The 44,372-nt window shown below is 62.4% G+C and carries 68 protein-coding genes, 2 tRNA genes and 4 pseudogenes (1 of these 74 cut by a window edge); 66 read left to right on the top strand and 8 right to left on the bottom strand.

Annotated features, from left to right (window positions below):
• Together GNX96_RS29265 and GNX96_RS29260 are read left to right on the top strand one after the other, a co-directional pair.
• Positions 1-910: alpha/beta hydrolase (locus GNX96_RS29265; RefSeq protein WP_163571136.1), on the top strand; the 910-nt coding region annotated here is incomplete at its 5' end.
• Positions 907-1,797, top strand: a complete 891-nt coding sequence (locus GNX96_RS29260; RefSeq protein ID WP_163571134.1) for a 2-dehydropantoate 2-reductase — start codon at positions 907-909, stop codon at positions 1,795-1,797. The genes GNX96_RS29265 and GNX96_RS29260, both read left to right, overlap by 4 nt.
• Here the strand turns inward: GNX96_RS29260 and GNX96_RS29255 are convergent.
• Positions 1,788-2,003, bottom strand: coding sequence for a hypothetical protein (locus tag GNX96_RS29255; RefSeq protein WP_163571132.1), 216 nt, complete (start codon positions 2,001-2,003; stop codon positions 1,788-1,790). The two genes, GNX96_RS29260 and GNX96_RS29255, sit on opposite strands and share 10 nt — an antisense overlap.
• Before the next feature lie 402 nt (positions 2,004-2,405).
• On the opposite strand from GNX96_RS29255, the gene GNX96_RS29250 reads away from it, so the two are divergent.
• Both GNX96_RS29250 and GNX96_RS29245 read left to right on the top strand, forming a co-directional pair.
• Complete coding sequence (locus GNX96_RS29250; protein ID WP_163571130.1) at positions 2,406-3,176, top strand: SURF1 family protein; 771 nt, start codon at positions 2,406-2,408, stop codon at positions 3,174-3,176.
• Positions 3,173-3,619, top strand: coding sequence for a hypothetical protein (locus GNX96_RS29245; protein ID WP_163571128.1), 447 nt, complete (start codon positions 3,173-3,175; stop codon positions 3,617-3,619). Before GNX96_RS29250 ends, GNX96_RS29245 begins: the two co-directional genes overlap by 4 nt.
• A gap of 13 nt (positions 3,620-3,632) precedes the next feature.
• Here the strand turns inward: GNX96_RS29245 and GNX96_RS56020 are convergent, their stop codons facing one another.
• Complete coding sequence (locus GNX96_RS56020; protein ID WP_279581766.1) at positions 3,633-4,412, bottom strand: MFS transporter; 780 nt, start codon at positions 4,410-4,412, stop codon at positions 3,633-3,635.
• Complete coding sequence (locus GNX96_RS56015; RefSeq protein WP_279581765.1) at positions 4,352-5,035, bottom strand: MFS transporter; 684 nt, start codon at positions 5,033-5,035, stop codon at positions 4,352-4,354. Before GNX96_RS56015 ends, GNX96_RS56020 begins: the two co-directional genes overlap by 61 nt.
• Positions 5,036-5,179: 144 nt before the next feature.
• Between GNX96_RS56015 and GNX96_RS29235 the strand changes: the two are divergent.
• Positions 5,180-6,145 (top strand): annotated as a pseudogene (locus GNX96_RS29235) (sigma-70 family RNA polymerase sigma factor).
• A gap of 5 nt (positions 6,146-6,150) precedes the next feature.
• Here the strand turns inward: GNX96_RS29235 and GNX96_RS56010 are convergent.
• Both GNX96_RS56010 and GNX96_RS29230 read right to left on the bottom strand, forming a co-directional pair.
• Complete coding sequence (locus tag GNX96_RS56010) at positions 6,151-6,306, bottom strand: hypothetical protein (RefSeq protein WP_279581764.1); 156 nt, start codon at positions 6,304-6,306, stop codon at positions 6,151-6,153.
• 8 nt (positions 6,307-6,314) lie between these two features.
• A complete protein-coding gene (locus GNX96_RS29230; protein WP_279581763.1) occupies positions 6,315-7,262 on the bottom strand; it encodes a M48 family metallopeptidase in 948 nt (315 codons plus the stop codon).
• A gap of 120 nt (positions 7,263-7,382) precedes the next feature.
• On the opposite strand from GNX96_RS29230, the gene GNX96_RS56005 reads away from it, so the two are divergent.
• From GNX96_RS56005 to GNX96_RS55995, 3 genes are read left to right on the top strand one after another with little or no spacing between them, the layout of a single operon-like run.
• The gene (locus GNX96_RS56005; RefSeq protein ID WP_279581762.1) at positions 7,383-8,228 is read left to right on the top strand and encodes a TerD family protein; all 846 of its coding nucleotides are present in this window, start codon (positions 7,383-7,385) and stop codon (positions 8,226-8,228) included.
• Positions 8,132-8,647 carry a TerD family protein gene (locus GNX96_RS56000; protein WP_279581774.1) on the top strand — a complete coding sequence of 172 codons (516 nt, stop codon included), beginning with the start codon at positions 8,132-8,134 and terminating at the stop codon, positions 8,645-8,647. Before GNX96_RS56005 ends, GNX96_RS56000 begins: the two co-directional genes overlap by 97 nt.
• Before the next feature lie 46 nt (positions 8,648-8,693).
• Positions 8,694-9,491 (top strand): DUF3817 domain-containing protein, encoded by a 798-nt coding sequence (locus GNX96_RS55995; protein ID WP_279581761.1) that lies wholly within the window; start codon positions 8,694-8,696, stop codon positions 9,489-9,491.
• On the opposite strand, the gene GNX96_RS55990 is transcribed toward GNX96_RS55995, so the two are convergent.
• Complete coding sequence (locus tag GNX96_RS55990; RefSeq protein WP_279581776.1) at positions 9,420-9,851, bottom strand: SbtR family transcriptional regulator; 432 nt, start codon at positions 9,849-9,851, stop codon at positions 9,420-9,422. The two genes, GNX96_RS55995 and GNX96_RS55990, sit on opposite strands and share 72 nt — an antisense overlap.
• Positions 9,852-9,952: 101 nt before the next feature.
• Between GNX96_RS55990 and GNX96_RS65090 the strand changes: the two are divergent.
• Positions 9,953-11,016: pseudogene (locus GNX96_RS65090) on the top strand (TIGR03564 family F420-dependent LLM class oxidoreductase).
• Positions 11,017-11,104: 88 nt separating this feature from the next.
• On the opposite strand, the gene GNX96_RS29200 reads toward GNX96_RS65090, so the two are convergent.
• On the bottom strand, positions 11,105-11,365 hold the full coding sequence (locus GNX96_RS29200) for a helix-turn-helix domain-containing protein (protein ID WP_163571123.1): 261 nt from the start codon (positions 11,363-11,365) through the stop codon (positions 11,105-11,107).
• 213 nt (positions 11,366-11,578) lie between these two features.
• On the opposite strand from GNX96_RS29200, the gene GNX96_RS29195 reads away from it, so the two are divergent.
• Genes GNX96_RS29195 through GNX96_RS29170 form a run of 6 tightly spaced genes read left to right on the top strand, consistent with a single transcriptional unit; the run spans position 11,579 to position 13,118 of the window.
• Positions 11,579-11,941 (top strand): hypothetical protein, encoded by a 363-nt coding sequence (locus tag GNX96_RS29195; protein WP_279581758.1) that lies wholly within the window; start codon positions 11,579-11,581, stop codon positions 11,939-11,941.
• A gap of 1 nt (position 11,942) precedes the next feature.
• Positions 11,943-12,146: a hypothetical protein gene (locus tag GNX96_RS29190; protein WP_163571119.1), complete on the top strand. Its 204-nt coding sequence runs from the start codon at positions 11,943-11,945 to the stop codon at positions 12,144-12,146.
• 1 nt (position 12,147) lies between these two features.
• Positions 12,148-12,525, top strand: a complete 378-nt coding sequence (locus GNX96_RS29185; RefSeq protein WP_279581757.1) for a hypothetical protein — start codon at positions 12,148-12,150, stop codon at positions 12,523-12,525.
• A gap of 4 nt (positions 12,526-12,529) precedes the next feature.
• Positions 12,530-12,736, top strand: a complete 207-nt coding sequence (locus GNX96_RS29180) for a hypothetical protein (protein ID WP_163571115.1) — start codon at positions 12,530-12,532, stop codon at positions 12,734-12,736.
• Positions 12,733-12,972 (top strand): hypothetical protein, encoded by a 240-nt coding sequence (locus GNX96_RS29175; RefSeq protein WP_163571113.1) that lies wholly within the window; start codon positions 12,733-12,735, stop codon positions 12,970-12,972. The genes GNX96_RS29180 and GNX96_RS29175 overlap by 4 nt, the downstream gene beginning before the upstream one ends.
• The gene (locus GNX96_RS29170) at positions 12,969-13,118 is read left to right on the top strand and encodes a hypothetical protein (RefSeq protein ID WP_163571111.1); all 150 of its coding nucleotides are present in this window, start codon (positions 12,969-12,971) and stop codon (positions 13,116-13,118) included. Before GNX96_RS29175 ends, GNX96_RS29170 begins: the two co-directional genes overlap by 4 nt.
• A gap of 202 nt (positions 13,119-13,320) precedes the next feature.
• Here the strand turns inward: GNX96_RS29170 and GNX96_RS29165 are convergent, their stop codons facing one another.
• Complete coding sequence (locus GNX96_RS29165) at positions 13,321-13,503, bottom strand: hypothetical protein (protein WP_163571109.1); 183 nt, start codon at positions 13,501-13,503, stop codon at positions 13,321-13,323.
• Between the two features lie 45 nt (positions 13,504-13,548).
• Here GNX96_RS29165 and GNX96_RS29160 point away from each other — a divergent pair, with 45 nt between their 5' ends.
• The 51 genes and pseudogenes from GNX96_RS29160 to GNX96_RS28930 form a co-directional block, all read left to right on the top strand.
• Entirely contained in the window at positions 13,549-13,938 is a 390-nt protein-coding gene (locus GNX96_RS29160) for a hypothetical protein (RefSeq protein WP_163571107.1), read from the top strand.
• Entirely contained in the window at positions 13,925-14,047 is a 123-nt protein-coding gene (locus tag GNX96_RS55970) for a hypothetical protein (RefSeq protein ID WP_279581756.1), read from the top strand. Before GNX96_RS29160 ends, GNX96_RS55970 begins: the two co-directional genes overlap by 14 nt.
• A 460-nt stretch (positions 14,048-14,507) precedes the next feature.
• Complete coding sequence (locus GNX96_RS55965; protein ID WP_279581755.1) at positions 14,508-14,897, top strand: chitosanase; 390 nt, start codon at positions 14,508-14,510, stop codon at positions 14,895-14,897.
• Positions 14,863-15,012, top strand: a pseudogene (locus tag GNX96_RS65085) (chitosanase); the annotation flags it as partial. The gene GNX96_RS55965 and the pseudogene GNX96_RS65085, both read left to right, overlap by 35 nt.
• Positions 15,013-15,073: 61 nt before the next feature.
• Positions 15,074-15,229, top strand: coding sequence for a chitosanase (locus GNX96_RS55960; RefSeq protein ID WP_279581773.1), 156 nt, complete (start codon positions 15,074-15,076; stop codon positions 15,227-15,229).
• A gap of 10 nt (positions 15,230-15,239) precedes the next feature.
• Entirely contained in the window at positions 15,240-15,482 is a 243-nt protein-coding gene (locus GNX96_RS29150; protein ID WP_163571105.1) for a hypothetical protein, read from the top strand.
• Between the two features lie 257 nt (positions 15,483-15,739).
• Complete coding sequence (locus GNX96_RS29145) at positions 15,740-16,276, top strand: HNH endonuclease signature motif containing protein (protein WP_313885813.1); 537 nt, start codon at positions 15,740-15,742, stop codon at positions 16,274-16,276.
• The gene (locus tag GNX96_RS29140; protein WP_163571103.1) at positions 16,273-17,115 is read left to right on the top strand and encodes a hypothetical protein; all 843 of its coding nucleotides are present in this window, start codon (positions 16,273-16,275) and stop codon (positions 17,113-17,115) included. Before GNX96_RS29145 ends, GNX96_RS29140 begins: the two co-directional genes overlap by 4 nt.
• A 13-nt stretch (positions 17,116-17,128) precedes the next feature.
• Positions 17,129-17,449: a hypothetical protein gene (locus tag GNX96_RS29135; protein WP_163571101.1), complete on the top strand. Its 321-nt coding sequence runs from the start codon at positions 17,129-17,131 to the stop codon at positions 17,447-17,449.
• 61 nt (positions 17,450-17,510) lie between these two features.
• Positions 17,511-17,666 (top strand): hypothetical protein, encoded by a 156-nt coding sequence (locus tag GNX96_RS29130; protein WP_163571099.1) that lies wholly within the window; start codon positions 17,511-17,513, stop codon positions 17,664-17,666.
• Positions 17,667-17,739: 73 nt separating this feature from the next.
• Entirely contained in the window at positions 17,740-18,141 is a 402-nt protein-coding gene (locus GNX96_RS29125) for a hypothetical protein (RefSeq protein WP_163571097.1), read from the top strand.
• Positions 18,138-18,515, top strand: coding sequence for a hypothetical protein (locus GNX96_RS29120; RefSeq protein WP_163571095.1), 378 nt, complete (start codon positions 18,138-18,140; stop codon positions 18,513-18,515). Before GNX96_RS29125 ends, GNX96_RS29120 begins: the two co-directional genes overlap by 4 nt.
• Before the next feature lie 4 nt (positions 18,516-18,519).
• Positions 18,520-18,996 (top strand): hypothetical protein, encoded by a 477-nt coding sequence (locus GNX96_RS29115; protein WP_163571093.1) that lies wholly within the window; start codon positions 18,520-18,522, stop codon positions 18,994-18,996.
• A 19-nt stretch (positions 18,997-19,015) separates the two neighbouring features.
• Positions 19,016-19,159, top strand: coding sequence for a hypothetical protein (locus GNX96_RS29110; RefSeq protein ID WP_163571091.1), 144 nt, complete (start codon positions 19,016-19,018; stop codon positions 19,157-19,159).
• Positions 19,156-19,425 carry a hypothetical protein gene (locus GNX96_RS29105; RefSeq protein WP_279581754.1) on the top strand — a complete coding sequence of 90 codons (270 nt, stop codon included), beginning with the start codon at positions 19,156-19,158 and terminating at the stop codon, positions 19,423-19,425. Before GNX96_RS29110 ends, GNX96_RS29105 begins: the two co-directional genes overlap by 4 nt.
• Positions 19,426-19,479: 54 nt before the next feature.
• Positions 19,480-19,623 carry a hypothetical protein gene (locus tag GNX96_RS29100; protein ID WP_163571090.1) on the top strand — a complete coding sequence of 48 codons (144 nt, stop codon included), beginning with the start codon at positions 19,480-19,482 and terminating at the stop codon, positions 19,621-19,623.
• A 395-nt stretch (positions 19,624-20,018) separates the two neighbouring features.
• Entirely contained in the window at positions 20,019-20,210 is a 192-nt protein-coding gene (locus GNX96_RS29095; protein ID WP_163571088.1) for a hypothetical protein, read from the top strand.
• Complete coding sequence (locus tag GNX96_RS29090) at positions 20,207-20,416, top strand: hypothetical protein (RefSeq protein WP_163571086.1); 210 nt, start codon at positions 20,207-20,209, stop codon at positions 20,414-20,416. Before GNX96_RS29095 ends, GNX96_RS29090 begins: the two co-directional genes overlap by 4 nt.
• A gap of 9 nt (positions 20,417-20,425) precedes the next feature.
• Positions 20,426-20,713, top strand: coding sequence for a hypothetical protein (locus GNX96_RS29085; RefSeq protein ID WP_163571083.1), 288 nt, complete (start codon positions 20,426-20,428; stop codon positions 20,711-20,713).
• 199 nt (positions 20,714-20,912) lie between these two features.
• Positions 20,913-22,409, top strand: a pseudogene (locus GNX96_RS29080) (toprim domain-containing protein); the annotation flags it as partial.
• 5 nt (positions 22,410-22,414) lie between these two features.
• Entirely contained in the window at positions 22,415-23,410 is a 996-nt protein-coding gene (locus GNX96_RS29075; RefSeq protein ID WP_163571080.1) for a DNA primase family protein, read from the top strand.
• A complete protein-coding gene (locus GNX96_RS29070; RefSeq protein WP_163571078.1) occupies positions 23,403-23,984 on the top strand; it encodes a hypothetical protein in 582 nt (193 codons plus the stop codon). The genes GNX96_RS29075 and GNX96_RS29070 overlap by 8 nt, the downstream gene beginning before the upstream one ends.
• Before the next feature lies 1 nt (position 23,985).
• Positions 23,986-25,050, top strand: a complete 1,065-nt coding sequence (locus tag GNX96_RS29065) for a 3'-5' exonuclease family protein (RefSeq protein WP_163571076.1) — start codon at positions 23,986-23,988, stop codon at positions 25,048-25,050.
• Complete coding sequence (locus GNX96_RS29060; protein WP_163571074.1) at positions 24,998-25,570, top strand: DNA polymerase; 573 nt, start codon at positions 24,998-25,000, stop codon at positions 25,568-25,570. The genes GNX96_RS29065 and GNX96_RS29060 overlap by 53 nt, the downstream gene beginning before the upstream one ends.
• Complete coding sequence (locus GNX96_RS65080; protein ID WP_163571155.1) at positions 25,504-25,869, top strand: DNA polymerase; 366 nt, start codon at positions 25,504-25,506, stop codon at positions 25,867-25,869. The genes GNX96_RS29060 and GNX96_RS65080 overlap by 67 nt, the downstream gene beginning before the upstream one ends.
• A gap of 251 nt (positions 25,870-26,120) precedes the next feature.
• Positions 26,121-26,327 (top strand): hypothetical protein, encoded by a 207-nt coding sequence (locus tag GNX96_RS29050; protein WP_163571072.1) that lies wholly within the window; start codon positions 26,121-26,123, stop codon positions 26,325-26,327.
• Positions 26,324-26,587, top strand: a complete 264-nt coding sequence (locus tag GNX96_RS29045; RefSeq protein WP_163571070.1) for a DUF7246 family protein — start codon at positions 26,324-26,326, stop codon at positions 26,585-26,587. The genes GNX96_RS29050 and GNX96_RS29045 overlap by 4 nt, the downstream gene beginning before the upstream one ends.
• Before the next feature lie 508 nt (positions 26,588-27,095).
• Positions 27,096-27,401: a hypothetical protein gene (locus tag GNX96_RS55955; protein ID WP_279581752.1), complete on the top strand. Its 306-nt coding sequence runs from the start codon at positions 27,096-27,098 to the stop codon at positions 27,399-27,401.
• Positions 27,398-27,601, top strand: a complete 204-nt coding sequence (locus GNX96_RS29040) for a hypothetical protein (protein WP_163571068.1) — start codon at positions 27,398-27,400, stop codon at positions 27,599-27,601. The genes GNX96_RS55955 and GNX96_RS29040 overlap by 4 nt, the downstream gene beginning before the upstream one ends.
• Positions 27,602-27,623: 22 nt before the next feature.
• Positions 27,624-28,889: a DNA cytosine methyltransferase gene (locus tag GNX96_RS29035; RefSeq protein ID WP_279581751.1), complete on the top strand. Its 1,266-nt coding sequence runs from the start codon at positions 27,624-27,626 to the stop codon at positions 28,887-28,889.
• Entirely contained in the window at positions 28,889-29,239 is a 351-nt protein-coding gene (locus tag GNX96_RS29030) for a DUF6221 family protein (RefSeq protein WP_163571065.1), read from the top strand. Before GNX96_RS29035 ends, GNX96_RS29030 begins: the two co-directional genes overlap by 1 nt.
• The gene (locus GNX96_RS29025) at positions 29,236-29,397 is read left to right on the top strand and encodes a hypothetical protein (RefSeq protein ID WP_163571063.1); all 162 of its coding nucleotides are present in this window, start codon (positions 29,236-29,238) and stop codon (positions 29,395-29,397) included. The genes GNX96_RS29030 and GNX96_RS29025 overlap by 4 nt, the downstream gene beginning before the upstream one ends.
• 787 nt (positions 29,398-30,184) lie before the next feature.
• Positions 30,185-30,679 carry a hypothetical protein gene (locus GNX96_RS29020; RefSeq protein WP_279581750.1) on the top strand — a complete coding sequence of 165 codons (495 nt, stop codon included), beginning with the start codon at positions 30,185-30,187 and terminating at the stop codon, positions 30,677-30,679.
• Between the two features lie 315 nt (positions 30,680-30,994).
• Entirely contained in the window at positions 30,995-31,357 is a 363-nt protein-coding gene (locus tag GNX96_RS29015) for a hypothetical protein (RefSeq protein ID WP_163571059.1), read from the top strand.
• A gap of 154 nt (positions 31,358-31,511) precedes the next feature.
• Positions 31,512-32,222, top strand: coding sequence for a hypothetical protein (locus GNX96_RS29010; protein ID WP_163571057.1), 711 nt, complete (start codon positions 31,512-31,514; stop codon positions 32,220-32,222).
• 211 nt (positions 32,223-32,433) lie between these two features.
• Positions 32,434-32,505 (top strand) — tRNA-Trp (locus GNX96_RS29005).
• Positions 32,506-32,636: 131 nt separating this feature from the next.
• A tRNA-Met gene (locus tag GNX96_RS29000) sits at positions 32,637-32,710 on the top strand.
• Positions 32,711-33,019: 309 nt separating this feature from the next.
• The gene (locus tag GNX96_RS28995; protein WP_163571055.1) at positions 33,020-33,169 is read left to right on the top strand and encodes a hypothetical protein; all 150 of its coding nucleotides are present in this window, start codon (positions 33,020-33,022) and stop codon (positions 33,167-33,169) included.
• A complete protein-coding gene (locus GNX96_RS28990; protein WP_163571053.1) occupies positions 33,169-33,897 on the top strand; it encodes a hypothetical protein in 729 nt (242 codons plus the stop codon). Before GNX96_RS28995 ends, GNX96_RS28990 begins: the two co-directional genes overlap by 1 nt.
• Before the next feature lie 57 nt (positions 33,898-33,954).
• Positions 33,955-34,239, top strand: a complete 285-nt coding sequence (locus GNX96_RS28985) for an HNH endonuclease signature motif containing protein (protein WP_279581749.1) — start codon at positions 33,955-33,957, stop codon at positions 34,237-34,239.
• 368 nt (positions 34,240-34,607) lie between these two features.
• On the top strand, positions 34,608-35,180 hold the full coding sequence (locus GNX96_RS28980; protein WP_163571049.1) for a hypothetical protein: 573 nt from the start codon (positions 34,608-34,610) through the stop codon (positions 35,178-35,180).
• Positions 35,143-35,478 carry a hypothetical protein gene (locus GNX96_RS28975; RefSeq protein ID WP_163571048.1) on the top strand — a complete coding sequence of 112 codons (336 nt, stop codon included), beginning with the start codon at positions 35,143-35,145 and terminating at the stop codon, positions 35,476-35,478. The genes GNX96_RS28980 and GNX96_RS28975 overlap by 38 nt, the downstream gene beginning before the upstream one ends.
• A gap of 835 nt (positions 35,479-36,313) precedes the next feature.
• On the top strand, positions 36,314-37,315 hold the full coding sequence (locus tag GNX96_RS28970) for a phage portal protein (RefSeq protein WP_163571151.1): 1,002 nt from the start codon (positions 36,314-36,316) through the stop codon (positions 37,313-37,315).
• A gap of 110 nt (positions 37,316-37,425) precedes the next feature.
• Positions 37,426-38,067 (top strand): HK97 family phage prohead protease, encoded by a 642-nt coding sequence (locus tag GNX96_RS28965; RefSeq protein WP_163571149.1) that lies wholly within the window; start codon positions 37,426-37,428, stop codon positions 38,065-38,067.
• 139 nt (positions 38,068-38,206) lie between these two features.
• A complete protein-coding gene (locus GNX96_RS28960; protein WP_163571046.1) occupies positions 38,207-38,461 on the top strand; it encodes a hypothetical protein in 255 nt (84 codons plus the stop codon).
• Positions 38,424-39,611 carry a phage major capsid protein gene (locus GNX96_RS28955; protein WP_163571044.1) on the top strand — a complete coding sequence of 396 codons (1,188 nt, stop codon included), beginning with the start codon at positions 38,424-38,426 and terminating at the stop codon, positions 39,609-39,611. The genes GNX96_RS28960 and GNX96_RS28955 overlap by 38 nt, the downstream gene beginning before the upstream one ends.
• Positions 39,612-39,629: 18 nt before the next feature.
• A complete protein-coding gene (locus GNX96_RS28950; protein WP_163571042.1) occupies positions 39,630-40,352 on the top strand; it encodes a hypothetical protein in 723 nt (240 codons plus the stop codon).
• A gap of 254 nt (positions 40,353-40,606) precedes the next feature.
• Positions 40,607-41,056 carry a hypothetical protein gene (locus tag GNX96_RS28945; RefSeq protein WP_163571040.1) on the top strand — a complete coding sequence of 150 codons (450 nt, stop codon included), beginning with the start codon at positions 40,607-40,609 and terminating at the stop codon, positions 41,054-41,056.
• Positions 41,057-41,109: 53 nt separating this feature from the next.
• A complete protein-coding gene (locus tag GNX96_RS28940; RefSeq protein WP_279581748.1) occupies positions 41,110-41,835 on the top strand; it encodes a hypothetical protein in 726 nt (241 codons plus the stop codon).
• A gap of 1,296 nt (positions 41,836-43,131) precedes the next feature.
• The gene (locus GNX96_RS28935) at positions 43,132-43,977 is read left to right on the top strand and encodes a phage gp6-like head-tail connector protein (protein ID WP_163571036.1); all 846 of its coding nucleotides are present in this window, start codon (positions 43,132-43,134) and stop codon (positions 43,975-43,977) included.
• Positions 43,974-44,372: the 5' portion of a hypothetical protein gene (locus GNX96_RS28930; RefSeq protein WP_163571034.1), read on the top strand. The gene runs 120 nt beyond the window's last position; 399 of the gene's 519 nt are visible here — the first part of the coding sequence; the start codon lies at positions 43,974-43,976; its stop codon lies beyond the right edge, outside the window. Before GNX96_RS28935 ends, GNX96_RS28930 begins: the two co-directional genes overlap by 4 nt.

Raw genomic sequence — 44,372 nt, 5'->3', positions numbered from 1 at the left:
TCGGCCCGGACGAGCAGGGCCCGGTCGGCCCATCCGCCGCCGCGCCGCGGTCGCGACTCGGCGCGCGATGCTCTATGTGCACGGCTATGCCGACTACTTCTTCCAGACCCACCTGGCCGACTTCTGGGTGGAGCAAGGCTACGACTTCTATGCCGTTGACCTGCGCAAGAACGGTCGCAGCTGGCTATCGCACCAGACCCTCGCGTACGTGCGACATCTCGGCGAGTACGCCGCCGACCTGGACGCCACGTATGCGCTGATCACCGCCGACGGCCACGACTCCGTCATCCTGAACGCCCACTCCACCGGCGGCCTGATCGCCGCGATGTGGGCGCACGCGCGACGGGACCGCCGAGACGGCCGCGGCATCCTCGACGCGATGTTGCTGAACTCGCCGTTCTTCCAGCTCCCGGTGCCGCCGGCGCTGCGTGGCCGGGGCGGCGACTGGATCGAGGCGCTCGGCCGGACCCGCCCGATGGCGGTGATCCCGTCGCTGCACCGCACGCCGTATTCGGAGTCCGTGCACGCCGACTACTACGGCGAATGGCAGTTCGACCTCAGGTGGAAGCCGATCGTCGGCGTACCGCTGCGAGCCGGCTGGTTGCGGGCCGTACGAGTGGCGCAGCGCCAGTTGCACGGCGGTCTGGAAGTGCCCTGCCCAGTGCTGGTGGCCGCATCGACGGCGTACGTGATCACCCGCGGCTGGGACGAGTCGCTGCTGACCGCGGACGCGGTGCTGGATGTGGAGCAGACCGCGCGCTGGGCGCCCAAGGTCGGACCGCTGGTCACCGTGCAGCGGATCGCCGGTGGCCTGCACGACCTCGCGCTGTCGCCCAAACCAGCCCGCGAGCGGTACTTCCAGGCCTTGTCCCGTTGGCTGCGGGCGTACGGACCGAAGGAGAACGCGTGAGCTCACTGGCGATCGTCGGGGCCGGCGCCATTGGCAGCGCGATCGGCTGGGCGGCCACCGAGGTCGGCGGCAAGCCGACACTGTGCGTACGCACCGGCTTCGACCGGCTGCGGATCACCAAGAACGACCAGACGACCGAGGTCCCGGCGTGTACGGTCACGGACCCGGCCGCCGTCGACCCGCACGACTGGGTGGTCGTCGCTACCAAAGCGCAGGACACCGCCGGCATTCGCGGCTGGCTGGACCGGCTGGTTGGCCCGGAGACGGTCGTCGTGGTGGTCCAGAACGGGATCGGGCAGCGCGATCGCGTACGTCCGCTCGTGAGCGACCGCACCGAGATCCTGCCGTCGCTCATTTACCAGCCGGCCGAACGCATCGCGCCCGGTGAGGTCGAGCTGCGCGGCGATGGCCAGATCACCGTGCCGGCCGGCCCGGTCGGGGCGCGGTTCGCGCAGGTGCTGGCCGGTTCGCCGGTGCCGGTCAGGCAGGACGAGGACTTCCCCACCGCGGCCTGGCGCAAACTGCTGAACAACGTGACCGCGAACCCGATCACCGCGCTCACGCTGCGCCGCCTCGACGTGATGACCGAGCCGGACATCGTCGAGCTCAGTCGCGCGCTGCTGGTCGAGGCGGTCGCCGTGGGCACCGCGGACGGCGCCCACTTCGAGCCGGACGAGGTGGACCTCAGCATGCGGGCGTACCTGCGGCACACAGCCGATCCAGGCGGCAGCTCGATGCTTTACGACCGCCTCGCCGGCCGCCCGACCGAACACGAGTTCATCACCGGCGCGGTCGTCGCTTTGGGCGCCCGCTATGGCATTCCCACGCCGACCAACCAGGTGCTGCTCGCTCTTTTGCGCGGACTAAACGGATCCACTCAGGTGTAGTTCAGCCACAAGTACCAGACACCGTCCTGGGTGCATTTGAAGGCCTTGATGTTGCGGTCCGCCTGCTTGTCAGCGCGGCCGCCCTGTTCGCAGGCGTCACTGCTGGAAAATGTCTGGTGGCTGAAAACCCAGTCCGCTGGCTGCGCCGCCGCCGCGGGCGCCGCCAGCAAACCCATCGCGAGCGCACCAGTCGCCGCGCCGACCATTATTTTTTTTGTCAACATAGATGCATTACCTCTTCTGAATAGCGGGATCAACCCCACCATCCACGTTACGCAGAGAACACCCATCCATAACACTGACCAACGTCATGACTATCCATTGTGGATTGTCATTCGTCCGGGCCACTCTTCGCGTCGCTGGAAGGCCGGCCGCTCATCGACCACGGCACAATGTCCCGCACTCGACGTCGACTGCGGGACATTGTGCCGCACTCAACGACCATGGCCGCTGGGTGCCAACTTTCAAGATCAACACCCGAGTGAGGTGAACCCAGGCCCAACGCACGCATCGCGTCGACGCGGACAAACGAGCGGGACTGAGGGCAGTGGCGGGTGGGGGGGGCCGGCGTACGGTGATCGCGTGCTGGCGTTTCTTCGCAAACCGAAATGGATCTCCTCGGGTTCCTGGTCATCGTGATGGCGGTGACGTTCGTGGCACTCGGGTTCTGGCAGCTGGGCCGGCTGCAGGGGGTGCGGGACGAGAACCAGCACATCCTCGCCACCCGGTCGGCCACCGCGACGCCGGTCGAGCAACTGATGCGTACGGACAAGGCGCCGACCACCCAGATCGAATACCGCTCGGTGGTGGCCACCGGCCGCTGGGACACCGGCCACCAGATCCTGGTCCGCTACCGACAGATCGCCGACGACAACGGCCTCTACATCGTGACCCCGCTGGTCACCTCGAACGGAACCCGACTGCTGGTCGCCCGCGGCTGGATCCCGTTCGGGCGAGAACCCGTCGAAGGAGCAGCCGGTGCCGGCGCCGATCGCCGGCAAGGACGGCATGGTCACCGTGACCGGCCGGATCCGGCTGCCGGAGCCCGGCGACACGCACCAGTCCAGCGTGGGCGGGATGATCTCGGTGACCCGGATCGACGCGGCCGCGCGCTGGGCAAGGCGATCGGCGCCCCCACGTACGACGGATATGTCGAGCTGGTGAGCCAGAATCCGGCCGTCACCGGCAAATATCCGGAGGCGATCCCGCAGGGCGCGCTGGACGAGGGCAACCACGAGTCGTACGCGTATCAGTGGTTCACGTTCAGCATCATGGCGGTGGCCGGCTTCGTGTTGCTCGCGATGCTGGAGGTGCGCAAGCGTCGGCGTGAGACAACCACGCAGCCGGTGTTGGCTGGTCGTGACAAAGTGGAGGTATGAAGGTCACTCCCGCCCAAGCCGCCGTCGGCGCCCGCTGGCTAGCTGTCGGCCGGACCGTGCTGGGCCTCTCCGCTCTGGTCGCTCCGGGACTGCTCGGGCGTACGTGGGTGGGCGCCGACGCGGAACACACCGGCACCAAGGTCCTGGCCCGCGCGATGGGCGGCCGTGACGTGGTCCTCGGCCTCGGCACGCTGACCGCGATGGGCGAGCAGGAAAACGACGACACTCTCGTCTCGGCGTCCCGCTGGATCGCTTTCGGTGGAGTGGCCGACCTCGCCGACCTCGCCGCCACGCTGCTGTCTTGGCGACGGCTGCCCCGGGTGAACCGCTGGCTGGTAGCCGGCCTCGCCGGCGGCTCGGCGATCGCTTCCCTTGTGATGGCCGGAAAACTGCTGGAAGCAGACCTCGAAGAAGCCGACGCCGAGGAATATCCGGCCGCCTGATGCGGCGGGGCATTCACCTGGCGACCGAAACAGTCGGTGCGGAAACGGCCGGGGCGGTGCGTGAGCGGCCCGGCAGCGCGGCGGCGCAGGCGGCGCCGATGACCGCGAACAGGGTGACGGCGGTGAGTACGGCCGCGAAACCGCCGGAGAAATCGTGCGGTGAGGCATAGCTCCCGACCGCGGCGAAAACCGCGACGGCGATCGCTATACCGAACATGCCACCGAGCTGGCGTAGCATGCTGAAACCTCCGGACGCCGGGCCGATCTCCTCCAGACGAACGGCACCGACGACGGCCTTCTGCGCGGCCGGCATCGCGATCGAGATTCCACAGCCGGCGAGAATCATCGGCGGCAGCATCCACCCATAACCCAGATCTGGCGAGATAATCAGCGCCAACCAGCCGCTGCCGATCGCCTGCAGCAGCAACCCGGCCAGCAGCGGGCCGCGTTCACCGAACCGGTCGGCGAGCCGACCGGCCACCGGCCCGCACACCATCAGCGTGCCGGTCCAAGGCATGATCCGCAGCCCGGCCAGCAACGGTCCATCGCCTTGCGCGGTCTGGAAATACTGCGCCAGGAAGAACAGCGTCGCGTACATGCCCGCTATCATGGCGAAATTCGCCGCGTTGGCGCTGCTGAACCCGCGGACGGCGAAGAACCGCATCGGCAGCATCGGCGTAAGGCTACGAATTTCCCAGCCGACAAAGGCAACCACCAACACCACCCCAACGGTCAGCGACGCGACCACCTCCAGGCTGCCCCAGCCGGCAGCGTTTCCCCGTACCAGTCCCAAACCAGCCCCAGCGACCCGCCAATCGCCAGCACCACCCCACCGGCGTCGAGGCCGCGGTTCGGCCCACGGCTTTCGTTGATCCGCAAGAAAGTGAACGCGACCGCGAGCAGCCCGACCGGTACGTTGATCCAGAAGATCCACTGCCAGGCCAAACCCTGCGCTACCGCGCCGCCGATGAACGGCCCACCAAAGGTCGCCAGGCCGGTGATGCCACTCCAGATGCCCAGCGCTTTTCCCCTTTGTTCAGCTGAAAACGCGGCGCTGAGCTGGGTGATCGCCAACGGCAGGACGAGCGCGGCACCGACGCCCTGGACCGCCCGGGCGGCGATCATCAGGCCGATCGTCGGAGCCAACGCGCAGGCCGCCGAGGCGACCGTGAAAGTCGCGAGCCCGGCCACGAACATCCGCCGCCGGCCAAACCGGTCACCGAGCGCGGCACCGGTGAGCAGCAGCACCGCGAAGGTCAGCACGTACGCGTTGACCACCCATTCAAGGGTCTCCACGGACGCGCCGAGATCTCGTCGGATCGTGCTGAGGGCGGTCGTCACCACGGTGGTGTCCAGCGCGATCATGAAAGACGCCGCTGAGGTCAGCGCGAGCACCCAGCGCTGTTTCGTTGTCATGTCTATCCTCCGGATCGGATGTGGCACAGTCACCGATATCGATCCGAGCGGTCCGCGGAACTGGCCGGGCGCGAGCCGATTACTTCGCCGCCCGGTCCGGGTCTGTACGAGTGGAGACCGGTGCACGAGCGACGGAGGACGGCGATGCGGCCAGCAGCAGTGACCTCGGCGGACGAGGACTTCGACCACCTCACCGCGCCGTTCCGGGCGGAGCTGCTCGCGTACTGCTACCGGATGCTTGGCTCTTTGCACGACGCGGAGGACCAACTGCAGGAGACGTTGTTGCGGGCCTGGCGGTCGTACGACGGATTCCAGGGTCGGGCCTCGCTGCGTACGTGGCTCTACCGGATCGCCACCAACACCTGCCTGCGGGCGTTTGGAAACTCGCGGCCGGCGACCGCTGCCGTCCGGCCTTGGCGGCCCCTCCGCGGACAGCGAAGCCGCCCTGATCACGGCGTCACCGCAGACAGCCTGGCTGCAGCCGTATCCGGACGACCCGGCGGCCGTCCACACGGCCCGGGCGGGCATGCGGCTGGCGTTGATCGCCGCGCTGCAGCACCTGACGCCCCGCCAACGCGCGGTGCTGATCCTGCGAGACGTGCTCGGATGGCGCGCGGCCGAGGTCGCGGAGTTGCTCGCACCTCACCTCCACCGCGGCGGTGGCGAGCGCGCTGCAGCGGGCACGCGCCCAGCTGCGCCGGGCAGCGCTGATCGAGGAGGACGTCAGCGAGCCGAGCGACCAACAGCTGCGGGTGCTGCTCACCCCGCTATGCGTCCGCCTTCGAAAACGCCGACATGACCGCCCTTATGGACGTGCTGACCGAGGAAGCCGCGCTGGAGATGCCGCCGCACCTGACCTGGTTCACCGGTCGCGAGCTGGTCGTCCGCTTCCTCGCTGCGAAGGCGCTGCACACTCGCGGCGCCGTACGAATGGTGCCGACGTCAGCGAACGGACAGCCGGCCTTCGGCACTTATCGGCGTGGCCCGGACGGCGGCCACCACCCGCAGTCCCTGCAGGTCCTGACAGTGACCGCGACCGGCGTCACCCACGTCGTGGCCTTCCACGACCCGAGCCTGTTCCCGGCCTTCGGCCTGCCGGCAAGCCTCTGACGATCTCAGTTCGGTGAGTCGGGGCCGCCGCTGTCGTCGCGGTCGGTACGGTCGGAGCCGTTCGTGCCGCCCGAGGGCGGTGTGCTGCCGGAGGACGGCGTCCGGACCCAGTCGCGAACGCGGGACGCGGCGCCGACGACTATGCCACCCACGTCGTTCACCACCTTGTTCAGCGGGTCGCGCGAGGTGGTGAACGCTTCCTTGTACGACTGGGCGGCCGCCTTGACCTCCTCGCTGATCGGGGTGCTCGCGTCGTCGGACCGGCGCGGTAGTCCCCGGCCAGGATCCGCTCGTACGCCTCGCTGCCGGCCCATTTCTGCAGCTCGGCGGCCCGCATCGCGGCCAGCGGGTGGGTCTGCCCGGACAGGTGCAGCAGTTTCAGGATGCTGTCCCGAATGTCCCCGCCGGACTCGTATTCCTCGGCCTGGCCCAGAAATCCCGACACGTCCATCTCGTCCGGGTCGGTCGAGCCAGCCAGCACCGCGTGCACCCGCAGCGCGGCTTTGGCGTCCTGCACGCACAGCAGGCCGGCCCGGTCGCAGGAAAGCTCCGACTTTCGGAACCATTCCTGCAAACCCATGATGATCGCCCGCAAGCCCCAATAACCCAGCGGCAACCACGCGAAATTCTGGGCCAGCTGGATCAACCACAGCAACATCGTCCGGTAAAGCGCGTGACCGGACAGCACATGACCCATTTCGTGGCCGATGACGAACCGCAGCCCGTCCTCGTCGCAGAGCTCCAGCAGCCCGGTGGTGATGGTGATGATCGGCGTGTCCAGGCCGATCGCCATCGCCTGCGGGACCGGGTCGCGGACCACGAACATCTCCGGCACCGGGGTGATGTCCAGCGTCGTCGCGGTCTCGTTTCGGAGCTGGTCAAGCACCGGATATTGGCGCGGCGACACCCGGATGTGCGAGGCCAGGGCCAGCAGCCGCACGCTCCGCTCCCCGACCGCACCGGAAATCGCCCGGAGCACCTTGTCGAACCCCGGCACCGACCGCAGCGCGACCAGCGCGCCCCGGTCGGCCGGATGTTCGTACGCCCGCGGGCTGATCCCCGGGAACCGGGCCCGGTCCGACAAACTCTTCGCCCGCGCGGCATCTCCAGCGCTCATGGTGTCCTCCTCGTGATGTGCCGAGTCTATGCCGCCGGTCACCGATGGCTCGCCAGTTTCGGTCTCCGGCACTGGCATCCGGGTCGTAGGGTTGCCGCAAACGGTGAAAAGGAGTGCGTGGTGGAGTTGACCAAAGGCGCTAACACGGCGCTGCCCGGCGCTGCGGTGGTCATCACGGCGACTGCCTCGGCGGCTCTGGACATCGCGGCGCTGCTGGTCACCGCGACCGGCAAGGTGCGATCGGACGCCGATTTCGTGTTCTTCAACCAACCTTCGGCTCCCGGCGTCACGCTGCAGCCGCCGTCGACCCTGCGGCTGGACCTCGGGGCGGTGCCCGCGCAGATCGAGAAGGTGGTGATCACCGCGACCGTCGACGGGACCGGCACTTTCGCGTCCGTACAAGGCCTCGCGGCCACCGTCACCGACGCCGGCGGAGCCCCGGTGGCCCATTTCGTACCGACCGGGCTGGCCAGTGAGACCGCGCTGGTGCTGGTTGAGGTCTACCGCCGGCAGGGCGCGTGGAAGGTCCGCGCGGTCGGCCAGGGCTACGCCACCGGCCTCGCCGGGATCGCCACCGATTTCGGTATCAGCGTCGAGGAATCGCCCGCGCCACCGCCGGCGTACCATCCACCCGCGCGGCAGCGCCGAGCCAGCCGCCAGCAGCGCCTTATGGGCAACCACCGGCGCCGTACGGTCAGCCACCAGGTGCAGCGCCGTACGCACCTCCGCCAGGCCCGCCCGCGCACCAGCAGCCGCCCGCCGCCGCGCCGCAACAGTCCGCGTACCAGAAGCGGCCCGAGCCAGCCGCCGGTGGCCGGATCAACCTCGACAAGGGCCGCGTTTCGCTGCAGAAAGGCCAAAGCGTCTCGCTGGTCAAGACGGGCGCGCCGCCGCTGGTACGGGTCCGGATGGGTCTGGGCTGGGCCGCCGGATCGGGCCGGTCCATCGACCTCGACGCGTCGGTGATCCTGTTCAACGCGCTCGGCAAGGACGTGGACAAGGTCTGGTTCATGTCGAAGAAGGGCGCCGGCGGCGCGGTCCAGCACTCCGGCGACGACCTGGTCGGCGGGCACGGCGGGGATGACGAGCAGATCACCGTCGACCTGACCCGGATCCCGGCCGTGGTCACCTCGTTGGTGTTCACCGTCAACAGCTTCTCCGGCCAGAAGTTCAGCACGCTGCGGGCGGCCTGGTGCCGGCTGCTGGACGACGTGACTGGCGACGAGCTCGTACGTTTCGACCTGTCCGGCACCAAGGACAGCACCGGCGTGGTGATGTGTACGCTGCGCCGGGCTGGCGGCGGGTGGGAGATGACCGCGATCGGCGAATTCCACGACGGCAAGACCGTGCGGGCCATGGTCAAGCCGGCGAAGGCGTACGTCTGAGCCTCTCCCAGCGGTCTCTCAGTTGGCACCGGTTAGGCTCTTCGACGTGCGGCAAGTGATGTTCTCGCGGCGATGGCTCTGGAAGCATGTCGCTGCCCTGGTGTTGTTGGCGATCTGCGTCGGCGGCGCCTGGTGGCAGTGGTACCGAGCCGGCTCGCCGACCGGCACCCTGCAGAATGCCGGTTATGCCCTTGAGTGGCCGCTTTTCGCGATCTTCGTGGTCTGGGCGTGGTTCCGGATGATGCAGCTGGAGGCCCGACAGCTCGCCAAGCCCGCCGAGCCGGTCGCGACCGCTGAACCCGAGCCGGCTCCGGTCGTACGACCGCCGGTGCTGGTCAAGGCCGGCAGCGCGGCCCCCCTGCGGACGACGATGACCAGGAATTGGCTCGCTACAACGACTACTTGGCTCGGTTGGCGGCGGAGGATGACTGACACCCAAACCCGAATGACCCACCAGCAGTTGCGTGGGCCGCTGTTGCGTTACCGGATTTTCTCGTATCTGACCGCACTTGGCCTGCTGGTCCTGCTTTTTGTCGCGATGCCACTGGAATATTTCGCGCACAATCCGACCGTGGTCGGGCTGGTCGGGCCGGCGCACGGCCTCGTCTACATCATTTATCTGCTGTGCGTTTTCGACCTGAGCAACAAACTCGGCTGGCCGATGAAGCGGACGATCCTGGTCATGCTCGCCGGCGTCATCCCCCACTCGCCTCGGTCTTCGTCGAGCGGGCCACCGAGCGCCGGATCCTCGCCGAAACGGCCGACTAGCGGTTCAGCCGCCGATATCGGGGCCGGTGAGTGGCACCCCGGGCAGCGGGAATTCCGGCTCCGCGGCGGCGCGTAGGCCGGCGAGCAGCAGCTCCGCCAGCCGTGCGTCCACTGACGCCTCGAGGTGCGCGAGGCCCGCCGACTGGCGGACATGGACGTTGATCACCATGCCGATGTCGCCAACATCCACGTCCGTACGCAGCATGCCGTCGGCTTGGGCGTCCCGCACCATTCGACCAAGCGCCGCCGTCAGGACCAGCCGGCGGCGGATGGTTTCCGGCTGCAGCCGGATGGCCTCATGTCGCTGCGCGTCGATGACGGATGACAAGCCACCGAGCCGCATCGAAACGCAGAAACGTACGAACCGGCAGAGCGCGGACCACGCGTCCGGCTCCTCGTCCAACGCCGTCTCGGCCGCCGCCACCAACTGGTCCATGCCATTGCTGATAACCGCGTCAACCAGCGCGGCACGGTCCGGAAAGCGGCGGTAGAGTGTCCCGATCCGACGCCGGCGGCCCGAGCGATGTCCTCCAGCGGATGGTCGGGGCCGTACTCGACCAACAGCCGGCGAGCCGCGGCCAGGATCTGCTCACGGTTGCGCAGAGCGTCCGCCCGCAGTGTCTCGGCCATCGCACTAGCAAAGCACCGGACAACCACCGTACGCTAAGCGGAGGAAAATTCCTCCACTTAGGAGTTCTCGTGCGTATCGGACTGCTGATCGACGAACGAGGTCTGACCTTCGACCAGATCGCCGCGCAAGCCAAGTCGGCGGCCGCCGGTGGCCTGGCCGGATTCTGGATGGGCCAGCACTACGGCTGGGATCCGCTGACCACGCTGGCCGCGGTCGGCCGTGAAGCGCCGGGCATCGAGCTCGGCACCGCGATCGTGCCGAGCTTCCCCATCCACCCCGTCGCGCTGGCCAGCCAGGCGCTCACTACGCAGGCTGCGGTCGGCAACCGGCTCAGCCTCGGGGTGGGGGTCAGCCACCGGCCGGTCGTCGAGGGCCGGTTCGGCATCTCGTACCAGCGACCGGCCCGCCACCTGCGCGAATACCTGACCGCGTTGGCACCGCTGCTGCGCGCGAGACGGTGTCCTACGCCGGCGAGACCCTGACCGCGACCGGCACCGTCGCGGTCCCCGGGGCGCAACCGCCGGGGCTGCTGATCTCCGCGCTCGGCCCCACCATGCTACGGATCGCCGGCGAGCTGACCGACGGCACGATCACCAACTGGGCCGGTATCCGGACCCTCGCGGACCACGTCGTACCGACGATTACCAAGGCCGCGATCGGGCGGCCGGCGCCGCGGATCGTCGCCGGGGTCATCGTGTCGGTGACCAGCGACGAAGCGGCCGTACGGACCTGGGTCGCGGAGACCTTCGGGTTGGCGGCCACTCTCGACAACTACCGCGCGATGCTGGACCGGGAAGGCGTCGACGGCGTAGCGGACGTCGTCATCGCGGGCGACGAGGCCTCGGTCGAGCGGCAACTGCGGCGCCAACTCGACGCCGGTGCCACCGAGTTCATCGCCTTTCCGGTCGGCTCCGACGCCGACCGCGCCCGTACGCTCGACCTGTTCTCCGCATTAGTGCGGCAAAACTAACCACTCCTTGACTCCAGCCACCGACCGTCCCGGTTTGGCCCCGCATGCCCCATGCGTGCGGGTCAACCTGGATCCACTGAAATACCCGCTACGGCGCTAGAGTGACCTGACCTCCAAGACGCGCCCCCGCGATCAGCTCAACCGCGCTCACGTCGAAAAACTCGGCGAGTATCGCGATATCACCTAGGTCAAACTCACCGCGGCCGTTCAGCTTGCGGTTGATCGTGGCCTGCGGCACGTCGAGCTCGGCAGCCAGTTGGTTGCCGGACGTGATCCCGTTCTTGCGCATGAGGTACCAGACCGCCAGCGCAACCGTGTTCGACAGGTCGCTGACCTGCGAACGCTCCACTTTCCGATTTGTCTTGCGGCCGTTCCGCCGCCCCGGTGCTCATCATCCACCATTGTGTAGGTCGAAGGACCTATTGACAACCCGCACGCCCGGATTCGGACCAATATCGGACACCCAATTTCCGTGACGGCTGACACAAGATCCCTCTAGCTCTATCCGGATCGTTTTTGATCCGCTAGGATCAGATCAACGCCGCAGACTCTAGGAGACAACATGCCACTACTCAAGCTGACAGACGCCGATGGGGATGCTTGGTACCAGTCGAGCGACGGGGCGGACTCGTACAGAACGCGCGGGGAACAGCCCGAGGTGTTCACCGATGGGCGGAGCATGCTCTCTGTGGCTCGTTATTACGGCCCGCTGACGGTCGAAGCGCGCGAACCGAAGCCCCCGACGCCGGCCAACGTCACGATCACTCTGGCGGGCGAGGTCGCCGAAAACCTACGGAAGCTACTCGGCAACGGCGTGGACAGTAGCGTGTGGGACGGCCTGCGTATGCGCGAGGTTTACGACGCGCTTGCGGAACAAAACGTCAGCACTGAATACGTCGAGTACTCCACGCTGGCCGGTCTCTGACATGCACTTCCCTGACCTCGAAGTCCATGCAGCCTGGTACGCCGCGGAGCAGGGCGAATCACTCGCCTCAACGCTCCGATTCGTGCGGTCGTACATGCAGCACCGCGAGCGGGTCAAGCACATCGGGCTTGGCGCATCACCCATGAGCATCGAGAACTATTACCGGTACGTGCGCGAGATGCGCCGAGACTTCGCGAGAGGCTGAGATGAAGCGAGCCGTGAAAGAGCAGTGGCTGCGGGATCTGCGCAGCGGAGATTTCAAGCAAGGCAGAAGCGCGCTGCGTCGAGCAGATGCGTACTGCTGTCTAGGCGTGCTGGGCGATCAGCTTGTGCGACAAGGTCTGGCGGCGTGGGAAACGTGCACCATGGTAAACAGCGGCGAACCCTTTGTGGTTTTATCGACGACCGACGGCTTCAACGACGCGATACTGGGTGACGACGCGAAGGAGACTCTCGGCTGGCCGACATCGGTTTATCAGGATCAGTTAACCGCCTTGAACGACGGCACACCCACGGACGCTAGTAGCTCATTTCCAGAAATCGCCGACTGGATCGACGTCTACATCCCGGTAGACGAGGACTAGTCCGGTGGCCACTCGCCTGCCCCTGAGCGACACCGAAGCCGACGTCCTCGCCACGATTCTGTACCACGTTGGCGGCTCGCCGGATGGGCTGGCGTTGGTCGCCGCGGGCATCCTCGCCAATCTGCTGGAAGAGCACGGCGCCCGAGCATCCTTCGGCCACCTGGTGACCGGCTCCATCAAGATCTCTCAGGAACTGGAGATGGCGTCATGAAGCTTCAAGGTCACGAACTGGCCGCGCCACCGGTAGCCGGCACAGGATTCATCAGCGGCGACCAGGCACGCAAGCTGATTCGCGCACTTGAAATTGTCCGCGATAGCTCCGCTACGAAGGCGCGGAACTGGGCCAAGGCGGACGAATCCAAGGCTCAGGAATACCGGACGCAGGCGCAGGCATACGCAACCGCGCTAGGCGGAATCACGCTCGCGCAACGGGACGAGCTGAAATGAGCACCATCGACGGCGAATGCTGGACCGTCTACATGAACGGCACGACCCACGTATTCGGTTCGTGGCACCTGGCGCAGAAAACGATCAAGGCGCTAGCGAAACGAAATCCGAATCAGCGAATCATGGTAAAGGCAGGACAGCCGTGAGTACCGAATTCAAGGCGCTTCTCTTAGTGTGGGCGTGTGTGCTGGGGGCCGCCATCCCCGCCGCCGGCGTCTGTGTGCTCACAGACAACTCATCCATGACCCTCGTCACCTACCTAGTTGCCCTAATAGCGGCCTTCGTGCTGGCTGGTTGGCTCGTTGGTCGCGATTCAAAGAAAGCGGACAGGTAAATGAACATCCCAGACTACATCCCGATGATCCGCAAAGGCGTCGGCGCCACCCCCCGAAAGATGGCGGGTGCCTGGTCCAGGTCGCCGGCTGGCTGTACGACGGCAAGTCGTGGGCTGACGACGTGACGTGCGTGCACCCAGTGCTGCGGTCGGCCGGCATTCGCGTCAACGATGCCGTGAGCGACGGTGAGAGGCATCGGTTGGCGTTGATGGCGCCACGGATCTCTGGTTCCGCTGACGCTGTGGCGGACTGGTCCGAGCAGGACAGTAAGGTCCTGAACGTTCGGCTCGCGGTGTGGTGCGCGCGGCAAGCACTTCCGTTCGTTCGCGAAAGCGACCGGCGTGTATGCGAAACCGCGATTACGGCGGCTGAACATTGGTGCGAATCGCCCACTGCCGCCGCCGCCGCCTACGCCGCCAACGCCGCCAACGCCGCCGCCAACGCCGCCTACGCCGCCAACGCCGCCGCCGCCGCCAACGCCGCCGCCGCCTACGCCGCCAACGCCGCCGCCTACGCTGCCGCCGCCGCCGCCGCCTACGCCGCCAACGCCGCCGCCTACGCCGCCAACGCCGCCGCCTACGCCGCCAACGCCAAGGTTGATCCTGTACATCGGTTTGGTGGACGAGTATGACCGGCTCACCGGTCGGGTGACGAAGCAGATGACGCGTGAGGACTGGAACCGTGTCCGTACGGTCATGGCGCTGCCGGAGGCATTGCCGATCGGCGGCTCAGGTGCCTGAGCGCTGTGCCCGCGCGCTTTCTGGGCGACCGTGGCGTGAGCCGTCGTCTCTGTGGTGTTGTGGTTGACGGCGTGATATCCGAAACCGAGGTCGCCGAAATCATCCACGCGTGGGCCGCGAGCGACACGGGCAGCTACGTATACCGAGACGGCTCGCGCTATCGGTTGGATTTCGGTCTCGACCAGTGGATCGTGACCGACGTGGAAACAGGCAACCGGGCGCGGTTCTACGTAGACGTTCGCGTCCAGCGAGCGCAGTAGCCGAGAAGGCAGGCAGTTCGAAGTGGTTAAAATTCTTGTAGGTATCGCGATCCTCGCCGCGACCCTAGTCGTGGGCGGCGTACTGGGCACGGCGGCTGGGGGCGACACAGGGGGACCGTAGTCGCCGCGATTATCGGCCTTTTGGGCGGCGGCGTTGCTGGCGGCTTCTTCGGCGCCGGGATCGTCGAGCTGATCTTCAAGTGACCACTCTCGCCGACACGGCCAAGAAAGAAATCGCGATGCAGTTGGTCAGTTCCGCGGAGAACAGCTCTCTGGACTGGCGCGCACAGTACGGCTACATCGAGGATATCGGGGACGGCCGCGGCTACACGGGCGGCATCATCGGCTTCACCTCCGGAACGGGCGACATGCTTCGGGTCGTCGAGCGGTACGCGGTGCTGGCGCCCAAGGCCGGCTTGCTACGTTTCCTGCTGGCACTGCGTAAGGTAAACGGCACCGCGAGCCACACGGGGGGCTGGGCGCTGCGTTCGTCTCGTCTCGTCTTGGAAGAAGACGGCGGCACCCAATGCAACGTTTCGTTCGGCTCAAGACTCGATCCGGGATTACGAGTACTTCACGCCGGCTGTTAACCAGGCGCTGGCGGATGGCCTGAGCATTCTTGGTCAGTTCATTTACTACGACGCGCTGGTAATGCACGGACCAGGGTACGACCGTGACAGCTTCGGCGGCATTCGCGCGGCGACGATTCCGTACGCCCCGTTGCCTAGTCACGGCGGCAAAGAATACGTCTTCCTGAAACGCGTTCCTGAACGTTCGCAAGGCCGCCATGCTCCGCGAGGAAGCGCACAGCGACACATCGCGCATCGAAACAATGCAGCGGCTATTCCTGGCGGCCGGTAACTACGACCTGCACACTCCGCTGACGTGGAAAACGTACGGCGACTCGTACACGATTAGGTAGGAGAGCTGAAGTGGCGAAAGTCCGAACGCGTACCGACGAGGTCACCCAAATTGTCGTCACGCTGACCCCGAATGAAGCACAGGCCGTACAGGCTGCGCTTGAGGGATTCCGCGAGGACGCGGGCGAAGAGATCAAGCTCGGCCGGAAGGTTTCGCGCATCGCGGAGAAGCTCGAAGAGTTACTAGCAGATGCGGGCTTGCCAGTCCGCAGCTACAAGATCAAGTTGTCGGACCTCGGCTACTGGGTGCGCTAATGGGCGCTGACTGGCAGCGCTCCCCAACGCAGTGTCCGGTCGCTGCATTCTTCGGTCTATCGGTGCCGTACCTGTTTTGGTGGGCCTGGTTCAGGAAATGACCACACACCCGCCAAAACCACGTCCGCCGCCGAGTCGCCCTAAACCCTCTAAGCCGCCGAAAACACCGCGGCCTAAACCCGGGAAGTGATGCGTTTTGATCAGCTACTACATTCAGGCTGCTCTTTTGCGGCTGTTCGCTTGGATCCTGCCGGCCGATGCGTGGGAGTGGCCGGATGATTCCGGATCGGATGACGAGTGACAGCGTTTCCCACGTACCCCAGTGTACTAAGCCCACGCTTTGCGCACAAGACACCGGGGCTATCTATCGAGCAGGAATATTTGGCGCGGTTCGGACGAAAACTCACCGTGGGTCCTGGCGATTGCGATTGCTGATCTGGGCGGGAGCACCTAACACTACAGGGTACGGGCGTTTCCGGGTGGGGCCGCATGTGTGGCGGGCGCACAGGTGGGCGTACACCGCGCTGCGGGCCGATATACCTGACGGTCTCCACTTAGACCACCTCTGTCGAAATCGCGCGTGTGTCAACCCATGGCATCTAGAGCCTGTAACGCTCGCCGAAAATGTGCGACGAGGCGAAGCCGGCGCGCATCTGCGAAACAAAACACACTGCCCAAGCGGTCATCTGTATTCCGGCGAAAATCTGTATATACGCAAGGTGGACGGTGGCCGCGAGTGCCGAACCTGCCAGCGTAATCGGCGGCGACAGGCGACAGGTTCGAGGAGAACATGACCGATGCGGTGGTGCCTCCTCGAATATTGTTCGAGGGCGACGGGCATAAATACGCTGAGGACTCGGTCACGGGAAAGCGCATCCCTGGCGTAACAAGTATCGGCGGCCTGATCTCTAAAGATTTCTTACAGAGATGGAGCGCAAACAAGGCGTCAGAATACGCCGTTGATCACATCGACGAGATCGTGCGCCTGTTGGTTGACGGCAAGTTCGTAGAGGCAGAGAACCGCATCGGCGGAGCTGCCTACCGCGAGACCAGCGCGGCTGCGCAGCTCGGCACCAAGGTCCACAAGATGTACGAGCGTCTGGCGGACGGCGAAGAAGTCGGCTGGGTTCCGGAGCAGATGGCGCCGTTTCTCGGCAACTGGGAACAGTTCATTGCCGAGTACCACCCGACATTCGTCGACCAGGAGTTCAGCGTCTGGAATCCAGAGCTTGGATATTTCGGTACCGCGGACTGGTGCGCTGTCATCGACGGTCAACTAGTTCTCGGCGACACGAAAGCTGGTAACGGCGTCTATGACACCGTGGCGCTGCAATTAAGCGCCTACCGGTACGCGCCGTACATCTTACGCACGGTCGACGGCGAAACTGTTGTCGAGGACAACCGCGAGTACGAGGCCACGGTCGTTCTGCACACCCGTCCAGAGGGTTGGGCGCTGCATCCGATCAATACAGGACCGGAGGTGTTCTCGGTATTTAAGGCGCTAGCCACTGAGGTCATGCCTTGGCACGGCTGGAAAGGCGTACGTGGGCTTGGCAAGGACGCAATCAACGCCCCCGTAAATCAGTCACCGTTCAAGCGCCCCGTAAAGGCGCCGCGTCATCCATCTAGCTAGGAGAGCGTAACACATGGGTCTCGATTACAAAAAGCCCACCAAGAGCAGCGAAGGCTCGTACTTCAACGCCAAAGAGCACGACGGCTCCCTTGTGGTGTTTACCAACATCCAGGAACCGCACACCGACACGTCCGGCAACTTCGGCCCGAAGCAGGCTGTCGTGGCGGACTTCGCCGACCTCACCAAGGACGGCGAGATTCAGAAAGGCGTCGTAGTGAAGGGCGCCATTCTCAACGGCCTCCTTGACGAGGACGGCGGCAAGTTCTCGGACACCGTTGCCGGCCGCATCAAGGTGATCAAGTCGCGAAGTTCGGCACCACCGGCGGCGTTCTGAACGACACCGACGACGGGGACGACGCCAAGATTTCGGCGTGGGCGAAGGTTCAGGGTTTGTAATGGCCACCGTCGAAGAATCATCCGCCGTCGTCCCTATCTACATCTTGCGGATGGACTCCGACGAACGTGTCGCAGTTGTACGCGCCCTCGATCAGTACGTCGAAGGCGGCTTCGACGAAGGCGGGTTGATCGCTGACATTTTGGAAGCGATCTAAGCACACCAGAGCGCCGGTCCGGTACTGACAAAGGTCTGCCGGGCCGGCTGCTACATCGCACGTTTGGAGAGACATGCAACATGTCTATGCCGTCGAGAGCGGCTCGTATTCCGATTACGAGGTAACACACATCTTCGCGACGCGCGAGCTTGCTCAAGACGCGTGCGACAAGATCAACTTAGATACGTACAACGACGCTGAAGTAGTAGAGCGTCCGTTGCTAGACCAGCCGTTGACTGTCGGCGAAAATCACACGGTAAGTGACAGCAACTACGACAGCACACCCGTTCACAACTCGCGTCGAGTCCTTCGAGACCAGACCGAATCCGAAGAGGTGGTTTCGGAGACCTGCAAGTACCAGACGCGGAACGGGGTACGTACGCTCATTCATGCTCGCGGCTCCAGCGCAGTACTGGCACATGCGGAGTATGACCGACTCGCACGCGCACGCGCCGAAGCTGCAGGGATCGTGTGAAACCCCCGCGCAAAGTCAAGGTCGGCCCGATCAGTTTCACTGTCGCCTCCACGCGAGTCGGTTGGAAGGCCGCTGTAGATCGAGAGGGTTCGGTCATCGACAGCGAAGACTACGGAGTTGCCTTCCCGTGGCTGGGAGAGATCGCCGTTAACCCTGCTCATCCGCCGACCGTGCAGCGTCTCACGACCGTTCACGAGCTGCTACACGCGCTACTCGCTTTGGTGTGCGGATCACCTGATTTCCGTTCCTATTTCAAGGGTTCGACAGGTCAGATAGCGGCAGAAGAGCGGCTCGTCCGGCTGTTGGAGGCGCCGTTGTTGAGTCTCATCCGCGACAACCCGCGTCTCATGGAGTACTTAACGTCGAAGGACTAGTCAAATGGCTGGACATGAAGTGCCTTGGGCCGTGCACATGGCCTCTTTGAAAGAGTTCGCCGAGCAGACCTCTGACGAGCGCGAGATGCGGTACGCCGGCAATAACACGTTGGCTGCGGAGATCGACCAGATATCGCGTAACTTCACCGAGGGCTGCGGCATTGGCTACAACCTGCGACACGACCCGATAACCGCCTACATCGCATTGACCGTGAGCGAGCTGTTCGAGCGCGTTGTCGCCTACATGCGAGTTGCCCTTGAGAAAAGCGGCACCGCCCAAGGTCTTTCGGCGGAAGAGATCGAAGAGTCAAACGAGTTCGCGATGCACTACGTCGCAGCCACGCGCATCGCCGCCGGCACTTTTCTACACGCCGCTTGCCATCATGTCGGCATTGATGTGCCGCGGCCGTTCGGGGAGCCCGCTGACCTTGACGCGCTAGCGGATCTGGAGTTCGAGCCCGATGTGCCTGCCGGGGAGTGAGCCAGCGCCAGGCGCCGTCGTGATCAATGAATGGCTGACATGGTTCGAGCGTCGTGGTTCGGCCTGGCTGGACCTGTCCACATACGGCACTGACATCGTCGACTACTACAGCTGGCAAGAACTCTGCGAAGAATTCGGCCACCTAGAGGTGATCTATCCATGAGCGTTGACCTGACTAAGTTCGTCGTCACCATGCGCGTTCTCGCAGAAGTAGGAGATGAGCGCGACGCCCAAGACCAGCGGTGGGGAGCTCAGAATCTGCCAGACGGAACCGGTGGCGGCTTCTGGGTGAACGCCGCCAATGACGCCAAGCTCGAATGCGAGGCGGCTCGTGGCCGCAGTGAGATGACTTTCCGACACGTGCTGGACGAGGAAGTGTGCGAGGCATTCGCAGAATCCGACCCTATCCGCCTTCGCGCGAGGAGTTGATCCAGGTGGCCGCGGTTGCGGTCAAATGGATCGAGGCTATTGATCGGCGGGCCGATGCCTAAATACCTAATCCGGCTCGACGGCGCCGTCGAGGTCGACGCGGCGAACGAAGACGAGGCGTACGCGCTGGCCGGCCAAATTATCGACGACGACCCAAGCTTTGTCGAGCTTTGCGACGTGGAAAAGATCGACGAATGACCGCCCACCAGAACCGCCAGTTTGAGAACTGGCTGTTCGATCAAAAGGACTACCCGGAAGGTATTTACGACCTAGCGACGGACCTCGAAGAATTTCCAAAACCCCTCCGATATCCGCCGGTGGCTTGAAGAAGCCTTCGACGCGGGTTACGACAGCGGGTATGACGCATCGTGGCCGCTGCAGTGACCGTCCGCGTATACCGCTTAGCCGGCGACAAGCTACGCGAAATAGGTCCCGCCGAAATCGGTCGCCTTGGCCGCGGTGCGGTGCTCGTTGTTGACGGCGAGCCTGATTCGACACAACCAACTGGGGTGCGTTTGCCCCCGCTATAGGCCTGGCAGTGCTCCACGGCGCCGAGGTCAGACGGAGAGTGCGCAAATGAATAACAACACGGGGTGGTGGCGCTGATGAACGACTGCCCGCACTACTTCGAGCACGACTCCGAAGACCGTCTTGAAGACGGCCTCACCCTCACCATCGAATTCTGTTACCTCTGCGGAGCTCGCCGAGAAACAGAGCGCGATTGGGCCGGCGAGGTTCGGTTTCAGGACATCGCGCTAGAGCCAGACGAGGCGGATTGCTTGTGAGCGCTGAAGAGTACGTCGAAATGTCTGACTCAGAGTTGATGGAGCATTACGAAGACTCCGTCGATTTTTGCCTGGTCCAGTCGGACGAATGCCGCTGCGACATGGAAGCCCGCGCCGAGATTCTCAGTCGTATGTCTCAAGTCCCGGCACTGCAAGCGCGGATAGACGATCTCGAAATGTCACAAGAAGCCGCTAATGACTGGTGATGATCGCACATGAACAGTTATCACGCCGCGTGGCTCGCTGCCCTAATTGAGGGCGAAGGCTGGGTGGGTCGCCGCGCTATCCAAATCGAGATGGCCGATCAGGATGTAGTAGAGCGCGCTGCCGAGATCATGAAATCCAAGTCGGTGCGCACCCGTGTCCGCGGCGGCAACAAGCGCACGTGGCGCGCTGACGTGTACGGCGAGACGGCTATCCAGGTCATGCGTGACGTTCTGCCCTACATGGGTATCCGTCGTGCCGCCAAGATGCGCGATTCGCTCGACGAGACGCGGGACTGACCTGTCAAAATGTCGAAAAAAAACGTCATCCCCCTATTAACTCTAGGGATTTTGTTTTCTTGCGAGATCGACCTAGAAATCAGTTCAGTTCGACATTTTGACAGGGCTTTCGTCAGCCCAGCCCTCACAGCAAGTCCGCGGCGTCCACCCGGCCGCCCTCGTTTGGAGAGACATGCATGAGAAGCACTAAGGCGGTGATATGAAGCTTCAAGCGATCCTGGCTCACTTCGACGGCGTCCAGCCGGACGGTTCTGCCTTCCTCGCGATCTGCCCGTCCCACGGCGACCACGACCCGTCGCTGCGCATTGCCCGCGGAGAGAACAACAGCCTACTCCTGAAGTGTCGATCGCAAGCCTGCAGCGCGGAGGAGATCTGCAAGGCCGCAGGTATCCAAATGCGTTCCTTATTCAACGTCACGGGATGGCAAGCCGCGGGCATCCCGGAGCAGGCTGTGCCTGCCGCGGACTTGCCGGCGGAAAGCGTAACCAGGCTGGCGGTCTATGTAGACGAAACCCTCCAGCGCCTGCACGACGGAAGCGAGCTCGCAGGCTCTGCGCTGGAGTATCTCCGCCGCCGATTCGGCATAACCCCCGAGCTTGCCGCGGACCTACGCATCGGCCTCGATCCCGGCTCTGACGCGATCGACTTCGAATACACGAAAGCGACGTTCCGTCAGGTCCCGCGCATCACGGTTCCGTTTATCGACGATTTCGACGGCGTTGCCCGCGGCTTGCAGGGGCGGGCGCTAACGTCTCACCGTGTCCGCTGGTCGGGCCTATACGCCTATTCCGGCAAGGTCCCCTGGCACAAACACGCCTACCTGCACGGCGGTGCTAACACCGATGTCGTCATCATCACGGAAGGACCTGGCGACGGCCTGACCGCGGTTGGCGCCGGTCATGACGCGATCGTGGTGGCGGGCGCAAGCAACGGAAACCAGTCTCTGGCCGAGATGCTGGCTCCGCACTTGCAGGGCCGCCGCGTGATCCTCGCCGGCGACGCTGACAACAGCGGAAGCGCCTTCTCAACCCGGCTGGGCGAAGCGCTAGCGTCACACGGAATAGACACGCGCCGTCTCGCGTTGCCTGGACCAGGCGACGACCTCTCTAAATGGTATGAACGCGACGGGGTCAAGTTCGCGGGATTGCTCTATCAAGCTATCCGCGACGCGGTTCCGTTCGCTGTACGCGAGACAGTCAACAATGAAGAAGAAGACTCCGCGGGCGGCGAGCTCGATTATGTGGCCCGGCACCCGCACACGGATCTAGGCAACACGAAGCGCCTGTACGACCGGCTGAACGGGCTTGTGCGGTACACGGATGCCGCCGGCTTCTTCCTGTGGGACGGATCCTACTGGGCGCACGACGGTCGCTCTCAGGTCCGCACGGAGGCCCAAGCGGTCGCCGATGACGTGTATTACTATGCACAATCGCTACCGGCCGATCACCCGTACAAGAAGGCCTGGCTCAAATTCGCGCACACCACCCAGTCATCCGCATCTATCGCTGCCATGGTGCGGGACCTGGAAGCCATGTCCGGTGTCCACTGCGACATTAACGATTTCGATGCCAGCCCAGATCTGCTCGCGGTTCAGAACGGCGTGCTCGATTTGCGCCGCGGCGAGCTCGTGGACCCCGATCCCGAAATGAAACTAAGCCGGCGGCTAGGTGTCACTTACGACCCTGACGCCAAAGCGCCACGGTGGAGCGGTTCCTGGCGGAGATCTTCCCGAACTACCCAGAGCTTGTCCCCTACCTGCAGCGGTTGGTCGGTTATGGCATCACCGGCCACACGTCTGAGCAAATGTTCGCGGTGCTGTACGGAAAGGGCGCTAATGGCAAATCGGTCCTCACGGAGACGCTCACCCAAGTGTTCCGCGCGATCACCGTCACTACGGCCTTCTCGACGTTTGAGGCTAAGCCGGGAGGCGGCATCCCGAACGATGTGGCGGCCCTCAAGGGATCGCGACTCGTCATGGCTAGCGAAGGCGATCAAGGACGCTATATCGCTGAAGCCCTTATCAAACGGGTCACCGGTTCAGATCTGGTTCAAGCCCGATTCATGCGCCAAGAGTTCTTCGAGTTCAAACCCTCATTCCTGATCATGTTGGCGACAAACCACAAACCGCTGATGAAAGGCCAGGACGAGGGCCTGTGGCGCCGTGTGAAACTGATCCCGTTTGAGCGCTGGTTCGCTCCGGACGAACGTGACCAGGAACTGTCACGCACGTTACAGAAAGAGTCCGCCGGCATTCTAGCGTGGGCGGTGCGTGGCGCGGTAGAATGGTACGAGGACGGGTTACGCGAACCGATGGTGATTACCGCGTCCGTCGATTCCTACAAAGAGTCCAGCGACGCCCTATCCGGCTTTTTCCCTTGGGCCGGCGGCGAGACCGAGGGCCTGATAAAAGATCCCGCGTCTGTGGTGCTGGGTAATCAGGCCTATCTGCTCTACTGCAACTGGGCGGACAGCGAAGGTCTCAAAGGTACCGATGTCTGGAAACGCCAGACCTTCTACCGAGCCATGGAAGAGCGCGGCATCTCTCGTGAACGTCGAGAGAAAGGCCAAACCCTTGTTGGCGTTCGAAAGAGCACCAAACGTGACACGGTGGCCGACGATCGTCCCGTGTCTGTAAATGCGCCATCGACCGACACCGAAACATACGACGAACTCTTTGGAGAGGTTGCCAATGTCTAGCACGTACCCGGCTGGCACGAAGGCCCGCGGCAAAATCTCGGACCGCGTACTCACCAAGCACGCCAACGGCGAGTGGCGGTACGACGATACCGGAGCCTTTGGTGCGGACACGGACGACGACGCCAAGACCCGTTACCGAGAGTTCATGTTCCCACCCGCCGCCCCGGAAATCAAACTCGGTACGGTGGTCGAAGCGGCATACGACGAGGACGGAGACCGCATCAGGTTTGTGTGTTTCGCGGCTCAGCAGGCCGACAAAGCATTTGTTCCCGTGGGCGACTTTCCTGGTTACGGCTACGCTGGCGACGACGACGTGACTGTGTACCTACTCTCTGGCCTGTCTGATATTTCCGTAAACGGAATCCCGCTCTCGCCGCCGGTTCCCGAACTCGAAGAGCCCGAGAAGCTTGGCAGCGTGCTCGTGTCGACCCGGACCGGGCCGGCATACATCAAGGTCGGCCCGGACGCATGGGTCATCGCGACGACGGTCGACGACACCAGTAACCGTGTTGTGTTTGCATGGGACGAAATCAAAGACGACAAAACGCTGACCCTCGTGGACGCGGGCTACTGATGTGCGCACCCAAGCGTACCAACTAGCCGGCGACACCGTACAAATCCGATTCGTTGAAACCGCGGCAGACGCTGACGAGGCCGTGCGTTGGAGCCTCGCGCAACAGCTGCTTGCGGTGGATACGGAGACCCCGCACCTTCTCCATTTCGCCGCCGACTTCCGCGTACGTCTTGCACAGTTCGGTAATTCCAGCGTGGCGTACGTGCTGCCCGTCGAGCGTGACGAGTGGTCGCGATCAGCGTCCCGGAACATTCTCACGAAACACAAACGAATGCTCGGGTTCAACGTACCGTTCGACGCGCTGGCGGCTGGCGTCGATTCGTTGGTAGACGACGCTGTCGAGCTGCAGTCACGCATGGTCGACGTGGGCCTTATCAGCCGGCTGGAGGACCCGCGGTCCAAGGGGCAGCCTGGCGCAGCGGGTCACAAGCTCAAAGACCTATGCGACGTGTACGTAGACCCGGCGTCACCCGACACTCAAGAGGGGCTAGCCGACTTCTTCGCCTCGCAAAGTTGGGGTATCAAGGACAGCCAAAAGAAGCCGCTCGGTTGGGGTCTCGTTGACCTCACAGAGCCAGTCTACTGGCTGTACGCCGGTCTCGATGTGATCCTGCTGTCCCGGCTGTTCCCGGTCCTGTACAAGGCGCTGAAGCCCTCGCCGTCGTACGGCCTGCTGAACTTCGAGCGACAGGTTCAGGGCGAGGTCATGCGTCCCGAGCAAAAGGGGATGCTGATTGATCGACCGTACGCAACGGACCTGTTCGAGATCTTGCGCGAGGAGGAGCGGTCACACGCAGACGCGGTCGCCCGATACGGCGTCAAAAACGCTAACTCAGGTGACCAGGTGGCCGCGGCCCTTCTCGCGATGGGCGAAGAGATTCCGGAACGCACGGACGGCGGCAAGGTCAAGACTGACAAGTTCGTGCTCTGCTCTGCCGCTGGCCGATGTGAACGTGAAGGACTGGGGCGAGGCTCTCGAAACCCGAGAGCCCAACTCGCTTGCTCTAGCGGTCATGTATACCAAACGAGCTCAGCACTGGCAGAGCTACGTACGCAAGTTGCTTGACGGTGCAGATGTAAAGGGCCGCGTACACCCGAAGTTCAACTCACTACAGGCCCGCACCGCGCGCATGAGTGTCTCGTACATTCCCGTGCAGCAGTGGCCCGCATCGGACGTGCGGCTCCGTCGCTGTGTCATTGCCGAACCAGGTCACGTCTTAGTCGCGTCTGACTACGCCGCGGTGGAGCTACGGTTGCTCGCGGCCCTAGCGGATATTCCGGCTATGAAAGACGCCATCGCTAATGGTCGCGACCTACACAACACAACCGGCACCATGATTTACGGAGACGACTTTACGGAGCGCATCACACAGGGCGACCCGTGGGCGAAACGCCAGCGCGGCATTTTGAAGGTAGTTGCGTTTGGCAGCGTCTACGGAGGCGGGCCGACCGCGGTCAGTCAACAGACCGGCCTTTCGCTAGCTGAGTCCGGCGACGTTCAGGGTAAGTTCTTCGGCGTATACCCAGAGATCAAACGCTACAGTCGCGCGCTGCAGCGAGAGAAGCCACCCTTAACGGCTTCGTAGTCTCGCCCACCGGTCGCAAGCTGCCTACGGATACAGGTAAATCCTACGCCGCGCTGAATTTCATCTGCCAGTCGGTGGCCCGTGACGTGTTCGCGGATGCGTTGCTGCGGCTGCGAGACGCCGGTATGACGCAGCAGATAATTCTGCTAGTACACGACGAGATCATTTCAGAGGTCCGCGAAGACCTGGCCGCAGACTACGCAAAACGTCTGGGCGAGCTGATGAGCACCACAGTTCTAGACGTACCTATTTCGGCCGATGGAGAGATCTTAGGCCGCCATTGGCGAAAGGGAAGCTAAGCATGAGCTACGGAGAGATCATACTACAGCGAGTAGGCAACCGCGTGCGTGCGCCGCATCCTTAAAGCGCCCGTACATTCGCTCGTCAGCCTCGAGATTTTCCGAGAAGCAGACGCCTCGGTGTTTCAGCTCAGCCGAGACAGTATTACCATCGCAGGCGAAAACCGGACCGTGGTTTACACGATCACTGGGTGGTCGTGCTGGCAGTGCGCTCTGCGACTGACCAAGACACACGACACGGCGGAGTTGCCGTGAAGAAAGCGCAGGTCTACCGCAACGGCCCGGAGCATTGGGCATGGGAGCACCATTGTCCAGGCCGCACACACCCGGCAACCGGATTCCCGTACGACAACCAGGAAGACGCCTTCTACGGTGCGCAGCTGCACATGCTCGCCGCGCACACCGGCGCGATGGTGCCCGCCTCCTGGCTCCGACTTCCCGACGTGGACATCTCATGACCACCCGCGAAACCCCAACCGGAACGTGGACTTACAGCCCCGAATTCAAACACGGCACCCGCACGATAAAGGCCGGCACGATCCTCTCTATCAAGAACCTCCGCGGCCGTTGGCGCCTGGTCCAGCACGTACAGACGCCGGTCGCCGAGTGGATCGACATTGTCGAGATCTTCCTAACCGGCCAATCCAAGAAAGAGCCCATACGCGCGGTCCGAGCCGACCGCGTCACGCGAGTTCACAGGACGAAGGCGAGCGTATGACGAATGACCTGGTGGAGTGGCTGACAGTCTGCATCGTGACTGACACGCGTCTGTTGCCTGCCATAATCAGCGTTAACCTATCCCGGCGTCTGAGCCTTGAGATAGCGCGTAACCGCCGCATCCTCGAACGGCATTTGTCTTGCGAAATTGTTCCGGGTGACCCATTTTGTGCCCGGTGCACTGAGACGTATGGCCCTGTTGGCCAATCGTGGCCGTGTGATGAGATCCGCGACCTTACATCGGTGTACGCGGACCGTCCCGGCTATCGACCCGAATGGGGACCGACCGATGCCGGATGACCTGAACGCAAAGCTGAGTCAAAAACTCAGTGACGGCAAGATCACGCTTCACGACGTGACTACTATTCAGACATTCGCCGCGTACCTACGAGACGCCGAACGCCCAGGCGTGCCAAGGCGGCCGTGGGTGTATGCAAAGTGGGGGCCATATTTGCGTGGCCTGAGCGACGGTCCAGTTGTGGAGCTGCGGAAGTTCAGGAGACGAAGCAATGCTGGATGACCTGAACGAACGCGTACAGGCGCGGCTAGCCGAATTTGAGAAATACCTCGGCCCCACGCCTGGTCCGTCCCCGTCCCCACAGTTCGATCCGCTGGGTTACCTGGTTTGGCATGCAACGAAGGTCACGAGGCCACTGGTGTCATCATGGCGGGAGCGCTGGGACCGGCATAAGCCCTTGGAGCGTTGGAGCGGCATGGCCTATGTCGTTCGCTGCAACACGTGCCGCCACGCCAAAGATGATGAGCTGTGTGCTGAACGGCTGTCTGTTCTTCGCGAGATAGGAGTGAAACCGTGAGCAATCCCCCAATCCGGTTCGGAGACTTCATGGTTGAGGTCGACACGTGGAGCAACGGAATACACATCGACGCTGAACCGGTTGACCCCGAACGGGACGAAAACAACATGATCGGCACCAAGGAGCAGGCGTACATGCTCGGCATGGCCCTGTTGGACGCGTCCGCCCCGACGATCAATGCGCAGGATTGGCGTGCGTGATGGCACCCCAGAGGACCGCAGCGTGAGCGCCTACCGTGCAGTGTCTTTGTTCTCCGGCTGCGGCGGCTTCTGCGAAGGGATCCGGCTTGCCGGGTTCGACGTCAAAGGTGCGGTCGAACTCGACCGCTTCGCTGCGCAGACGTACCGGCACAATTTTTCCGAGGTGCCCCTTTTCGAGGGAGACGTGCATGACTTCCTCGCTGCCGACAGTGCAGCATGGGCAGAGCAGGCATCCCGCTTCGAGGAAGTGCAGAGAGGCCGCATCGATCTGCTCTTCGGCGGCCCTCCGTGCCAGGGGTACAGCCAGATCGGCACCCGGATACTCGACGATCCCCGCAACGAGCTCTACCTGCAGTATGTCCGTATTCTGACCACCCTGCAGCCTCGCGTCTTCCTGATGGAAAATGTTCCGAATATGCTGCTGCTCGCCAAAGGACGATTCAAACGCGAAGTCCTTGACGCTTTCAAACAGGCGGGATACGGAAACTGCGGCGTCTCGGTCGTAGCGGCTAGCGACTTCGGCGTTCCGCAGCTCCGGAAGCGGGCGATATTCTTCGGAGTGCGGGACGGTGAGGATCTCGGGATCGATGCTCAGCTTTTCCTCGAAGCTGCGCTGGGCCGCGAAAGCCAACCGCTGATGACAGTCCGGCAGGCGATTGGCGATCTCCCCGAATCGACGGCCATTCACTATGAGCCGCTGCGCTACCCGGGTTTCCGACGCAAGAATGACATCGTGGACGAGATGAGACTCGACCGTGACGGCCGCTGGTATGCCTCCGGCTACAAGAAAAAACGAGTCGGTACTCAACCTCAGCTCCACAACACAAACCACACCAAAGAGATCCAGAGTAGGCGCCTGAACCTCATCTCTCTGCTGGCGCCGGGCGCCAAGGCTGATACGCTGCCGCCGGAGATCTGGAACGGCGCCCGACCGGAGAAATGGCGGCGGTTGCATCCAGACAAGCCCGCTTACACCATTCTGGCGCAGATGCACCGAGACCTTTCGGAGTGGGTCCATCCGGACTTTGAGCGCTGGATCACGGTCCGCGAGGCCGCTCGCCTCCAGTCATTCCACGACGGGTTCGTCTTCCAGACCAGCGAATGGCAGATGCTCAAGCAGATCGGCAACGCAGTACCTCCGCTGATGGCACGAGCACTGGGCGCTGCGGTGGAGACTGCGCTGCTGCAACTCGACGGCGCTCACCGCAGTAACGTAATCGTGCGAACTCACGGCCCCGCCACCCGCTTCGGTGTCGCGCCCGAAGCCCCGACAAGAAGGTCCGCCTGATGGACATCGTTGATTTCGTACGCGCCCGGCTGGATGGTGCCCAGATAGCTGAACGCGCAACACCAGGGCCCTGGGTTGTCTGCGACGGCGTCATCGCGGACTACGAAGAAAACGCGACCTGGGAGCAGGTAGTCGAACAGCCGGTAGCCCCGCGTGACGACACGCACATTGCCGCGAACGATCCCGCTTACGTCCTGCGTGACGTCGCGGCTAAGCGCGCCATCGTGGACGCGTGCGGATACGCTGACGAATCTGACTCCGCATTGTTCGAGGCGTGGCGTGACGCTGTTTCGTATCTGGCCGCTATCGATTCGGCTCATCCCGACTACGACCCGAAATGGCGCCGATGACCGACACGAAATACCCATTCAAGGTGGTCCGCGTAAACACCGAAACCGGCGACCGGCTGACGGTGGGCGTGTTCCAGAACCGGGCCGCGGCGATCAAATTCTTGGCCAGCGCGTCGTTAGTGCCGCCGCATCGGCTGCAAGTGGAGGTAGAGGAATGACGACAACCCAAGGCACGGAGAGCGCATGAACACACCACGAGTTGAGCAGCTCGCGGTCCTACGTGCCCTGCAGTTCAAGATCATGTATAGAGGCACAGTGCCGCATCACGTCAAGCTTCGTCGCCGGGCCAAAAGCGCCGTCGCGAAGCAGTCACGGAAACGGAATCGGCCGTGAAGCAACCTACTCCAGTAGACGACACGGCTGATCGCGTGCAGCTAGCGATACGAGTTGCGGACTATCTGTACACTGAACGGAATAACGGTTTGATGGCTTCGGGGTACGTGAACATCAACACCACGGTGTATATCGGCCGCCGGACGTTTGTAGTGCACTACCCTGCAAGCGGTATCGCCGCCAGTCGAGTTACAGAGATCATGCCAGCGGCCGAGGTTGAGGTGTGGTCAGCGTGAGCGAATGTACGCACCGTGGACCGGCAGTCATTGAATCAGGCGGCGAGTTCCTGTGTATCGACTGCCGAGCACCGCAGGGCGAATGGCATTCCACGTATCGGCCGGCCGCAGCTGGCAGGGCGTACACGGCTGCGATGGGTGCTGTGCAACTGAAGGGACCGAAAATGGCTGAGATGCTGATGTGCAATCGCTGCAAGCACACGGGAAAACGGGACAACACGTTCACACACGTATATGCGTCTCGTTATGACTCGCTGGCCACAACTGTCAGTATCGATCTGTGTGAGGGCTGTCGAAGAGATGTGCTGGCCTTCGTGCGCACGGCGCCGAACCAACAGCCACGAATGCGGCTGCGAAAGCGTGTATGGCTGGCGCTGTGTCATATGGCCGATCTGTGATACTGATCCGGGTCGCGTGGCCATTCGCCGCGGGTCTCGCGATCATCGCGGTTGTCGGACTGGCGAAGTGGCTGCACGGCCGATACAAGATAGTACGTCGTAGGCCCGCGACACGTCGAACGGCCTGGTGGGATGACACCGACCCCGATATCGGCTTCACCTACCACATCATGGACGCCAACAACGGCGACCTACTGTATGTCGGCAGTTCCATTCGCTCGCCATTCGCGCGCCTTGCCGAACACGTGCAAAAGGACTGGTGGCCGCGGCATTATGACGTGCGCATGTTCAAGCACGCCAACTACGGATCGGCTCACGTCGCGGAAATCGAAGCTATCCGCACGCTCGTGCCGCGGCACAACAAGATTCGCTATTTCAAGTCTGCGCCACCTGCGCATTTCAACCCGCAGTCCCGCCCACTGTGGTCCGAGTCCCTCAAGGGCGGCCGAGAATCGAATGGGGATGCCACCTGACTACGAAATCGGCCGGCTGACTTCCAACGAGCTGACAGAAGTCCGCACGGTGTTGTCGCGAGCCGAGACGGCACTGGCCTTTCTGAATAGACACCCAGAAGGCGAGCTCGAACTTGAGCCGATGACCGGCCACTGGGAGATAATTGGAACGATCCGGGGGTTCCGCGGCGGAACCTACCAAGACAAACGATGGGTCATCGACACACAGGCCGTAACGATTCGGCATCCCGACCTCGAGGAAATGCGCGACGCACTAACGACCACGGTGGCTAGCCTTCGCAAGTGGGCGCGTACGGGTGCGAAACGGCGGCCGAAATGAGCAGCGCTAACAAGGCAAAAGGCACAGCGTTCGAGACCGCTATAGTGCGATTTCTACAGGACGGCGGACTACGGGCCGCCCGAAAAATCCAGCACGGCTACCTGGACGACGGCGACGTGGATATCGGTCCGGGTGATTTCACCCTGCAGGCCAAGAACTATCGCAACGTCACAGACGGCGTACGTGAAGGCGTAGAAGGCGCCGAGAAACAAGCCGCGGTTGCCGGCACTGATTACGGCGTCGCGGTCGTCAAACGCGCTCGCAAGCCAGTCGCCGACGCCTACGTCGTGATGACACTGCGCATGTTCCGCAAACTCGCGTTCGAGCTCGTGGAGCTCCGGAAACTCAGGGAGCGATGACTGCGGACATGCGGAAGCCGATTGACTGGCTGATACGTCGCGCACTGCAGCGACGCGCGAAAGCCCATCGCCGACATGAACATAGAAAGGGCAACGGAAATCATGCTAGAAGTGGACTCGTTGCTTGACCAGAAACTAGAAGCGCGTACCCGCAATGACTGAGCGCATCCGCGTGAACCGCAGAATCGACCTAACGCCAGAAGAGACACCCAAACTGCTGCAGGCAGCAGCCGCGCGAGACGACAAGGCCGTATCGGAGCTCGTAAGCGCATTGGAGCCGATCGCTTGGCAGCGCGCGTATCTGTCGGCCCGGAAACTACCAGAACTTCTGGACGACTTCTACGCGTGCGGGTTGCTGGCCGTTTGGGAGGCTATAGCTGACGAGACCACCCTTGAACTCGGCCGGCTCATTGGTGGATTCAACATCCACTATCGGCGGCTCGCTGCCTATTTGATCGCAAACCATCGGACCAAGGGCGCGGGTGATTCGAACGTATTCAGAACCGACAGGCAAAGTGAGCGGACCAGGGTCGCCGCCGATCTAGCGACTCGGCAAGCCGGATCTGATCATACGGAGATCGGCCGTCCGGTGTTCGGCTCCGCTGATTCAGACAACGCCCGCATGGAAGAAGCACTTCAACAAGCTCTCAGTGCTGGGGTACTCGCATCTGACGAATTTCGTGCGGTCCGCATCTGGTCGGGCATGGAGACGGGGCGAAAAACCAGCGAGAAGCTGGGAGGGCCGCGAATGGGCATATCCGAATGGGAGTTCCGCCGTCTTAAGGACTCGGCGCTAGAGTCACTTAGAGAATGGTCTCTATATTTCTATGCGGAATCCCTCGATAATGAACTAATTGACAGGTAGTAATATATAGGGGAACGTGCCGTCAAGTACTGCGCACCGATTAATGTGAGTCTACGCGCGCGCCCACCCGAATCTAGCCCGCCGGTTGAATGGTTCAAATTCCCGGCCGGTTATGACCCCGCGCTCGCTTCGTCCTCTCCCGTTGCTTGAGCGCGGGGTCTATTTATCGACCAGTGTCATATACGTAGGCTCTAACGCTACTATCGTGACAGTTCCGGATAGCTCAATGGTAGAGCAACGGTCTCCAAAACCGTTTATGCGGGTTCGATTCCTGCTCTGGATGCTTGGACCTGTACGGCAGATGGACTGCCGCCCAAGAAAATAAGGTTTTGGCTGCTTGGTTCGACCGCGGGTAGTTAGCGGGAAGGTGCCGACCAATAACCCGGTTCGAATCCGGGACAGGTTCGTAAACATAGCGCGTTGCCGCAGTCTGGTAGCGGGGCGGGCTCATATCCCGATAGTCGCTGGTTCAAATCCAGCACGCGCTACGAGTCAGGAAATGCCCAGCGGGTAGGTTCCGCTAGATGCGCCTGGACAAGTCGGTACCGCGAGGGCGAAACAGATCCTGTCTGCGGGCCGACCTCTGATTTGACTAGCCTGCGTATCTGGACGAGCAATGAGGACTCCCATCCTCGCCGCGAGCATACGTAGGACAAGGGGCCGGCGTGGGAGCGTCGTTCAGGCTGCGATATGCCGTTGCCCCCTCTGACGTAAAACATCCCGCCACCCAGATCGGTTTGCCAACTGTCCCCCGGGTGACGGGATGCCGTTCTACCATAGCAGCATTCGGAGAACCTGTGTCAGACGACGAAGACGAAGACACCACCACCGCCTATTGCGTCGAGCATGACGGCAATATCGCGGTCGCTGAGCGCCTCTGGGGTCTGACTTCGGATGGAACTGAAATCGTCGAGCTCGTTTGCTACGCGCACGCCCCGCAGATCTGATGATCGTCTCAGCTAGCGCCTATGCGCAGCAGACCGGCCAACAGCTAGCCGCAGAGCTTGCCGTTCCGTTGCAGCTCTCACGGGTCTACGCCAGCGCCGTGCCCAACTCGGTTCCGCGGGGCACTGCAGGCCGTATCGTGCTGAGCGCCAAACCGAATCTCGCTGATCAAGCCGCCGGACGACTAGACGCGGCCTGGGCGAAGCTATACAGCGTGCTGCCTGCAGGCTCGGTCGTGACGATTTGGCACGAGCCGGACTCACTTATCCGAGCAGGAACCATCACGTATGCTGCGTGGTTCGCTGCATTCAGCCACTGGATAGAGCACGCGCAAAGCCACAGTGTCACGACCATGTTGTGTCTAACCAACGGACCATGGCGCTGGGCTATCGAAGACCCTAAGCGGTACCTGCCCGACACGCTGCCTGACGTGTTCGGGCTAGACGTGTATCAGGACGTGCCGTCTCAGTGGCTCAGTCCAGAGGCGTTGTGCGCGTCGGCCTTCAGTTGGGCGCTGTCAGCCGGCATTAGCGCTGTCGCGCTGCCTGAGTTTGGCGCCATCGCCGATCCGCGGCGGGCTCAGTGGATCACGGATATGTGCGTGTGGTTGGACCGATGGCAGCCCGCACAGTTCGCTAACTACTGGACGGATGCGGGCAGCAAATTCGACGTCCGTGCAGACAGCGCGTCGCGCGCGGCACTCAAGGGCGAAGTACTGAGGCACGTATAACTACGCACACTAAAGGCCGACCGACTGGTACAAGAAGTGGACGCACAAGCCTGCCTCGTGGGCGAACGGTTCCACGTCACGATGGCGCAAGGTGCGGGCGACCCACCTGAAGGCGAATCCGTGGTGTGTGTGGTGGGGGTAGAGGCGAACACTGTCGACCACATCGACGGCACGGACTACGACACCCAACGGTATGACCCCGCGATGCTGCGGTCGCTGTGCGCACGTTGCCACGCCATCCGAACCGCTCGACAAGGCGGACACGCGCGCGCCGAAGCCTTGAACACAAAGGTCGTCGTCGAAAACTCGCCGCGTTCGCGCGACTGGTATCGACAAACGTGACGGAAGACCAAGCCAAGATTTTTTTACAAAACCTACCGCATGACCGGCACCTGTTTTGCCTTCTCTCCCCACGTGCCTGGAGACCGAATTGACCGACATGTCCGATTTGTCGGCCCGGCTTGAGCGGTACAAATAGGACATCGTGAAGGGTCGGCAAGGCGTGAAGGTTGAAGATGCCGTGTTGCACGACCTCCAAAGGCTTTCTGAGGACGAGCAGAACTCCGCCCTAGCCCAAGCCGCGTTGACGCTGGCTCGTGGACTAGATGCGGGCTACGACAAGGGCTCGGAAACCGCTGCCGTCGCTCGCGAACTTCGCAACTACATGGCCGATCTCTTAGCCAACGCTACAACGGCCAAGGGAGACGGCGTTGACGATATCGCAGTCCGGCGAGCAGCTCGCCTTGCAAAGGCCGCGGGTTCGTAATGTACCTGAATACGTCTCATCTGCCGGCCTCGAAGCGGTTGAATTAGCCGCTTCTGCTGGCCTGTTTCTGGATCCGTGGCAGCGCCTCGCGCTGGACGACACGCTGGGCGAGAAGCCGGGCGGTAAATGGTCAGCCTTCGAAGTCGGAATTCTAGTCGCTCGCCAGAACGGCAAGGGTGCGATTATCGAAGCTCGTGAGCTAGCTGGGTTGTTTCTGTTCGGCGATAAACTCATTGTACACTCTGCGCACGAGTTCAAGACCGCTCAGGAAGCGTTTCTTAGAATCAAGGCGCTGATCGACAACACCGACGCGTTACGCCGGCGCGTGCACATGATCAGAACCGCACACGGCGAAGAAGGCATCGAGCTTCGCGACGGCACACGTCTCCGATTCATGGCGCGATCCCGTTCGTCGGGCGCGCGGCTTCTCTGGCGACACCATGATTTTGGACGAGGCGCAAGAGCTGCCGTTGGCCGCAATGGCCGCGCTGCTCCCTACACTGTCTGCTCGACCTAACCCACAGATCATCTACACCGGAACAGTACCCGCACCGGAAAACGACGCAGAGCACTTCACGTCAGTGCGGGACCGCGGTCGAGCCGGCCTGAGTAAATCTCTCGCCTGGCTGGAATGGTCGCCGGGTGAAGAGTGGTCCGACTTGGATGATCGCGAAGCCTGGGCGGTGGCTAACCCCGCCTTGGGATACAGGATCTCCGTCGAGTTCATCGAAAAAGAACGCGAAGCGTTGAGCGACGCGCGGATTTCGCCCGCGAACGCCTTTCTGTCTGGCCGCGAAACTCTACCGGCTCGGTGATCGATGCCAAGCTGTGGCGCGACCAATTAGATCCGACCTCTGAGGCCGAAAATCCCGTGGTACTGGCTCTTGACGTGCCCCCAGATCGTCAATGCGCATCGATCGGGTCAGCCGGACGGCGCACTGCCGGTGGCGTGCACGTCGAGCTTGTAGACCGCCGGCCGGGAACCGGGGTGGGTCGTGGAAAGCATCAAACAACTGGTCACAGCGTGTCGACCTAAGGCTGTCGTTATCGACTCCGCCGGCCCCGCTGCCTCGCTGATTGTAGAGCTGACCGCGGCAGGCATTCCGGTGGTGACTACGTCGGCTCGCGAAATGGCCCAGGCATGCGGTTCGCTATACGACGCTATCCGAAACGGCGAGCTGTGGCACATCGGGCAACCGGAACTAAACGACGCTGTAGCCGCCGCGTCTAAACGGCCTCTGCAAGACGCCTGGGCATGGCAGCGTAAAGGCAACACCGATATCAGTCCGCTCGTAGCAGTCACTCTCGCAGCTTTTGGTTTGGCGTCCTCGCCGTCGTATGACGTTCTGGGATCGATCTGGTAACGGAAGGATCTCGAATGCTAAGTGAGGCGCACATACATGCGTAATCCCTTCCGCCGTCAGGCATCTGCGGATGTCTCCGAAAAGCGGATGTTTGAATCCAGCTCTGTTCCGCCGCCTGGCACGTCCGCCGTCGGTGGCGAGCTGGCAATGCAGCCTGAAACAGCGATGCGCCTAGCTCCGGTGTTCGCGGCCGGACGTATCATCGCGTCCACCATCTGTATGTTGCCGCTGCAGACTTATCGGAAAACCGCTGACGGCTCCCGCGTTCCGCTAAACTAACGGCAGCCTGCTGACTAGCCCGTCCACTACCGGCGGTCTTCGGGACTGGCTTTTCCGAATGATCACGTCGATGATCTACCGCGGCAACGCCGTGGGCATAATCATCGAGCGAGACAATCTCGAGTATCCGACACACATCGAGTGGCTAAACCCTGACGATGTGTTCGTCGAAGACGTGCTTAGTCAGTTAATCGGCCGTGGCTCGTTTAGCGACCCAATTTGGTATTGGCGCGGAGTTGAGATCCCGACGGCGGACATAGTCCACATTCCGTGGTTCCCGATGCCGTATCGCGTGTGGGGGATGTCGCCGATGGCCGCGTTCGCCACGTCGGTAGCTACAGGCTTGGCCGCGCAACAGTACTCGTATGACTGGTTCAAGTCTGGTGGCGTGCCTACTGGCACTTTCACTAACTCGGAGATGGAAGTCAGCCAGACGGACGCCAACGTAATCAAGGGCCGCTTGGTTCAAGCAATCCGAAGCCACGAGCCGATCGTGTACGGCAAAGACTGGACGTATAACCCCGTATCCGTCAAACCTCAAGAAGCTCAGTTCATTCAAACGATGCAGCTGACGGCTACGCAAATCGCTAGCGTATACGGCGTCGATCCGAAAGACGTGGGTGGAGATACTGGCAGCGCCGGCACGATCAAATACGCCAACGAAGAACAGCACGACCTGAAATTTCTTCGATTCACTATCATGCCGTGGCTGGCTCCGCTCGAAGAAGCCTTATCCAAGCTGTTGCCCCGCGGTCAATACGTGAAATTCAACGTTGACGCACTGAGCCGGCCGGACTCGGCAACCCGATTTGCTAATTACCAGATCGCCCGCAATATCGGACTGCAGAACCTGGACGAACAGCGTGCTCTAGAAGACTGGGCACCGATCCCGGGCGGTGGCGGTCAAGATTACACTCCGCTGCCCTTGGCTGAGGCGGCCGTCACCCCTGCATCACAGACTCCGGACCCGAACGCAAACGAGCCGGACACAGACGAGCCCGGAACGTAGGCGGCTTGTGAACGGAGTAAATCAATGGTTGATCGTCGCACTCTGATCGATTCTCCCGAACGTCGAAGCGTCGCCGCGGCTCTGGAATTTCGCAGCACTGACTCTGGAATCTGACGCTGACCGGCTACGCGTCGGTGTTCGGTAACGGATACGACGTTTATGGCGGTCCACCTTTCGGTTGGACTGAGTCGGTTGATCCGGACGCGTTCAAGACAACGCTGGCTCAAAAGCCGGACCTTCATCTTCTCATTAACCACGAGGGTATGCCACTCGCCCGGACCAAATCAGGCACTCTGCAGTTGTCTACCGACGCTCATGGGCTTCACGTGGAAGCGAATCTAGACCGCAACGATCCTGACGTTCAGCGCCTGCAGACCAAAATGCAGCGCGGGGACATGGACGAGATGAGTTTCGGGTTTCGAGTCAAACGTGACGAGTGGAACGACGACGAGACCGAGCGCAAACTTACCGAGGTATCCCTTCACAAAGGCGATGTGTCGGTGGTTAACTTCGGCGCCAACCCTGCGACTTCCGCGCAAGTTCGTAGCCTGGACCAGGCGCTCGCCTTCCTCGCAGACGTCGAACCAGATGAGGCACTAGCCGAGCTCCGCTCGTCGAATCCTGCCCTTTTGGTGGCTGTACGCGAAAAACTTGCGGGTCTTTCTGTATCTCTCACGCCACCGCCAGCAGCGCAACGTAAATCGATGTCGCTCGCTGAAGCTAGGGCGTTACTCGAAGAGATCGCCGACTAGATCCCGCTAAACGATCTGGCACTGATCGTCGACAAGAAAACAAAAACGTCGAACCCTGGCACTGGGTGGGCGAGCTTTACAAGCCGGCTTGGCACTAGCCGCAACCCATAAACCCACCCGATGTATTGGAGGCTCGTCAATGGACGAGCGACTCAAGCGGCTCATTGCTCGCCGCGAAACCGCCCACACCGAGCGCGAAACGCTGCTTGCGCAGCGCAAGGCGATCGTGGACGTTGCCGGCGAAGAGGCCCGCGAGGATCTGTCTGCCGAGGAAGAGGCGGAATTCCGCGCTCTGGCGGCCAGCATTAAGCTGAAAGACGCCGAGATTCGTTCGTATGATGAGCGAATCACCGAAAATGGCCGACGAGCTGGAGCGAGACAAGCAGCTCACTGAAGGCGCCATCAAGGTGCGTCAGGCCAAGGCTAGCGCATCTGTCACCAACGAGGCTCGCGTCTACGAGAAGAACAACGGCAACAGCTACCTACAGGACCTCGTGCGGGTGCAGGCCAACATGGACGACGGCCGGTCGATGCAGCGCCTCCAGCGCCACGCCGTTGACGTTGCCACCAGCCCTGAGTACCGCGCGCTGAACCGTACTGACGGTACCGGCGGATACTTCGTCCCTCCGGTCTGGCTGATGAGCCAGTTCATCGAGCTGGCTCGTGCGGGCCGGGCGTACGCGAACGTTGTCACGTCGCAGGCGCTGCCGCCGGGTACTGACTCGATCAACATCCCGAAGGTCAACACCGGCACCGCCGTTGCGGCTCAGACCGCAGACAACGCGGCTGTTAGTTCCGTGGATCTCACCGACACGTCTGTTTCGGCTCCGGTTCGCACTATCGCCGGCCAACAGGATGTCGCCATTCAGCTGCTAGACCAGAGCCCGATCAACTTCGACCAGGTCATTTTCCGCGACATGACTGCGGATTACGCCACCAAGCTGGATCTGCAGGTCATTTCCGGCTCGGGCTCGTCTGGTCAGGTCACTGGCGTTCGCGCGACTTCCGGAATCACTACGATCGTCGCAACCTCAGGCGCCTCGAACGTCAAGCTCGTGTACGCGAAGGTGGCTGACGGCATCCAGCGCGTGCAGACTTCCCGGTTCCTGCCTCCGCAGGTCATCGTGATGCACCCGCGGCGTTGGGCTTGGTTCCTGGCCGCGTTCGACACGAGCGGCCGCCCGCTGGTTGTGCCGAACTCGGGCAACCCGCAGAACTCGCTCGCCGAGTTTGGCAGCGTTACCTCTCAGGAAATTGTCGGTTCGCTGCAGGGCCTGCCGGTCGTGACTGACCCAAGCCTGCCGACCACGCTGGGCGCCGGTACCAACGAGGACGTTATTCACGTTCTGCGCTCTACCGACCTTCTGCTGTGGGAGTCGCCGATCCGCACCCGCGTTCTGCTGGACGCGGCGTCAACCAACCTGTCGGTTCGGCTGCAGATCTACGGCTACATGGCGTTCTCGGCCGCGCGGTACCCGCAGTCGGTCGTTGAAATCGGCGGCTCCGCTCTGGCGGCTCCGGTGTTCGACGGTTCAGGCGCCTAATCTAGCCGAAAGGCCTCGATGAAGATCATCGGCTTACTTTGTTGGTACGAAGAAGATCCAGCGTGGCTCGCAGAATGCGTAGCCAGCGCCGCCCGACTCTGTGATCATTTGGTCGCGGTGGACGGCGCGTACGCTGAATTTCCGGGAGCGCTGGCTAAGCCGGCGAGTGGCACAGAGCAAGCCGAGATCATCAATCGCACCGCGGCGGGCGCGGGTATTGGATGCACTATCCATGCCCCGCGCCTTCCGTGGTGGTCCGGTGAAGTAGGTAAGCGAGACTTTATGTTCCGTCTCGCCGCAACCTTCGCCGATCCAGACGACTGGTATCTCGTAATTGATGCAGACGAGGTTCTTACCTCGATCCCCAGCGATACGCGACGCCGGCTCGCGGAAACCAGCGACAATGTCGCTGAGTTGATGCTGTGGGAGCGAGAATCCCAAGCAGCCGTTGCTGAGTTGGTGGACACCCGCGGCGACTATCTAAACGCCGATCGACGTCTGTTCCGAGCTCTGCCTGACCTAGGCGTAGAGCAAGCGCATTACGTGTACACCGCGACGTTGAATGGCCACAAGGCTGTGATGCGGGGTAATCAGTCCCTGCAGCATCTCGAACCAGCGGCCGACTTCACGGATTTGCGTATGGAGCATCGCACCCACCAACGCACACAAAGTCGGAAACGACTAAAGCGCGACTATTACTCGTTGCTGCCCGATCTCGAACATGTCGAAGCCCTTACGTGAGGAAACGTTTACCGATGCTACGTGATGTACGGGCGGACTTTATCGCTGCATATTTGGCCGAGTTCAAGGCGCTTGCTGCGGCTGGTCGACGAGAAGGCGCCGAAGCTGTAGCCGCGGTGTTGCGCGACTATTACGGCCACGACGTGCATGGCGGCGAAACGCCGGTCTCTGTCGAGGCGGCTGTTGCTGCGCCGCTTCCAGAAACTGCGGCCGTTTCCGGCCCCCAGCCCCGCCGTGCGGCGAGAAAGTAACTCATGTCAGTTGTTGCACATACCTACACCAAACTCGGCACGTCGATGTCGAAAAAGCTCGTCAACCTGGAGACCGACGCACTGAAAGTCGCGTTGCTGTCCTCATACACTGTCACCACGAGCCAGGACACGGCTCAGTTCTATTCGGACGTAGTAACCGCTGGCGTCGGCGTGGAAACGTCGGGTACAGGCTACACGGCTGGCGGATTAGCCCTGACCAGTATTTCGGGTTCGGTCTCCGGACACGTATATACGTTGACCTGCGCAAACCCGGTGTGGACCACGAGCACTATTGCCGCAGCGTATGCGCTGTTCTACGACAGCACCCCAGGTAGCGCGGGCACTAACCCGGTGATCTGCTATTGGGACTTCGGCGGCACGGTTTCCAGCACGGGTGCCTCATTTACTCTGACGATTTCCGGCAGCGGATTGCTGACGCTGACGGGTAGCTAATGACGACGCGGAATTACGTAAACGCGGCGGCCGCCACAACACTCGCGTCGTCTATGACGAACGTCGTGGCTACGATGAACTTGACTTCTAAAACCGGCTGGCCTACGTCATTCCCGTTTGTGGCTGTGATCGAGCCGGGTAGCTTGACCAACCAGGAAGTAGTGGACGTAACTTCGCTGGTTTCAGGTAACAACTTCAACGTGACCCGCGGGGCAGACGGCTCAACAGGCGTCGCTCATAGCAACGGCGTGCAGGTGCTGCACGAGGTCACTGCTCGTGACTATACCGAAGCCAACACGCATGTAAATGCGACCGGGGTTGTCCACGGATTGTCGGGGTCGATTGTCGGCACGTCTGATAGCCAGACCTTGACTAACAAGACTGTAAACGGTAACAACAACACGTTGTCCAACCTGGTCACGTTTCAGGCGTTCTCCGGATCTGCTTCGGTAGTCACGGGCGCCACGGCGACCACGGTAGTGTCGTTTTCAGCGACGGTACCTGCGGCATGTCAACTCGCCGAGGCCGTGTTTGAGCTGACGTACACAGGGACAAACCAGCGAACCGCATTCAATATCTCGCTTGGCGGGACGGTAATGTCGGGCGACGGCCTGCGCTGGGTGAGTCTGCCAGACGGAAGCACATACGGCACCACCAAAGTTTGCTTTCTGGCGTCGCCGTCGACCGGCGCGCAAACCTTGCTGATCAAGAGCGTGACAAGCACTGCCGCCGTGACGGCTACGGCCTCCATTTCGGGTGTCCTAAAGTACTACACGTAGGGCGGCCGCTGTAGATGCCTACGCTACCTAATCTAATCCCGTCCCTGATCATCACTAATCCGGGAATAGTCGCCGGCGTCGTGGCTAACACCGCGACCGCCGCTCCGGCAGGCACGATTACTGCCGCCGCATCGGTTGTCGGCGTGCGCGCGAACATTGCCGTAGCTGCTCCCGCTGGAACGGTATCCGGAGCCGGGACGGTAAGCGGAATTGTAGCCGCTATTTCAACGGCCTCGCCGACTCCTGCCGTCTCCGCCGCGGCGACAGTTGCTGGACTCGTCAAGAACATCGCGCTGACCGCCCCTGTGGGAGCGCCTACCGCTGCGGCAGTTATCGCCGGGGTAAGCGCTAACACCACATCAGCCGCCCCCCCCGCAGGCACCGCAACGGGTTCCGGCGCAGCGGCTGGCGTGACGGCCGCGGGTACCTATTCAGCGCCCGTAGGCGCTGTTTCAGCCGCCGTAGCGGTCACCGGCGTAGTTGCTGCAGCCTCGCTCGCCGCTCCCCCGCAGGAACTCCGAAAGCCTCTACAGCGCTTGTCGGCACTGTCTCGGCCATCAGCTTGGCTGCCCCATCTGGAAGTGCTTCCGGAGCGGCTCCTGCCTCGGTAACGGGCAGCGACGCCGACTCTGCCGTGGCCGCGCCAACTGGCTCAGTAAGCGCCGGTTCCGCGCTGACCGGTGCAGTTGCCAGCATTGCGGTCTCCGCAATAGCGGGCGTCGCAAATGCAGCATCTGCGGTACCAGGCACACTAGCCGCGATACAGCTTTCGGCACCCGCTGGGGCAGCGTCCGGCAGCGCGGCTTTGACAGCAGCCCCAGCTGATTCCGCATTGCACGCGCCGTCCGGCCTAATCAACGCGAGCGTCTCGATACTCGGTCCGGTCTCGGGCATCGTGGTATCCGCCCTTGCGGGTTCGGCAACCGCGGCGGCCACGATCTCAGGCGCGACTGCGAATGTCTCTGCGGCAGCGCCTGTCGGAACGGTCGCGGCTGGCGGATCGGTCAGTGGGCCGGTTGCCGGTATCGGGTCAATAGCCCTGCCTGGCGTAATTATCAGCGCCGTTCGAATTTCAGGAGTTCCCGCAGCGGATTTCGTTGCGGCACCTGCCGGATCTGTTTCGGCGATCGCAGTCGTACTCGGACAACCCGCTGAGATTCAACTGTCCGCCCCCAACGGGGTTGTGGCTGCCGGACCTTTCGGAGGCTCCTTACAGCCTCGATCAAGCTCACCTACTTTTTCTGGCCGAGCCGAACGTTCTGGCCTAGCCAACACAACCGCATCGGGGTTGCTTGAATGCCATACGACATCGGCGACGCCGTAAGTCTAGCGACCACGGTTCGCGACAACACAGGGACACCGGTCGACGCAACGCCAACGCCGACGCTGACAGTCACTCGTCCTGATTCAACCACCGACACCCCGGCGGTTGCGCACGTTGGCGTAACGGGATCTGGACAATATCAAGCTACGACAGTGGCAACGCTCGCCGGCACATACACATATTCGTGGGTCAGTACCGGGACGGTTGTCGCAGCGGAGCCGGGTCAATTTTCGGTTGCGCCATTCGCTGTCCAAGTCGCGTCGCTGGAAGAGTTCAAAGAACAGCTGAACAGAAACCCGGCCATTAACTCTGACTACTTGGACGATGGCGAGCTGCGCACATATCTCGGAGCCGCTACCCGCATCGTCGAGTTCTTTATCGGACCGATCAGCGTCAAAACCTTCTCCGAGCGCTTCACGAGCTACCAAGGCGTAGGTTTTGGCGGAGTAATCGTTCCGCGTAAGTCGCCACTCGTGTCTGTCGTCTCAATCGTGCCGGACAACGGCTCAGTGGTCAATGTATCCGACCCGACTCAGGTAACCGTAGATACCTTGACCGGGTCGGTGTCTGTCAATCTGAATTGGGTTCAGTCGGGCGTCATCACCTACACGGCTGGCCGCTCCGCAATTCCGGATAACGCGAAACTAGCCGGGATGATCATCGGTCAGCATTTGTGGCAGACCCAAAACGGTGGTGGCGGCCTTCCTTTTCCTGGCGACACCAGTCAGCTAGTCATCCAAGGCAGTCCGTACAGCATCCCTAATCGGGCCAAAGAACTGCTCATTTTGGACGGCATGAATGTGCCGGGCATCGCATGAGCACGCAGATATTCGACGTACTTGATTGGCTTGTCGATACGTTCTCGGCAATCGAATGGCCGGCCGATCTTCCGGTCTACATTGTCGACGGACCACCGCTGACCGACGTATCCCAGCCGATGCTTTTGTACGTCGGGTGGGACGGGAACCTGCCTGCGGAAGCAGACTCGGCCAAAGCCCCGGAAGACTGGGCGTTCTTAGGCAACCCCACCTCAAACAATCGCGATGAAACGATCGAAATTCCGTGCGTACTTCAGGTTCGCCGCGGCGATCATAGCCTGCGGACTCGTCGGGCGGAAGCGAAGATGTTGACGGGCTTGATTGTCCAGTCTCTGCGTGACGCGAATTCTTGGCAAGGCCCGCCGGGGTCCGCCGTCTTATGGCTCGCAATCAGC

It is taken from the genome of Fodinicola feengrottensis (assembly GCF_010993775.1).
Classification (GTDB): Bacteria; Actinomycetota; Actinomycetes; order Mycobacteriales; family HKI-0501; genus Fodinicola; species Fodinicola feengrottensis.
Note: the sequence above shows the minus strand (reverse complement) of the source record. Positions and strands in the feature narration are given on the sequence as shown.

Bases quoted from the DNA above. Each gene is read 5' to 3' on its own strand.
- GNX96_RS29255 (WP_163571132.1), bottom strand. From the start codon at position 2,003: ATGGTCGGCGCGGCGACTGGTGCGCTCGCGATGGGTTTGCTGGCGGCG.
- GNX96_RS29250 (WP_163571130.1), top strand. From the start codon at position 2,406: ATGGATCTCCTCGGGTTCCTGGTCATCGTGATGGCGGTGACGTTCGTG.
- GNX96_RS29245 (WP_163571128.1), top strand. From the start codon at position 3,173: ATGAAGGTCACTCCCGCCCAAGCCGCCGTCGGCGCCCGCTGGCTAGCT.
- GNX96_RS56015 (WP_279581765.1), bottom strand. From the start codon at position 5,035: ATGACAACGAAACAGCGCTGGGTGCTCGCGCTGACCTCAGCGGCGTCT.
- GNX96_RS29230 (WP_279581763.1), bottom strand. From the start codon at position 7,262: ATGAGCGCTGGAGATGCCGCGCGGGCGAAGAGTTTGTCGGACCGGGCC.
- GNX96_RS55990 (WP_279581776.1), bottom strand. From the start codon at position 9,851: ATGGACCAGTTGGTGGCGGCGGCCGAGACGGCGTTGGACGAGGAGCCG.
- GNX96_RS29195 (WP_279581758.1), top strand. From the start codon at position 11,579: ATGCCACTACTCAAGCTGACAGACGCCGATGGGGATGCTTGGTACCAG.
- GNX96_RS29190 (WP_163571119.1), top strand. From the start codon at position 11,943: ATGCACTTCCCTGACCTCGAAGTCCATGCAGCCTGGTACGCCGCGGAG.
- GNX96_RS29185 (WP_279581757.1), top strand. From the start codon at position 12,148: ATGAAGCGAGCCGTGAAAGAGCAGTGGCTGCGGGATCTGCGCAGCGGA.
- GNX96_RS29175 (WP_163571113.1), top strand. From the start codon at position 12,733: ATGAAGCTTCAAGGTCACGAACTGGCCGCGCCACCGGTAGCCGGCACA.
- GNX96_RS29170 (WP_163571111.1), top strand. From the start codon at position 12,969: ATGAGCACCATCGACGGCGAATGCTGGACCGTCTACATGAACGGCACG.
- GNX96_RS29165 (WP_163571109.1), bottom strand. From the start codon at position 13,503: ATGCCTCTCACCGTCGCTCACGGCATCGTTGACGCGAATGCCGGCCGA.
- GNX96_RS29145 (WP_313885813.1), top strand. From the start codon at position 15,740: ATGCGTGGGAGTGGCCGGATGATTCCGGATCGGATGACGAGTGACAGC.
- GNX96_RS29140 (WP_163571103.1), top strand. From the start codon at position 16,273: ATGACCGATGCGGTGGTGCCTCCTCGAATATTGTTCGAGGGCGACGGG.
- GNX96_RS29135 (WP_163571101.1), top strand. From the start codon at position 17,129: ATGGGTCTCGATTACAAAAAGCCCACCAAGAGCAGCGAAGGCTCGTAC.
- GNX96_RS29130 (WP_163571099.1), top strand. From the start codon at position 17,511: ATGGCCACCGTCGAAGAATCATCCGCCGTCGTCCCTATCTACATCTTG.
- GNX96_RS29125 (WP_163571097.1), top strand. From the start codon at position 17,740: ATGCAACATGTCTATGCCGTCGAGAGCGGCTCGTATTCCGATTACGAG.
- GNX96_RS29115 (WP_163571093.1), top strand. From the start codon at position 18,520: ATGGCTGGACATGAAGTGCCTTGGGCCGTGCACATGGCCTCTTTGAAA.
- GNX96_RS29105 (WP_279581754.1), top strand. From the start codon at position 19,156: ATGAGCGTTGACCTGACTAAGTTCGTCGTCACCATGCGCGTTCTCGCA.
- GNX96_RS29100 (WP_163571090.1), top strand. From the start codon at position 19,480: ATGCCTAAATACCTAATCCGGCTCGACGGCGCCGTCGAGGTCGACGCG.
- GNX96_RS29085 (WP_163571083.1), top strand. From the start codon at position 20,426: ATGAACAGTTATCACGCCGCGTGGCTCGCTGCCCTAATTGAGGGCGAA.
- GNX96_RS29070 (WP_163571078.1), top strand. From the start codon at position 23,403: ATGTCTAGCACGTACCCGGCTGGCACGAAGGCCCGCGGCAAAATCTCG.
- GNX96_RS29060 (WP_163571074.1), top strand. From the start codon at position 24,998: ATGTATACCAAACGAGCTCAGCACTGGCAGAGCTACGTACGCAAGTTG.
- GNX96_RS29045 (WP_163571070.1), top strand. From the start codon at position 26,324: ATGACCACCCGCGAAACCCCAACCGGAACGTGGACTTACAGCCCCGAA.
- GNX96_RS55955 (WP_279581752.1), top strand. From the start codon at position 27,096: ATGCTGGATGACCTGAACGAACGCGTACAGGCGCGGCTAGCCGAATTT.
- GNX96_RS29030 (WP_163571065.1), top strand. From the start codon at position 28,889: ATGGACATCGTTGATTTCGTACGCGCCCGGCTGGATGGTGCCCAGATA.
- GNX96_RS29025 (WP_163571063.1), top strand. From the start codon at position 29,236: ATGACCGACACGAAATACCCATTCAAGGTGGTCCGCGTAAACACCGAA.
- GNX96_RS29015 (WP_163571059.1), top strand. From the start codon at position 30,995: ATGAGCAGCGCTAACAAGGCAAAAGGCACAGCGTTCGAGACCGCTATA.
- GNX96_RS29010 (WP_163571057.1), top strand. From the start codon at position 31,512: ATGACTGAGCGCATCCGCGTGAACCGCAGAATCGACCTAACGCCAGAA.
- GNX96_RS28990 (WP_163571053.1), top strand. From the start codon at position 33,169: ATGATCGTCTCAGCTAGCGCCTATGCGCAGCAGACCGGCCAACAGCTA.
- GNX96_RS28975 (WP_163571048.1), top strand. From the start codon at position 35,143: ATGGCCGCGCTGCTCCCTACACTGTCTGCTCGACCTAACCCACAGATC.
- GNX96_RS28960 (WP_163571046.1), top strand. From the start codon at position 38,207: ATGGACGAGCGACTCAAGCGGCTCATTGCTCGCCGCGAAACCGCCCAC.
- GNX96_RS28955 (WP_163571044.1), top strand. From the start codon at position 38,424: ATGGCCGACGAGCTGGAGCGAGACAAGCAGCTCACTGAAGGCGCCATC.
- GNX96_RS28950 (WP_163571042.1), top strand. From the start codon at position 39,630: ATGAAGATCATCGGCTTACTTTGTTGGTACGAAGAAGATCCAGCGTGG.
- GNX96_RS28945 (WP_163571040.1), top strand. From the start codon at position 40,607: ATGTCAGTTGTTGCACATACCTACACCAAACTCGGCACGTCGATGTCG.
- GNX96_RS28940 (WP_279581748.1), top strand. From the start codon at position 41,110: ATGACGAACGTCGTGGCTACGATGAACTTGACTTCTAAAACCGGCTGG.
- GNX96_RS28935 (WP_163571036.1), top strand. From the start codon at position 43,132: ATGCCATACGACATCGGCGACGCCGTAAGTCTAGCGACCACGGTTCGC.